The 53,861-nt window shown below is 60.4% G+C and carries 51 protein-coding genes, 2 tRNA genes and 2 pseudogenes; 25 read left to right on the forward strand and 30 right to left on the reverse strand.

Features of this window, described 5'->3' with window-relative positions; translation table 11 throughout:
* Positions 1-318 (forward strand): annotated as a pseudogene (locus tag AACZ55_RS03050) (iron ABC transporter permease); the annotation flags it as partial.
* Between the two features lie 393 nt (positions 319-711).
* Here AACZ55_RS03050 and AACZ55_RS03055 read toward each other — a convergent pair.
* Both AACZ55_RS03055 and AACZ55_RS03060 read right to left on the reverse strand, forming a co-directional pair.
* Positions 712-1,713: pseudogene (locus AACZ55_RS03055) on the reverse strand (ABC transporter ATP-binding protein); the annotation flags it as partial.
* A 26-nt stretch (positions 1,714-1,739) separates the two neighbouring features.
* On the reverse strand, positions 1,740-3,422 hold the full coding sequence (locus tag AACZ55_RS03060; protein WP_339642925.1) for an alpha-glucosidase: 1,683 nt from the start codon (positions 3,420-3,422) through the stop codon (positions 1,740-1,742).
* Positions 3,423-3,707: 285 nt separating this feature from the next.
* Here AACZ55_RS03060 and AACZ55_RS03065 point away from each other — a divergent pair, with 285 nt between their 5' ends.
* The gene (locus AACZ55_RS03065) at positions 3,708-4,796 is read left to right on the forward strand and encodes a LacI family DNA-binding transcriptional regulator (RefSeq protein ID WP_339642928.1); all 1,089 of its coding nucleotides are present in this window, start codon (positions 3,708-3,710) and stop codon (positions 4,794-4,796) included.
* A gap of 49 nt (positions 4,797-4,845) precedes the next feature.
* Here the strand turns inward: AACZ55_RS03065 and AACZ55_RS03070 are convergent, their stop codons facing one another.
* The 4 genes from AACZ55_RS03070 to AACZ55_RS03085 all read right to left on the reverse strand — a co-directional run bounded on the left by AACZ55_RS03070 (position 4,846) and on the right by AACZ55_RS03085 (position 9,045).
* On the reverse strand, positions 4,846-6,045 hold the full coding sequence (locus AACZ55_RS03070) for a carbohydrate ABC transporter permease (RefSeq protein ID WP_338607626.1): 1,200 nt from the start codon (positions 6,043-6,045) through the stop codon (positions 4,846-4,848).
* On the reverse strand, positions 6,045-7,052 hold the full coding sequence (locus AACZ55_RS03075) for a sugar ABC transporter permease (RefSeq protein WP_338607627.1): 1,008 nt from the start codon (positions 7,050-7,052) through the stop codon (positions 6,045-6,047). The genes AACZ55_RS03070 and AACZ55_RS03075 overlap by 1 nt, the downstream gene beginning before the upstream one ends.
* Before the next feature lie 79 nt (positions 7,053-7,131).
* Positions 7,132-8,439, reverse strand: a complete 1,308-nt coding sequence (locus AACZ55_RS03080; RefSeq protein ID WP_339642933.1) for an ABC transporter substrate-binding protein — start codon at positions 8,437-8,439, stop codon at positions 7,132-7,134.
* A 213-nt stretch (positions 8,440-8,652) separates the two neighbouring features.
* Entirely contained in the window at positions 8,653-9,045 is a 393-nt protein-coding gene (locus tag AACZ55_RS03085) for a helix-turn-helix domain-containing protein (protein WP_338607629.1), read from the reverse strand.
* 91 nt (positions 9,046-9,136) lie between these two features.
* Here AACZ55_RS03085 and AACZ55_RS03090 point away from each other — a divergent pair, with 91 nt between their 5' ends.
* Entirely contained in the window at positions 9,137-11,413 is a 2,277-nt protein-coding gene (locus tag AACZ55_RS03090; RefSeq protein ID WP_339642942.1) for an LLM class flavin-dependent oxidoreductase, read from the forward strand.
* Positions 11,414-11,416: 3 nt separating this feature from the next.
* On the opposite strand, the gene AACZ55_RS03095 is transcribed toward AACZ55_RS03090, so the two are convergent.
* From AACZ55_RS03095 to AACZ55_RS03115, 5 genes are all read right to left on the reverse strand, one after another.
* Positions 11,417-12,748: a GH1 family beta-glucosidase gene (locus AACZ55_RS03095; protein WP_338607631.1), complete on the reverse strand. Its 1,332-nt coding sequence runs from the start codon at positions 12,746-12,748 to the stop codon at positions 11,417-11,419.
* A 99-nt stretch (positions 12,749-12,847) separates the two neighbouring features.
* Positions 12,848-13,927: an Mrp/NBP35 family ATP-binding protein gene (locus AACZ55_RS03100; RefSeq protein ID WP_338607632.1), complete on the reverse strand. Its 1,080-nt coding sequence runs from the start codon at positions 13,925-13,927 to the stop codon at positions 12,848-12,850.
* 7 nt (positions 13,928-13,934) lie between these two features.
* The gene (gene fsa, locus AACZ55_RS03105; protein WP_338607633.1) at positions 13,935-14,591 is read right to left on the reverse strand and encodes a fructose-6-phosphate aldolase; all 657 of its coding nucleotides are present in this window, start codon (positions 14,589-14,591) and stop codon (positions 13,935-13,937) included.
* 82 nt (positions 14,592-14,673) lie between these two features.
* Positions 14,674-15,858: an amino acid aminotransferase gene (locus tag AACZ55_RS03110; protein WP_339642947.1), complete on the reverse strand. Its 1,185-nt coding sequence runs from the start codon at positions 15,856-15,858 to the stop codon at positions 14,674-14,676.
* Positions 15,859-15,992: 134 nt separating this feature from the next.
* The gene (locus AACZ55_RS03115) at positions 15,993-16,622 is read right to left on the reverse strand and encodes a class I SAM-dependent methyltransferase (RefSeq protein ID WP_339642950.1); all 630 of its coding nucleotides are present in this window, start codon (positions 16,620-16,622) and stop codon (positions 15,993-15,995) included.
* A 120-nt stretch (positions 16,623-16,742) separates the two neighbouring features.
* On the opposite strand from AACZ55_RS03115, the gene AACZ55_RS03120 reads away from it, so the two are divergent.
* Complete coding sequence (locus tag AACZ55_RS03120; protein WP_339642953.1) at positions 16,743-17,912, forward strand: M20 aminoacylase family protein; 1,170 nt, start codon at positions 16,743-16,745, stop codon at positions 17,910-17,912.
* A gap of 10 nt (positions 17,913-17,922) precedes the next feature.
* A complete protein-coding gene (locus tag AACZ55_RS03125) occupies positions 17,923-18,963 on the forward strand; it encodes an AbrB family transcriptional regulator (protein WP_339642956.1) in 1,041 nt (346 codons plus the stop codon).
* A gap of 27 nt (positions 18,964-18,990) precedes the next feature.
* On the opposite strand, the gene AACZ55_RS03130 is transcribed toward AACZ55_RS03125, so the two are convergent.
* On the reverse strand, positions 18,991-20,643 hold the full coding sequence (locus AACZ55_RS03130; RefSeq protein WP_339642959.1) for an alpha-glucosidase: 1,653 nt from the start codon (positions 20,641-20,643) through the stop codon (positions 18,991-18,993).
* Between the two features lie 105 nt (positions 20,644-20,748).
* On the opposite strand from AACZ55_RS03130, the gene AACZ55_RS03135 reads away from it, so the two are divergent.
* Positions 20,749-21,099, forward strand: coding sequence for a cupin domain-containing protein (locus tag AACZ55_RS03135; protein ID WP_339642962.1), 351 nt, complete (start codon positions 20,749-20,751; stop codon positions 21,097-21,099).
* Between the two features lie 20 nt (positions 21,100-21,119).
* Here the strand turns inward: AACZ55_RS03135 and AACZ55_RS03140 are convergent, their stop codons facing one another.
* Positions 21,120-21,296, reverse strand: coding sequence for a YegP family protein (locus AACZ55_RS03140; RefSeq protein ID WP_339642965.1), 177 nt, complete (start codon positions 21,294-21,296; stop codon positions 21,120-21,122).
* A 228-nt stretch (positions 21,297-21,524) separates the two neighbouring features.
* Between AACZ55_RS03140 and AACZ55_RS03145 the strand changes: the two genes are divergently transcribed.
* From AACZ55_RS03145 to AACZ55_RS03155, 3 genes are read left to right on the forward strand one after another with little or no spacing between them, the layout of a single operon-like run.
* Positions 21,525-22,946, forward strand: a complete 1,422-nt coding sequence (locus AACZ55_RS03145) for a circularly permuted type 2 ATP-grasp protein (RefSeq protein ID WP_339642968.1) — start codon at positions 21,525-21,527, stop codon at positions 22,944-22,946.
* Entirely contained in the window at positions 22,943-23,890 is a 948-nt protein-coding gene (locus AACZ55_RS03150) for an alpha-E domain-containing protein (protein WP_338607642.1), read from the forward strand. Before AACZ55_RS03145 ends, AACZ55_RS03150 begins: the two co-directional genes overlap by 4 nt.
* A 13-nt stretch (positions 23,891-23,903) precedes the next feature.
* Positions 23,904-24,716: a transglutaminase family protein gene (locus AACZ55_RS03155; RefSeq protein WP_339642972.1), complete on the forward strand. Its 813-nt coding sequence runs from the start codon at positions 23,904-23,906 to the stop codon at positions 24,714-24,716.
* Here AACZ55_RS03155 and AACZ55_RS03160 read toward each other — a convergent pair.
* The gene (locus AACZ55_RS03160; protein WP_338607644.1) at positions 24,696-25,631 is read right to left on the reverse strand and encodes an AEC family transporter; all 936 of its coding nucleotides are present in this window, start codon (positions 25,629-25,631) and stop codon (positions 24,696-24,698) included. The two genes, AACZ55_RS03155 and AACZ55_RS03160, sit on opposite strands and share 21 nt — an antisense overlap.
* A 120-nt stretch (positions 25,632-25,751) precedes the next feature.
* Here AACZ55_RS03160 and glpK point away from each other — a divergent pair, with 120 nt between their 5' ends.
* The 6 genes from glpK to AACZ55_RS03190 all read left to right on the forward strand — a co-directional run bounded on the left by glpK (position 25,752) and on the right by AACZ55_RS03190 (position 31,370).
* A complete protein-coding gene (gene glpK, locus AACZ55_RS03165) occupies positions 25,752-27,245 on the forward strand; it encodes a glycerol kinase GlpK (RefSeq protein WP_339642974.1) in 1,494 nt (497 codons plus the stop codon).
* 99 nt (positions 27,246-27,344) lie between these two features.
* Positions 27,345-29,138, forward strand: a complete 1,794-nt coding sequence (locus tag AACZ55_RS03170) for an SLC13 family permease (RefSeq protein WP_338607646.1) — start codon at positions 27,345-27,347, stop codon at positions 29,136-29,138.
* A gap of 58 nt (positions 29,139-29,196) precedes the next feature.
* On the forward strand, positions 29,197-29,691 hold the full coding sequence (locus AACZ55_RS03175; RefSeq protein ID WP_338607647.1) for an MgtC/SapB family protein: 495 nt from the start codon (positions 29,197-29,199) through the stop codon (positions 29,689-29,691).
* An 80-nt stretch (positions 29,692-29,771) separates the two neighbouring features.
* Positions 29,772-29,954, forward strand: coding sequence for a DUF3008 family protein (locus tag AACZ55_RS03180; RefSeq protein ID WP_338607648.1), 183 nt, complete (start codon positions 29,772-29,774; stop codon positions 29,952-29,954).
* Between the two features lie 227 nt (positions 29,955-30,181).
* Complete coding sequence (locus tag AACZ55_RS03185; RefSeq protein WP_338607649.1) at positions 30,182-30,406, forward strand: hypothetical protein; 225 nt, start codon at positions 30,182-30,184, stop codon at positions 30,404-30,406.
* A gap of 70 nt (positions 30,407-30,476) precedes the next feature.
* Positions 30,477-31,370: an aminoglycoside phosphotransferase family protein gene (locus tag AACZ55_RS03190; protein WP_338607650.1), complete on the forward strand. Its 894-nt coding sequence runs from the start codon at positions 30,477-30,479 to the stop codon at positions 31,368-31,370.
* A 27-nt stretch (positions 31,371-31,397) separates the two neighbouring features.
* Here the strand turns inward: AACZ55_RS03190 and AACZ55_RS03195 are convergent.
* From AACZ55_RS03195 to murA, 8 genes are all read right to left on the reverse strand, one after another.
* A tRNA-Phe gene (locus tag AACZ55_RS03195) sits at positions 31,398-31,473 on the reverse strand.
* A gap of 177 nt (positions 31,474-31,650) precedes the next feature.
* On the reverse strand, positions 31,651-31,866 hold the full coding sequence (yacG, locus tag AACZ55_RS03200; protein WP_339642980.1) for a DNA gyrase inhibitor YacG: 216 nt from the start codon (positions 31,864-31,866) through the stop codon (positions 31,651-31,653).
* A gap of 2 nt (positions 31,867-31,868) precedes the next feature.
* Positions 31,869-32,510: a Maf-like protein gene (locus tag AACZ55_RS03205; protein WP_338607652.1), complete on the reverse strand. Its 642-nt coding sequence runs from the start codon at positions 32,508-32,510 to the stop codon at positions 31,869-31,871.
* 19 nt (positions 32,511-32,529) lie between these two features.
* The gene (gene infA, locus AACZ55_RS03210; RefSeq protein ID WP_004435948.1) at positions 32,530-32,748 is read right to left on the reverse strand and encodes a translation initiation factor IF-1; all 219 of its coding nucleotides are present in this window, start codon (positions 32,746-32,748) and stop codon (positions 32,530-32,532) included.
* A gap of 131 nt (positions 32,749-32,879) precedes the next feature.
* Complete coding sequence (locus AACZ55_RS03215) at positions 32,880-33,839, reverse strand: UPF0262 family protein (protein ID WP_338607653.1); 960 nt, start codon at positions 33,837-33,839, stop codon at positions 32,880-32,882.
* Positions 33,839-35,131: a histidinol dehydrogenase gene (hisD, locus tag AACZ55_RS03220; protein WP_338607654.1), complete on the reverse strand. Its 1,293-nt coding sequence runs from the start codon at positions 35,129-35,131 to the stop codon at positions 33,839-33,841. Before hisD ends, AACZ55_RS03215 begins: the two co-directional genes overlap by 1 nt.
* Before the next feature lie 21 nt (positions 35,132-35,152).
* On the reverse strand, positions 35,153-35,611 hold the full coding sequence (locus AACZ55_RS03225; protein WP_338607655.1) for a DUF2948 family protein: 459 nt from the start codon (positions 35,609-35,611) through the stop codon (positions 35,153-35,155).
* Between the two features lie 54 nt (positions 35,612-35,665).
* Entirely contained in the window at positions 35,666-36,958 is a 1,293-nt protein-coding gene (gene murA / locus AACZ55_RS03230) for a UDP-N-acetylglucosamine 1-carboxyvinyltransferase (protein ID WP_339642986.1), read from the reverse strand.
* Between the two features lie 392 nt (positions 36,959-37,350).
* On the opposite strand from murA, the gene AACZ55_RS03235 reads away from it, so the two are divergent.
* The 4 genes from AACZ55_RS03235 (at position 37,351) to AACZ55_RS03250 (ending at position 38,944) form a co-directional block, all read left to right on the forward strand.
* A tRNA-Thr gene (locus AACZ55_RS03235) sits at positions 37,351-37,425 on the forward strand.
* An 82-nt stretch (positions 37,426-37,507) separates the two neighbouring features.
* Positions 37,508-38,098 carry a hypothetical protein gene (locus tag AACZ55_RS03240; RefSeq protein WP_339642989.1) on the forward strand — a complete coding sequence of 197 codons (591 nt, stop codon included), beginning with the start codon at positions 37,508-37,510 and terminating at the stop codon, positions 38,096-38,098.
* A 130-nt stretch (positions 38,099-38,228) separates the two neighbouring features.
* Complete coding sequence (locus AACZ55_RS03245) at positions 38,229-38,558, forward strand: hypothetical protein (RefSeq protein WP_338607658.1); 330 nt, start codon at positions 38,229-38,231, stop codon at positions 38,556-38,558.
* A 65-nt stretch (positions 38,559-38,623) separates the two neighbouring features.
* Positions 38,624-38,944 (forward strand): hypothetical protein, encoded by a 321-nt coding sequence (locus AACZ55_RS03250; RefSeq protein WP_338607659.1) that lies wholly within the window; start codon positions 38,624-38,626, stop codon positions 38,942-38,944.
* Positions 38,945-38,949: 5 nt separating this feature from the next.
* Here AACZ55_RS03250 and AACZ55_RS03255 read toward each other — a convergent pair whose 3' ends face one another.
* Positions 38,950-41,250: a Tex family protein gene (locus AACZ55_RS03255; protein WP_339642994.1), complete on the reverse strand. Its 2,301-nt coding sequence runs from the start codon at positions 41,248-41,250 to the stop codon at positions 38,950-38,952.
* A 214-nt stretch (positions 41,251-41,464) separates the two neighbouring features.
* Here AACZ55_RS03255 and AACZ55_RS03260 point away from each other — a divergent pair, with 214 nt between their 5' ends.
* Positions 41,465-41,812: a hypothetical protein gene (locus tag AACZ55_RS03260; protein WP_339642997.1), complete on the forward strand. Its 348-nt coding sequence runs from the start codon at positions 41,465-41,467 to the stop codon at positions 41,810-41,812.
* Between the two features lie 67 nt (positions 41,813-41,879).
* Positions 41,880-42,548 (forward strand): L,D-transpeptidase, encoded by a 669-nt coding sequence (locus tag AACZ55_RS03265; protein ID WP_338607662.1) that lies wholly within the window; start codon positions 41,880-41,882, stop codon positions 42,546-42,548.
* Positions 42,549-42,617: 69 nt separating this feature from the next.
* Here AACZ55_RS03265 and AACZ55_RS03270 read toward each other — a convergent pair whose 3' ends face one another.
* On the reverse strand, positions 42,618-43,280 hold the full coding sequence (locus tag AACZ55_RS03270; RefSeq protein WP_338607663.1) for an OmpA family protein: 663 nt from the start codon (positions 43,278-43,280) through the stop codon (positions 42,618-42,620).
* A gap of 435 nt (positions 43,281-43,715) precedes the next feature.
* Between AACZ55_RS03270 and hemA the strand changes: the two genes are divergently transcribed.
* On the forward strand, positions 43,716-44,996 hold the full coding sequence (gene hemA / locus AACZ55_RS03275) for a 5-aminolevulinate synthase (protein WP_338607664.1): 1,281 nt from the start codon (positions 43,716-43,718) through the stop codon (positions 44,994-44,996).
* 140 nt (positions 44,997-45,136) lie between these two features.
* Here the strand turns inward: hemA and AACZ55_RS03280 are convergent, their stop codons facing one another.
* The 3 genes from AACZ55_RS03280 to mscL form a co-directional block, all read right to left on the reverse strand.
* Positions 45,137-45,832, reverse strand: a complete 696-nt coding sequence (locus AACZ55_RS03280) for a glyoxalase superfamily protein (RefSeq protein WP_339643002.1) — start codon at positions 45,830-45,832, stop codon at positions 45,137-45,139.
* A gap of 382 nt (positions 45,833-46,214) precedes the next feature.
* Complete coding sequence (locus AACZ55_RS03285) at positions 46,215-46,850, reverse strand: LuxR C-terminal-related transcriptional regulator (protein WP_339643004.1); 636 nt, start codon at positions 46,848-46,850, stop codon at positions 46,215-46,217.
* A gap of 444 nt (positions 46,851-47,294) precedes the next feature.
* Positions 47,295-47,735: a large conductance mechanosensitive channel protein MscL gene (gene mscL, locus AACZ55_RS03290; protein ID WP_338607666.1), complete on the reverse strand. Its 441-nt coding sequence runs from the start codon at positions 47,733-47,735 to the stop codon at positions 47,295-47,297.
* 144 nt (positions 47,736-47,879) lie between these two features.
* Between mscL and AACZ55_RS03295 the strand changes: the two genes are divergently transcribed.
* Positions 47,880-49,493 (forward strand): hybrid sensor histidine kinase/response regulator, encoded by a 1,614-nt coding sequence (locus tag AACZ55_RS03295; protein ID WP_338607667.1) that lies wholly within the window; start codon positions 47,880-47,882, stop codon positions 49,491-49,493.
* On the opposite strand, the gene AACZ55_RS03300 is transcribed toward AACZ55_RS03295, so the two are convergent.
* On the reverse strand, positions 49,490-50,086 hold the full coding sequence (locus AACZ55_RS03300) for a TetR/AcrR family transcriptional regulator (protein ID WP_339643008.1): 597 nt from the start codon (positions 50,084-50,086) through the stop codon (positions 49,490-49,492). The two genes, AACZ55_RS03295 and AACZ55_RS03300, sit on opposite strands and share 4 nt — an antisense overlap.
* 71 nt (positions 50,087-50,157) lie before the next feature.
* Here AACZ55_RS03300 and AACZ55_RS03305 point away from each other — a divergent pair, with 71 nt between their 5' ends.
* Entirely contained in the window at positions 50,158-50,583 is a 426-nt protein-coding gene (locus AACZ55_RS03305; protein ID WP_338607669.1) for a VOC family protein, read from the forward strand.
* 3 nt (positions 50,584-50,586) lie between these two features.
* Here AACZ55_RS03305 and AACZ55_RS03310 read toward each other — a convergent pair whose 3' ends face one another.
* Positions 50,587-51,249, reverse strand: a complete 663-nt coding sequence (locus AACZ55_RS03310) for a response regulator transcription factor (protein WP_339643010.1) — start codon at positions 51,247-51,249, stop codon at positions 50,587-50,589.
* A 223-nt stretch (positions 51,250-51,472) separates the two neighbouring features.
* Positions 51,473-51,922 carry a MerR family DNA-binding transcriptional regulator gene (locus AACZ55_RS03315; RefSeq protein WP_338607671.1) on the reverse strand — a complete coding sequence of 150 codons (450 nt, stop codon included), beginning with the start codon at positions 51,920-51,922 and terminating at the stop codon, positions 51,473-51,475.
* Positions 51,923-52,150: 228 nt separating this feature from the next.
* Between AACZ55_RS03315 and AACZ55_RS03320 the strand changes: the two genes are divergently transcribed.
* Positions 52,151-53,861 (forward strand): hypothetical protein (locus AACZ55_RS03320; protein ID WP_339643014.1); only part of this gene is annotated, 1,711 nt, incomplete at its 3' end.

The following is a 53,861-nucleotide window of genomic DNA, read 5'->3' on the forward strand; positions in this document are numbered from 1 at the left end:
AGCCGCATCCCGGCATCGTATGATCATGCATCACGTACGCTGGGACAGGGCGCCACGGGGACCTTGTTTCGGGTTCACCTGCCACTGTCGCGGACGGCGCTGACTGCGGCGGGACTTCTGGTTTTCGTCGATTGCATGAAGGAATTGCCGGCAACGCTTTTGCTGCGGCCCCTCAATTTCGAGAGCCTTGCGACGCTGCTTTATGGCGAGGCGGCACGCGGAACCTATGAAGACGCGGCGCTGGCGGCGCTGATCATCGTGGTTATCGGGATTTTGCCGGTGGTGCTTCTGGCGCGAATGGGCCGGACCGATCGGTAGGATCGGCCCGGCCCCGGAGCCTTATCGCACTCCAGCAATTCAACCTAGAGCCGTGGACTTGATTCAATCGAGGCCTCGGCTCTAATCCCTTGTTTTGTCGCGTGTCCGAACCGCAAAACCGTTTCCACTTTTGCTGGACACGCTCTATACCTTCGGTTTTGCCGGGGCCTTGCGGACAGGAGCCTTTTTGGCCGCGGCGGTCTTGACCGCACCAGCCTTGGGGGTTGCTGTCTTTGCTTTTGCGGCGGGCTTGCGCGCCGGCTTGGCGGGCATGGCGACCGCGCCGGCGCCGCCGACAACGCCCTCATCGGGCGTGCCCTGGGTCGTCGGGTTTGCCGGCTTTGCCGATTTGGCGGCGGGAGTGGCCCTGGCCGGTGCGCTGGCACCGGTCGTCATCGGTTTTCCTGCCTTATCGAACAGGTGATAGAGATCGCCCTTTGGGGCAAAGCTGATCTGGGCGCCAGACTTGTAGGGCGTCTTGCCTTCCTGGCGGATGATGATCGCGTCTTCCTCGCCAATATCGACATAGATGAAGCTGTCCGAGCCAAGGTCTTCGGAGTAGATGACCTTACCCGACCAAACACCCTTGCCGGCGGGCACGATTTCCATGTGCTCGGGACGCACGCCGACAGTGGTTGCCTTGTAGGACTCGGCATTCTTGCCGGTCAGGAAATTCATCTTCGGCGAGCCGATGAAGCCCGCGACGAAAAGCGATTGGGGATGATCGTAGAGCTCCATGGGAGTGCCCACCTGCATCACCACGCCATCCTTGAGCACCACGATGCGGTCGGCGAGCGTCATGGCCTCGACCTGGTCGTGAGTGACGTAAACCATGGTGGTGCCGGGCAGCGATTCCTTGAGCTTGGCAATCTCCATACGGGTCGCAACGCGCAGGGCGGCGTCGAGGTTGGAAAGCGGTTCGTCGAACAGGAAGACCTGCGGATTGCGAACGATGGCGCGGCCGATGGCGACGCGTTGACGCTGACCACCGGAAAGCGCCTTGGGGAGCCGTTCGAGATAGGGGCCGAGCTGGAGCATTTCGGCAGCGGCCTCGACCTTTTTCCTGATCTCGTCTTTGGGCGTGCGTGTCAGCTTGAGCGAATAGGCCATGTTGTCGAACACTGTCATATGCGGATAAAGCGCATAGGACTGGAAGACCATGGCGATGCCGCGCTTGGAGGGCGCTACGTCGTTGACGACGCGGCCACCGATTTCAAGCTGACCGGCCGAAATCGTCTCGAGCCCCGATATGGTGCGCAGCAGCGTTGACTTGCCGCAGCCCGAGGGGCCGACAAAAACGATGAACTCACCCGACTTGATGTCGAGATTGATATCCTTGAGCACTTCGACATTGCCGTAGCGCTTGTAGAGATTGGTAATCTGCAGGTCAGACATCGTTACTCCCCTGGACTGTTTTGTCCTTAATTCATACGCCCAATATAGGCCCCGAACGGACCGAAACTCAACCGATTGGCTTCCAGCTGGGCATCGGCGCCGGGCGCGCCCGCATCTTCGAGGACCAGGCCGTCCGGCACATCGACGATGATGGGCTCAGGGGCCATGTTGAAGGCGCAGAACAGTTTATCTTCGCCCACCGTGCGCGTGAACGCCAGGACCGTTTCCGGCACACCTTCGACCAGCTCGAGATCACCCTTGATCAGGACCGGATGCTCGCGCCGGAAGCGCAAAATGGCGCGGTAAAGCGAGAGGATCGAATTGGCAACATTGTCCTGCTGATCGACAGCGTAAGGCAGATGCTGGGCCGGTACGGGCAACCATGTGCGATTGGCCGTGGAGAACCCGCCATTGCGGACATGGGACTGCCAGACCATCGGTGTGCGGCAGCCGTCGCGGCCCTTGAACTCGGGCCAGAATTCGATGCCGTAGGGATCGACAAGGTCGTCATAGGCGATCTCGGCCTCGGTCAGACCGAGCTCTTCGCCCTGGTAAAGGCAGACCGAACCGCGCATGGTCATAAGCAGCAGCGCGGTCTGACGGGTCAGACGATCCTCGAACCCGTGCGGCGCCCAGCGGCTGACGTGACGGACGACGTCATGGTTGGAAAAGGCAAGGCATATCCAGCCATCCGGTGCCTTTTCCTGCGTCAGGCGCAGCGCGTCGCGGAAATGAGGGGCGGTGTATTCGCCGCCGAGATAATCGAACGTGTAGCACATGTGCAGCTTGTCATTGCCCGAAGTGTACTGGGCCATGATCTCGAGCTGATGCTGGGCATCGCCGATTTCGCCGACGGCGGTTGTGCCGGGATACTCGTTGAGCAGCGCGCGCATACGCTGAAGGAAGGCAATGTTTTCAGGACGGCTCTTGTCGTAGAGGTGTTCCTGAAGATTGTAGGGATTGACCGCGGGCGCTGTCGAGGCGTTGAACTCTTCGGGCCTGACCGGGGGATTGTTTTCAAGTCCCTGGGAATGGAAATAGAAATTGACCGTATCGAGCCGGAAGCCATCGACGCCACGTTCGAGCCAGAAACGCATTTCACCCAGCAGGGCGTCCTGAACTGCGGGGTTGTGGAAGTTCAGATCGGGCTGGGAGACAAGGAAATTGTGCAGGTAGTACTGCATGCGCCGCCCATCCCAGTGCCAGGCCGAGCCGCCAAAGATCGAGAGCCAGTTGTTGGGCGGGCTGCCATCGGGCTTGGGATCGGCCCAGACGTACCAGTCGGCCCTTTCATTGGTGCGAGACAGGCGGCTTTCGGCAAACCAGGGATGGCGGTCCGAGGAGTGCGAAATCACCTGGTCGATGATGACTTTGAGGCCCAGCGAGTGGGCCTTTTCAAGCAGCCGGTCGAAATCTTCGAGCGATCCGAAGGTGGGGTCGATATCGCGATAGTTCGAGACGTCGTAGCCGAAATCCTTCATGGGCGAGGTGAATACCGGGGAGAGCCAGATCGCATCGACCCCCAGATCGGCGACGTATTCGAGGCGCGAGGTGATGCCCACTAGATCGCCAACGCCGTCGGTGTTGTTGTCCTGGAACGATCGCGGATAGATCTGATAGATCACCGCACCGCGCCACCAGTCGCTGGCGGCAGACGAGGTGTCTTCGGGATGCACGAACTGGCGTGACTCGGTCGCAAAATAACTCATGGCCGAGCGAACTCCCCCTAAGCGTGTACGCGGCAGGGTTGCCCCCTTGCCCGCAAATATAAAACCCTGGTTTGTCGGCGCCCTCGGGCACCCGCCAAACGCCTTTATTGCTTGTATCCAAAACGTTTTGGCTTAGAATCCTTACGCTGACGGTCCGACTGGCGTCAACCGGGACTTGCATTGTCTCGCGCAATATTGTGCAAGAGGCAACAAGGCCGATGCCCACCGAGAAACAAAGGGATCGGCAGTGGTGAGGCGTGCGGGTGGAGGAGCCCTGAACAGACGATGACCACAGGCCCGAACCGGTCGCGCAAGCAGACCGGGGCGCAGAACCGAAACGTCACGATCAAGGATCTGGCGGCCGAACTCGACGTTTCGATCACCACCATATCGCGGGCGCTCAACGGCTATGCCGATGTGGGCGAAAAGACCCGCAAGAAGGTGATCGATGCGGCGCGCCGGCTTGGCTATACGCCCAACCGCAATGCGCAACGCCTCGTGACACGGCGCAGCCATTCGATCGCCTGGGTCCAGGCCGATGACGACAACAAGTTCGTCGATCCCCATTTTGTCGAGGTGATGGCGGGGGTTTTGCGCGAGGCGCGGATCGACCACTACGATATCGTGATGACCAGCGAGACGCCCGAGCGGCAATTGGCGACCTATGAGCGCTATGTGCGTGATGGGAGCGTCGACGGATTCATCGTCGACCTGCCCCGCCCCAACGATCCGCGCATCAATTTTCTGCTCGAGGCCGAGGTGCCGTTCGTGGTGCATGGGCGCGAAGAGCGGCAGGACCGGTATGGCTGGGTGGACGTCGATAATTACGGCAATTTCTATAATCTCACCAAGCTGATCCTGGCCAATGGGCACAGGCGCATCGCCTTCATCAACGGTGATGAGCGCTTCCTTTATGCGACGACGCGACGGCAGGCAGTCTATGATGCGCTGCGCGATCTCGGCCATGCGCCTGAGACCGTGATGTATCTCGAAGGCACGCACCCGATGGTGGAAGCTGGATTTCAGCTCACCGAACTGGCGCTGACCGACCCCTCGATCACGGCATTTCTCTATTCGTCGATCCTTCTGGCAACCGAGGGGCTGACGGCGGTATCACGCGCCGGGCGCGTGCCGGGGGAGGATGTCATGATCGCCTCGATGAATGACGAGTTGCAATATCTCAATCTCGCGCCGGTCGATGGTCAAATCACCTATGTACGTTCATCCCTGCGGGCCGCGGGCCGGGCGCTGGTGGCCGAAGTGATCCGGCAATGCGAACGCAAGAAGACAAGCGGCATATTGATTCCGTCCCTATTCGATCTGGGGGATGGGGTTTCGGGCGAAGCCATCGCCGGCAGCGTGCATTTTGCATAAAAAAAGGGCCGCCCTTTCGAGCGACCCTTCGTAACGATCGAATGTACCCTCAACCGCCCTTGACCGAACCGGCAAGAAGGCCGCGCACGAAGTAGCGTTGTAGCGAGAAGAACACGATCAACGGAACGATGATCGAAATGAACGCGCCGGCGGTCAGGATTTCCCAATTATCGCCACGCGATCCGAGCAGGGCCCGCAACTGTCCGGTGAGCACCAATTCGTCCGAACTTTGTCCAAGAAAGACGATGGCGACCAGAAGATCGTTCCAGACCCAGAGGAACTGGAAGATCGCAAACGATGCCAGGGCCGGAAACGAGAGCGGGAGAACCATGGTCGCGAAAATCTGGAAGTGCGAAGCACCATCCATACGCGCGCTTTCCATGATCTCGCGCGGCAGGCCCGCCATATAGTTGCGCAGCAGGTAGATGGCGAGCGGCAGACCGAAGGCGGTGTGGGCGAGCCATATCCCCAGATAGGTTTTCGAGTTGCCGCCGAACGTCGTTGCGATGCCGTTATACATCCGTAACAGCGGAATAAGCGACATCTGCAATGGCACAACGAGCAAACCGACCATCAGCGCAACCAGCAGCGTTCGACCCGGAAACCGCATCCACGCCAGCGCATAGGCAGCAAAAGCGGCGATGAGGATGGGGATGATGGTGGCTGGCACGGTTACGGTGAACGAGTTAACGAAGGCCCGCCCGATACCCGCCGAGGTCAGCACTTCGGTGTAGTTTTCCAGCGTGAACCGGGGCGGGACCGCCGAGGTGTAGAACAGCCTTACCCGGTCATGCTCGAAGGCGGTCGGCGAGGTCCAGACATAGGAGCCGTCTTCGGAGACGATGATTTCGCCGCCAACGCGCATTTGGGCCGGTGACCCCACAGAAAACTCGGTCGGGTTGTTGATCGAGGTGCCGAAGCTGACGATGGTTTCGTTGGAGCCTTCGGCCAGAACATTGCCGCGGATGACGTATTGTCCACCCTCCTCGACCTGATCCTCGGCGGTGCCGAGAACGCCGGCACTGCTGCGCTCGACAGTGGTCAGCGAGGTCCACCAGCCGGAAACGGCGAGTTGATCCTTATCCCGGACCGAGGAAATCAACAGACCGAACGTGGGCACAGTCCAGATCACGACAAGGAGCAACAGGGCAAGATGAGCCACTGCGCGTCCCGGTGTAACGCGGACCTTGCTCAGCCAGTTGCTCCTGGCCCCAGCGCTTGTCGTCTGCACGTCTGCAATCGTAGCCATCAGTGCGTCCCCTGCTCAGAACTGGCCTGGCGGATGTTCCAGATCATCACCGGCAGAACCGCAATCATGATGACCAGTGCAACGACCGATCCGTGGCCGAAATGGTTGGCGCGGAACATCTGGTCGTACATGAGGTTGGCCAGAACCTGGGTGTCCCACTGCCCGCCGGTCATGGCGAGCACGATGTCGAAAATCTTGAGCACGACGATGGTGATGGTGGTCCAGACCACGAGGATTGTGGGCAGGATCTGCGGGATCATGATATCGAAAAATATCCTGATATCGCTCGCGCCATCGATGCGTGCAGCCTCGATTGTTTCCTCGGGGATGCCGCGAAGCGCCGCCGAGAGGATCACCATGGCAAAGCCGGTCTGAATCCAGACCAGGATCACCATCAAAAAGAAGTTGTTCCAGAAGGGCAGCGTGATCCAGGCTTGAGGCTCGCCGCCGAAGGCCATGACAGCGGCGTTGAGCAAACCGATCTGCTCACCGGTGCCGCGATAGTCGTAGATGAACTTCCAGATCACCGATGCGCCGACGAAGGATATGGCCATCGGCATGAAAACGAGTGATTTGGCGATATTGCCCCACCAGAGCCGGTCGGCAAGGACCGCTACCAGCAGGCCAAACGCGGTTGCTGCCGAAGGCACCACGATCAACCAGAGCGCATTGTTGATGAGCGACTGAACGAAAGCGGGGCTGTTGAGCGCCCAGAACCAGTTGGAAGCGCCGACAAAATTGCGCCCGCCGCCATCATAGAAGGTCAGTCTTATGGTCTCGAAAACCGGATAGACCAGATAGACCGTAAGAAAGAAAAGTGCAGGAAAAAGGAAAAGCCAGGGACGTATGCGCGTGCGCAGGGTGTCACGCCGGATCGAGGCCGCACCATCGACATTGTCCGTCGACAGGGCCTTGTCGAGAAGCCAGTTGCTTCCCCAGAAATAGATGAACGCGAAACCAACGCCGACAACGATGGTTATGGCCGCATAGAGAACCTGATTGACCATTTGCTCCCCCACACTCTTTTTGTGAGTGTCTTGTTGGAAAACGCCGGAGCGGCAAACGCTCCGGCGTCAGTTTGTCAGATCAGAGATTGTTCCAGGCAGCTTCGATCTCGGAAGCCACCTCTTCAGCCGAGTCGCCTCCGACGAAATCGACCATGCCGGTCCAGAATGCACCGGCGCCGATGGCACCTGGCATCAGGTCCGAACCGTCGAACCGGAAGGTATCGGCGGCGAGCAGGATCTCACCTTGAGCGCGCAGGGTATCGTCGGCATAGGCTGCCAGATCGACACCGGTGTGCGGTGTCAGGAAGCCGGCGGTCGCCATCCAGATTTCGTGCGCTTCGGGATCCTTGAGGAAGTCCATGAAGGCGCGTGCACCCGGGGTGTCGTTGGTGATGGCAGCGAGCGTGCCGGCACCGAGGACCGGGTTGCCAAGATCTTTTTCGGCATAGCCGGGGAAGTAGAAGAAGTCGGCGTCCACACCGAGTTCGGTGCCTTCAGGGAAGAAGGCCGAGATGAAGGAAGCCTGGCGGTGCATGTAGCACTGGGGCGGAACCTGGAAGAGACCGGCAGGGCTATCGCGGAAGTCGGTCGTGCCAACTGCCTGAGCACCACCAGCAGCCCAGCCGTCGGACTTGACGAACGTGCCGAAAGTATCGATCGCCTCGACCACACGCGGGTCGTCGAACGCAATTTCGTGGGCAACCCACTGGTCATAGACGCTGGGCTCCTGGGTGCGGAGCATCAGATCTTCCACCCAGTCAGTGGCCGGCCAGCCGGTTGCTGCGTCCGATCCGATGCCAATGCACCAGGGCGTGCCGCCATCGGCCACGATCTGCTCGGAAAGTGCAAGCAGGTCTTCCATGGTCTCGGGCACTTCATAACCGGCATCGGCGAAGTTGTCGGGGACGTACCAGACCAGCGATTTCAGGTTCACGTTGTAGAAGAAGCCGTAAAGCTCTTCCTCACCGTTTTCGTTGGCGTAGGTGCCCAGATCGACCCAAGACTCGCCGGCAGCATAATTGTCGCGAATCCAGTCACCCGAACCTTCGGGGAGCGGCGTCAGGAAACCCTGGGACGCCATGGTGGCGGCGAGGCCGGGCTGCGGGAAGAAAGTGACCTCCGGCGCGGAACCGGCCTGGGCGTCAATCACGATCTGCTGTTCAAGGCTGTCGGAGCCGACATATTCAGCGTTCGCACCCGTGCGTTCGTTGAAGGCATCGACAACGGCCTCGAAGGACTCGATTTCAACACCACCGACCCAGGGGCCGAAAATGGTAAATTCTTCGCTGTTCAAATCAGGCAGGTCGACGGCCTGCGCGGCGGCAGGAGCCGCAAGGGCAAGGGAAAGCGCCAGAGCTGAAGCTCCAGCCAATAGGGTTTTGTGCATGTAGTCCTCCCATGGCACATGGAGACGTATATTATGGCGTCTGTCTGCCGAATACGACATTCCAAAACGTTTTGGCAACCAAAACGTTTTTGCCGCCCCTTTTAGCATTATGGGCTTTGTCGTGCGGCCCTTGGAGCGTTGCACAAAGCTTAAGGTTTGCCAAGCCGGTAACGCGGTGTTGCAGGGCGTTTGGCTGCCCCCATGCACCGGACCCTATCGGCCTTGCGACCCTGCCGATCCGGCATCGTAGCTGGCCCGTGCCGCGTCGATGGTAGAAACGTTTTCCGCCGCCCAATTGCTCAGTACGGTGACCGGTGCCTGCAGCGAGCGTCCCAGATCGGTCAGTTCATATTCGACACGAGGGGGAAGCGTGGCAATGACGGTGCGGCGCACGAGGCCGTCGCGCTCGAGGCCGCGCAGGGTGCGGGTCAGCATGCGCTGGGAAATATCGTCAATGGAGCGCAGCAATTGCCCGAACCGCAGAGATCCCTCCCCCAACCGCGTCACGATCAACAGACTCCATTTGTCGCCGATACGCCCGAGAACCTGACTGACCTTGAGGCACGTTTCAGTGGGATGGGTTTCTTGCATCGTCGTTACAGTCATGTGCCTTACCTTACAGAAAAGTGCCGTCTTGCGGGCAGTTCGACTTACTCTCATATACGACAGGAACAAAAAGTAACAAGAGGAACCGGCAATGCCTGACTATGGCCACGAGCTAATGTTCGGGACATTTACGACACCATCCGCCAAGGATCCCCAGCACGCCGTTGCGATTGCCCAAGTGGCCGAAGCGGCGGGGCTGGATGCCGTGACGATCCAGGACCACCCCTATAATTCGGACTTTCTGGACACCTACACGCTGCTGACCTGGATCGCGGCCAAGACCAGCCGCATCAGGGTAGCCGCCAATGTCACCAATCTTCCGCTTCGCCCGCCAGTGGTGCTGGCCAAGGCGGCCGCAAGCATCGACCTGCTTTCGGGCGGGCGGTTTGAGATGGGGCTGGGGGCCGGCGGGTTTGGCGATGCGATCAAGGCGGCAGGCGGGCGGGATCTGACCGCCGGCCAGCGCGTCGATGCGCTCGAAGAGGCAATCGGGATCATGCGGTCGATCTGGGATACCAGCCGGGCCGGGCTCAAGCATGAGGGCGAGCACTATCAGATCAATGGTCTGCGGCGCGGACCGCGTCCCGCGCACGCGATCGGGATCTGGCTTGGCGCCTACAAGCCCCGCATGCTTCGGATTACCGGAGCCAAGGCCGATGGATGGCTGCCAAGCTGGGATTATCTCAAGTCGCCCACGATGGTTGAATCGAACGCGATGATCGACGAGGCGGCGCGTGCAGCCGGACGGCAGCCTTCCGATATCAAACGGCTGCTCAACTTCGGACGTCCGGCCATTCAGTCGGCCAATGGCGGGTTCTTGCAGGGACCGGTACGCCAGTGGGTCGAGCAATTGTCCGAGCTGATCCTCGAACACGGGTTCAGCGGGTTCTTTTTCGGGGGTGACGACCCCGACCTGCTGCGGGCGATTGGCGAAGAGATCGCGCCGGAGGTCCGGAGCGTTGTGAGCAGGGCGCGGGCCGGTTCAGGTGTTGTGGCGCCGCGTCCGAGTGCGGTGCTATCCAAGCGGATGGAGGGGATCGATTATGACGGCTTGCCCCCTGCCCTTGCGGACCGCGCCATCGAGCCAGGCGATTTTCGCTATGAGGGCGTGCGGCATTCCTACATCTGGTCGGGGCGGCCGGGGCTGGTGATCAAGCCGGAAACGGCCGAAGAGGTTTCGGCGGCGGTGCTTTATGCGCGCAAGCAAGACGTGCCGCTTTCGGTGCGCAGCGGCGGGCATGGGATCAGCGGGCGTTCGACAAACAGAGGCGGGATTATCATCGATCTTGGGTCGATGAATGCCATTGAGGTGCTCGATGCGCAGAGCGGGCTGGTGCGGCTGGGCGCCGGTGCGCGCTGGAGTGAGGTTGCGGCAAAGCTCGGCGAGCATGGGCTGGCAATGAGTTCGGGCGATTATGGCGGCGTCGGGGTTGGCGGGCTCGCAACGGCGGGCGGGCTGGGTTATCTGGCGCGCAAGTTCGGGCTGACCATCGACCATGTGGTGGCCGCGGAGATTGTTTTGGCCGATGGGCGGATCGTGCGGGCGGACAAGGACAATGAGCCCGATTTATTGTGGGCCATTCGTGGCGCCGGCGGCAATTTCGGCATCGTTACGTCATTCGAGCTTGAAGCCTATCCCCTGGGCAATGTGATCCAGGCCGTTCAGGTATTCGATGGCAGCGATATGGCGGGCGTTCTCGAGCGCTGGGGCGCGCTGGTCGAGGCATCGCCGCGCGAGTTGACCAGCTTTCTCATGGCGGTGCCCGGACGGGCCGACCAGGGGCCGCTGGCCCAGGCGATCAGCGTTTATGCAGGCGAGGATGCCGATGCGGCGGCCGAGGCGATCAATGCTTTGGGCGAAGCCGGGCCGATTGTCGATCAGCGCGCTTATCTGACACCTTATGCCGGCGTTGTGGCCCATCCGGGCGGTGAGCATCGCGGGGGGAGCGCTGTGATCCGGTCGGGGCTGGTTGACCACATCACGCCCGAAGTCGCGGCGCGGGCGAACGGGCTGCTGGCCTCGGGGGCGGCCAATCTGTTGCAGATCAGATCGGTGGGCGGAGCCGTCAACGATGTTGCGGCTGACGCCATGGCCTATCCGCACCGGACGCAGAATTTTTCGCTGACTGCCGCCGGCAGTCGCGGGCGGGCGGAACTGCTCGATGGGCAATGGGGCGACCTTCGGCCACTGCTCAAGGGCATGTATCTCAATTTCGAGACCGACACACATCCAGACAGGCTGGTCGAGGCGTTTCCCGAGCCCACATTGTCACGATTGCGGGCGCTGAAACGGCGCTATGACCCTGACAATGTGTTCAATCTGAACTTTGCAATTGAACCCCAGGAGAGCATTCGCGCCGCCTCATGAGGGTCAGGCGACGCGGGAGCGGTTGGCTCCCGTGAGAAGAGACTGGAAGGCACGGTAGGACGATTTGGGCGTGCGTTTCTGAGTCTTGTAGTCGACGTGAACCAGCCCGAAGCGCTTGTCATAACCTTCGGCCCATTCGTAATTGTCGAGCAGGGACCAGCCGAAATAGCCCCGCACGTCAGCGCCGCGTCTTTGCGCGGCGAGGACGGCGCCCAGATGGCCGTCGTAATAAGCGATGCGACGCGGATCGTCGGTGCCCTCGATCTCGGCCATGCCGTTTTCAGTCACATAAAGCGGGATGTCGGTATAATCGGCGGCGATGCGGGTGAGGATTTCCTCGAGGCCCTCGGGGAAGATTTCCCAGCCGATGGCCGTCTTTTCGAGGGGGCCATCAACCTTGCGCAGCGGGAAGGCGCCGCGTTCGGGAGCGTGCTCGTAAAGGCCGCGGGTGTAGTAATTGACGCCGAACCAATCGAGAGGCGTTGAAACCACCGCCATATCGTCGGCGAAATCATCGGGCATGTGGGGCGCGAAATGAGCGAGGACGTCGGCGGGGTATTTGCCCTTGAACAATCCGTCGAGATACCAGCGGTTGAAGATGCCGTCCCAAAGGCGCGCGGCGCCCATATCCTCGGGCTTGCCGGTGGCGCCCTGGGCGACTTCGAAATTGCAAACGATACCGAGGTTCTTGCCGCCTTCGGCGCGCATGGCGTTGATGGCCATGCCGTGGGCCAAGAGCACATGATGAGAGGCACGGGCCGCGGCGCGGATGTCGCGATAGCCCGGTGCGTGGGCGCCGAGCATGTGGGACAGGAAGGCGACGCACCATGGCTCGTTAATGGTGGCCGTTGTTTCGAGCCGGTCGCCGAAATTTTTCTGGATCAACACGGCGTATTCGGCGAACCAGTTGGCGATATCGCGATTGAGCCAGCCGCCCCTGTCCTGCAGCGCACTAGGCAGATCCCAATGGTAGAGCGTTGCGAAGGGTTTAAGGCCCCGCTCGAGCATGCCGTCAATGAGCCGGTCGTAAAAATCGATACCCTTTTGATTGACCGCGCCTATGCCCTCGGGGATCAGGCGGGGCCAGGCGAAGGAAAAGCGATAAGCGTCGAACCCGCCATTGGCCAGCAGGTCGAGGTCTTCGGGCCAGCGATTGTAATGATCGCAGGCGATCTTGCCGGTTTCGCTGTTGTGAACATTGCCGGGCGTGGCTGAAAACGTATCCCAGATGGAAGACCCGCGGCCATCGGTCTGGCCGCCCTCGATCTGATAGGCAGCCGTGGCCGCGCCAAACAGGAAATTCTCGCCGAAATCGGCGCGTTTATGGCTGAACATTGTCGGCTCTCCGCCCAGAGTGCGATTTTTGTAATCGGTTACATTATGGTTATCAGCGTTTTTCGCCCTTGTCATCATCGAGAACCGAGACAATCGATGTCAGCCTATTTTTGCTCTCGATAAAGTCGCGGCAAGCCGCTCGGCAATGGCGAGGAACGCCTGCGCGTCGGGACCGTCTCCAGAGGACACGGCGGGTTTTCCGGCATCGGCGCCCTCGCGGATCGACATGACCAGGGGGATTTCACCGAGGAACGGGATGCCCATGTCCCCTGCTGCGGCTTTTGCACCGCCATGGCCGAAAATGTCGTAGCGGTTGCCGGTATCGGGCGCGATGAAATAGCTCATGTTTTCGACAATGCCGAGCACGGGGACGTTTGTCCTGGCGAGCATGTCGATGGCCTTTTTCGCATCGATCAGCGCCAGATCCTGTGGCGTTGAAATGATCACCGCGCCGGCCAGTTCGACCTGTTGAACAAGTGAAATCTGGATGTCGCCGGTTCCGGGAGGCAGATCGACGACGAGAACGTCGAGCTGGCCCCAATCGGTCTCACGCAGCAATTGGCGGAGCGCCGACGTTGCCATGGGACCGCGCCAGACTACCGCTTGCGTACCGGTGAGCATGGGACCGATGGACATGGCTTTGAGGCCATAAACTTCAAACGGCTTGAAAATGCCGTCGTCGCGGACAGCGGGCTTGCCTTCGATACCGAGCAATTTTGGCAGGGACGGACCGTAAAGATCGGCGTCGAGAATACCCACCTTGAGGCCCTGCCGGACAAGGCCCAGAGCGATATTGACCGCACATGTGGACTTACCGACACCGCCCTTGCCCGAGCCAACGGCAACGATGTGTTTGATGCCGGGAACGGCGGATTTGGGGGGCGGGCCGGGGCGCGGTGCAGCGCCTTTTGGCGCGGCCTGGGCCGGAGCCTTGTCGCCGGTTAGCGAGACCATGACCTTGCGGCCCTCGGCAGCCTGGTGGGCGGCCTGTTCGGCTGCCGTGCGAGCCGGGGCAAAGGCCGTTTCCATGCCCGGCGACACGGAGATGGCAAACGCCACTGCGCCCTTGGTAACGATGATGTCGGACAGACCGGGGAATTCGGCAAGCGAAGACCCGCCGGGCACTTCTATGGTGCCCAGCGCGTCCTGGATTTTCTTGCGGACATCATCCTCGGTCAAGTCGGGCTCAAATGATCGACTGGCCCGTGGACTTCCAATCCTTGACGAAAGCGTCGAGGCCCTTGTCGGTCAAGGGATGATCGGCAAGCTTTTTGAGCACGCCCGGCGGAATGGTCGCCACATCGGAACCGGCCAGAGCGGCGTCGGAAACGTGGTTGGGCGAGCGGATCGAGGCGGCCAGGATCTGGGTGTCGAAACCGTAATTGTCGTAGATCACCCGGATATCGGCGATGAGCTGCATGCCATCGAGATTGATGTCATCGAGACGGCCCAGGAACGGCGAGATGTAGGTGGCGCCGACCTTGGCGGCCAGCAGGGCCTGATTGGCCGAAAAGCACAGCGTGACGTTGGTCTTGATGCCGCGGTCGGACAGAGTCTTGCAGGCCTTCAGTCCGGCCAGAGTGAGCGGAACCTTGATGACGACGTTGTCGGCGATCTTGCTCAGCACATCAGCCTCGGCCATCATGCCGTCATAGTCCGTGGCGGCAACTTCTGCGGAAACCGGCAGGCCCGGCAACAGATCGCAGATTTCCTTGACCACTTCCTTGAAATCGCGGCCCGACTTGGCCACCAGCGACGGGTTGGTGGTGACGCCGTCGAGCAGGCCTGCATCATGCAGTTCCCGGATTTCGCTTATGTCGGCGGTGTCGACGAAAAACTTCATTTTCTCCCCCTTGGGATAATACTTTGGTCTAATGACCAAGGTGTAGCATGGAATGGCTGTGCCGCAATAATGGCGTCAGGTTTTATCGGGTTGCGCCAACGATGGCATCGGCCAAGCGCTGGATGCGTTCGTCAGCCAGGCCGGCGATGTTTATGCGGCTGTCATCCAACATATAGACAGCATTTTCGGCTTTTAAATGGTCGACGGTCTCAACTTTGAGCCCCAAAAGCGAAAACATGCCACGATGCTCGGCAACGAAATCGAAGTCCGAGCTGTTGGAGCGCGACCGGATCGCATCGGCCAGTGCCTGGCGGTTGGCGACCATGCGGTTGCGCATGGCCTCAAGCTCGGCCTTCCACTCGGCCCGCAATTCCGCATCGTCGAGAATGATACGCACGATCTCCGCGCCGTGATCGGGCGGCTGGGAATAGGCGCCGCGAATGACGTTGAGCATCTGTGAATTGGCAATGTCGGCCTGAGCCGCGTCCTTGCCCACCACGATGGCGCAGCCGACACGCTCGCGATAGATGCCGAAATTTTTCGAGCAGCTCGTCGCGCAGACAAATTCGTCGATTTCAGCCGCCAACGCGCGCAGACCGTACGCGTCTTCGTCCAATCCGTCGCCGAACCCCTGATAGGCCATGTCGACGAGCGGGAAGGCTCCGGTACGCTTGAGAGATGCAATGACCCTGTGCCACTGGTCGTGGTCGAGATTGGCGCCCGTGGGATTGTGGCAGCAGCCATGGAGCAGGACGATATCGTTCTTACCCAGGCTATCGAGTTTGGAGAGCATATCGGCGAACCGGACCTTGCCGGTTTCCGGGTCGAAATAGGGGTAGGCCTCGACCTTAAAGCCAGCCTGTTCGGCCATGGGCTTGTGGTTGGGCCATGAGGGATCGGAAATCCAAACGGTCGCGTCGGGGTTGGCGCGCTTCAAAAGCGTCAGCAGCACCCAAAGGGCACCGGTGCCGCCCGGCGCCTGTGCGGCGCGAACACGGTCGTCGGGTACCGCGCCATCGAGCGCGAGATTGACCATGGCCCTGGCAAAACCCTTGTTGCCGGCCACCCCGATATAGGACTTGGTTTTCGAGGTGGAAACGATCCGCTGCTCGGCTTTTCTGACGGCGCTCATGATGGGCGTGTTGCCCTCGTCGTCCTTATAGACGCCGATGCCGAGGTCGATCTTGCCGGGCCGGTCGTCGGCGGCAATTTCGGCCATCAGTGCAAAAATCTTGTCCTGGGGTGCCTTGGAAAGGGTCTCGAACATTCTCGCTCTCGAGCTTGGATAGGGAAACGGCGCGCGGCCTTTATAGTTTCCCCCGGCGCTAATGCAATGGCCGGGGGTAACCAAGTGGGGGAATGGTTTTGCGAAATATGACCAGGGCCGGGATTGGCATTCGGTCAGAGCGGGGGAGAGGACGGAACCGTTACAAAGACATCGTAACGCGTGGTCTTGCCCGCTATCTGATGGCTGGGCTTGCGCAGACCCTCTATCGATGCGGCGCGTTGGGGCCATTTGAGGACGACGCGATGTGTTGCGGCAGCAAGCGCTGCTTCCATAAGTTCGCGCGCATCGGGATCGGCGCCGACAACATCGCGAAGATCGCGCATCTGCTTTTTGACCAGCGCTGATTTGTTACGCTCGGGGTGCATGGGATCGACCAACACAACTTCGGGCGCAAGCGTTTGCAGAAGGTCGCGGGAATCGCCGTGGAGCAGCGTCATGCGCGCAATGATGACGGCGAGGTCTTCGCTGTGGTCGCGGGCGGCGTTCATGGCGCGATCGAGGGCGGCGTGGACCTGAGGGTTGCGCTCAATGAGGGTGACCTGGGCACCAAGCGAAGCGAGGAAAAACGCGTCGCGCCCCATGCCGGCGGTCGCGTCCACGATGGTTGGCAGCGCCCCTTTTGCCATGCCGCAGGCCCGCGGCAGGGGTTGCCCCCTGCCCTCGCCACTGCGCAGACGGAAACCGACGGCGCCGCCGACAAAGTCGATCACTATTGGCGATGAGGCAGGATCAACGTCTGGCATCTCGAGGTCCAATTCTGTAAAGGGGGGATAGCCTCCTGCCCGGCCAGAGACAAGAGACGTTGACGCCGCGTGCCGCGGCGCAGACAGTAGACGCTTCACATATCGCCTCCAGGTTTTCCCATGCCCATCATCAATCGTGTTGCCGAGTTCCACGCCGATATTGCCGCGTGGCGCCAGCACATCCATGCCAATCCCGAGCTTCTCTACGATGTCCATGAGACGGCCGCTTTCGTGGTCGAGCAACTCAAGAGCTTTGGCGTCGATGAGGTGGTGACGGGAATCGGGCGGACCGGGGTGGTCGGCGTTATTCGCGGCAAGGGCGATTCGGATCGCGTCGTGGGGTTGCGGGCCGATATGGACGCCCTGCCGATCACCGAGCGGACCGGCAAGCCCTATGCTTCGGGCAACAGCGGCAAGATGCATGCCTGCGGCCATGACGGGCACACGGCCATGTTGCTGGGCGCGGCGCGGTATCTTGCCGAAACGCGCAATTTCGATGGCACCGTCATCGTCATCTTCCAACCGGCCGAAGAAGGCGGCGGCGGTGGGCGCGTCATGGTGGAAGACGGGCTGATGGAGCGTTTCGGCATTTCCCAGGTCTTCGGCATGCACAATATGCCGGGCATTCCGCTGGGCGAATTTGCCATACGGACCGGCGGGATCATGGCGGGAACCGACCAGTTCGCGATCGATGTCGAAGGCCATGGCGGGCACGCGGCCATGCCGCACCTGGCCGTCGATCCGGTGATCGTTTCCGCTCACATCATTTCGGGACTGCAGACGCTGGTGTCGCGCTCGATCGATCCGATCCGCTCAGCGGTTCTTTCGGTGACGACCGTCAACGCGGGCACGGCCTACAACGTCATTCCGCGCACCGCGCGGCTGACCGGCACCGTCCGGACGCTGGACGAGGATGTGCGCACGCAGATGGAAGAAGGCATCAAACGGCTGGCACCCCAGCTTGCGCAGGCGTTCGGTGCGAACGCGACGGTGACCTGGATGCAGGGGTATCCGGTTACGGTCAATGCGCCCGAGCAGACGGATTTCGCCGCCGAAGTGGCCCGGGAAATCGTCGGGGAAGATCGGGTGAACGATGCCGTCGATCCGACCATGGGGGGCGAGGATTTCGCCTATATGCTCAATGCGCGGCCGGGGTCCTATATCTTTCTCGGCAATGGCGACAGCGCGGATTTGCACACCGACACCTATGATTTCAACGATGAAGCCATTGATCTGGGCGTGAGCTATTGGGTGCGGCTGGCGGAGAGGGCGCTGGCGGCGCGGCAGTAGGAGCGCGCCGATGCACTGGGCGCTGCGAACCGGTCTTACCCTCATCATAGCCGCCATCGGCTCTTTTGCGATCAGTACGCTGGGAATTCCGGGCGGAATGCTGATGGGTGGGGCGCTGACGGTTTCCGTTGCCGCCCTGTCGGGCTTTCCGGCAACCATGCCCAACGGCCTGCGCAATGTGCTTTTCGTATGCGTCGGGCTGTCGATGGGGGCCAATGTGGCGCCCGACACGCTGCAACTGATCGGCCAATGGCCGATAACGCTCGGGGCGCTGGCGCTCGAACTGGTGTTTATCGTTCTGGTGTGCGGGATCGTATTGCGCAGGCTGTTCAAGTTCGACACGGGAACCGCCTATCTTTCCTCGTTTCCCGGCCATCTGTCTTTCATCATGGCGCTGGCTTCGACGGGTGTCGGCAACCCAAGGCAGATCGTTATCATCCAGGTGCAAAGGGTGATGTTCTTGACCCTTTTCGCGCCGATCGGAGCGCTGTTCCTGCCGATTGGCCACTACTCGGGCGCGAGCACCGAGCTGATCGACATGACGACGCTGGCCATGGTTGCAGCGGGGTGCGCGTTCGTGGGCTGGGTGTTCACGCGCCTCAAGATGCCTGCGGGCTATGTGCTGGGGTCGATGGCCTGTGCGACGGCCATGAAGCTGACCGGCTTTTTCGACGGCGCACTGCCGCCGATTCTTGTCGATTTGACGTTTGTGGGCATGGGCGCCTTGATCGGGTCGCGCTTTGCGGGGATGACCCGTGCCGAATTCATGCAGGCCGCGTTCGGCGGCACGGTGTCCACGGCGATCACCGTGGCAATAACGACCGCGTTCGCGCTTGGCGTCAGTTTTTTCGTTTCCATGCCCATCGGCCAAATCTGGCTCGGGCTGTCACCGGGAGGGCTGGAATCGATGGGCGCGCTGGGCATCGCGCTCGGGTATGACACGGCATTCATTGCCGCCCATCACGTGGCCCGGCTGCTGATGCTGACCATTGCGATTCCGCTGGTGGTCGTGCTGGTCAAAGGGCGAGAGACGTCGGCCCTTCGACCATAGGCATTCGGGCGTTCGGCCGCCTCCCCTTCAGGCTTTGGACAGAGTCAGCGAGATAGCGGCCGGATCGAAACCGGCCCCGCATTCGACAAAGGCGAAACCATTGCCCTCAAGCTTGAGCGTCTTTCCCTCGAACGTGGCACCGTTCGAGAGGCCGGCCATGGTGGCCAGATTGGGCAGTCCCTTGATCGACAGCGTGTGTGGCAGGGCCGAAAGATTGAAGACGCAGACCAGTGCATCCTGGCCGCTCTGTCGCGAAAAGCCGAGGATGGGGTCCTTGACGTCGTAAAAGGTGATCTCGCCGTCGATGAGCGCGGGGTTGTCCTTACGGTATTTCAGAATGGCGCGGTAATAGTGCAGCAGCGACGCCGGGTCGGCTTCGAGCGCGGCAACGTTGCGCTTGAAATGCGGGGCCTTGACCGGCAGCCAGGGTTTGACTTCGGAAAACCCGGCATTGGGTTCGTCGGTCCACGGCATGGGGGTCCGGCAGCCGTCACGGCCCTTGTTGTCCGGCCAGAAGCGCAGGCCCGGCGGATCGGTCAGCTCGGAATATTCCAGTTCGGCCTCGGGCAGCCCGAGTTCTTCGCCCTGATAGATACAGACCGAGCCCTTGAGCGACAGCAAAAGGGCGGCAGACAACCGCCCGAGTGAACCGGGGGTGACCGCATGGGCTTCCCAGCGGCTGATGTGCCGGTTCACGTCGTGGTTGGAAAAACTCCAGCACGGCCAGCCGTCAGGCGCGCCCTTGAAGAATTTTTCGACCCGTGAGCGGAAATGGCGCGGCGTGAACGTTGGGCCGAGCATGTCGAACGAGTAGCACATGTGCAAAAGGTCGTCGCCGGCGGTATAGGCCGCCATGATCTCGATAGCCCGGTGAGCCTCGCCCACCTCCCCGACCGTCGTCGTGCCGGGGAATTCGTCGAGCAAGGCCCGAACGCGCTTGAGAAAGCCTATATTTTCCGGCCGATTCTTGGAGAATTTATGGAACTGCATGCCGTAGGGATCGGCTTCGAGCGGGGTTTCCTTTTCCCGGGGCGCAGGCGGGTTGGACCGCAGTTTCCTGTCGTGGAAATAGTAGTTCACCGTGTCGAAGCGGAAGCCGTCGACACCGCGCTCGAGCCAGAAGCGCATGGCGGCGAGCACCGCGTCCTGCACGTCGGGGTTGTGGAAATTGAGGTCGGGCTGGGCGATGAGGAAATTGTGCAGGTAGTACTGCTTGCGCGTGCCGTTCCATTCCCAGGCTGGTCCACCGAACACCGAGGGCCAGTTGTTGGGCGGGGTGCCGTCTTCATCGGGATCGACCCAGACGTACCAGTCCGAGCGCGGATTGGTGCGCGAGGATTTGGATTCGATGAACCATGGATGCTTGTCTGAAGTGTGGCTCATCACCTGATCGATCACCACCTTGAGGCCAAGTTCATGGGCCTTTTCGATCAGCGCGTCGAAATCGGCCAGAGAGCCGAAAAGCGGATCGATGTCGGTGTAGTTGGAAACGTCGTAACCCATATCGGCCATGGGCGATGTGAAGATCGGGGACAGCCAGATCGCATCCACGCCGAGCGAAGCGACATGCTCGAGCCTGTCGAGAATACCGCGAAGATCGCCGACCCCATCGCCATTACTGTCCTGAAAGGAGCGCGGGTAAATCTGGTAGATCACCCCGCCGCGCCACCACTCGCTCATATGATATTCTCCGTATCAATCGTTAAGGCCGTCGGTTTCCGGCAACGGGCGACGTCCTTGAAAAGTTGCACCGCGCGGCGGTGCACAAACAAGGAGAGTTTAAGCATGCCTCATATTCTCAGAGCGGCGGACCGTCCCGAGGGGGCGACCAGAACGATCAAGTTCGAGGGTGGCGATTATGGAACCGACATTTCGTTTTTTGCAGTGGTCGCGGAACCGGGCAAGCGGGTGGGACTGCATATTCACCCCTATTCCGAGACCTGGATGGTGCAGGAAGGCACCGTGCGCTTTGCTGCGGGAAACCAGGCCGTTGAGGCCGGACCCGGCGACATCATGGTGGTCGAACCCGAGACACCGCACGGGTTCGAAAATATCGGCGATAGTGTGCTCAAGATGATGTGCATCCACGATGGAGCACGCATCACCCAGACTTTTCTCGATCCGGACGATGCCTGACCGGACCAGTTCAAGCGTGGTCAGGTCTGGTCGTCGAGACCGGCATCGGGGGCATTCTTGCGGATGGCTTCAATGGCACTCTGGGCCGAGGCCTTTGCCTTGTATCCCTCGGATGCAAACATGACCTCCCCATTGGACGCACGAAAGCGGAACCTGAATTCCCCACCCTTGTCCTTGTAAACTTCGAACTTGTACATCTTGTGCTCCCTCGATGGCTGGCGGCGCGACATATAAAGACTTCGCCGCGTCTTTTGCCTACCAGCCTACAATTGCCCAAAACAATTGGACAGGCAAGACGTGGGGACATCTGCCCCTACCCTCTATTATTGCCGCTTCTCACGGGAGCGCTGGACGACGCAAAATAAATATGCACCAATGGGATATGCGTCGGGAAGGCGCACACTGTCATCGCACAAAGAAGGCGTATGAGCGAAGCAAAGTATTTTGACGAAATGCTCAATGCGGATGGCTCGATCCGCGAACCTTACCGCATTTTGGGTGAGTGGCTGGACGGCCAACCCAAACAAGCGCTCAAGCAATTATCGCAAGATGCGGAGACCATTTTCCGCCGGCTGGGCATTACTTTTGCGGTTTATGGTTCAAACGAGTCGACCGAGCGGCTGATCCCGTTCGATGTGATTCCCAGGGTGATTGCAGCGCAGGAATGGCGCCGGCTGGAAAAGGGAATCGAGCAGCGCGTAAAGGCGCTGAACATGTTCCTGTGGGACCTCTATCACAACCAGGACATCATCCGGGCCGGGCGTGTTCCCGAAAAGCTGATCATCCAGAATGAGGCCTTCTGCCCGCAGATGATGGGCCTCAACCCGCCCAAGGGGATCTATTCCCATATCATCGGCGTCGACATCGTGCGGACCGGACCTGACGATTTTTATGTGCTCGAGGACAATCTGCGCACGCCTTCGGGGGTCTCCTACATGCTGGAAGACCGCGAGGCGATGATGCATCTGGTCCCCGATCTCTTCCATAAGCTCAAGGTCGCGCCGGTCGAGACCTATCCGGAAAACCTTCGCCGCACCATGGAAAGCGTTGCTCCGGACAATTGTTCGGGCAATCCCAACCTCGTGGTCCTGACGCCGGGAATCTACAATTCTGCCTATTTCGAACATTCGTTCCTGGCCGACCAGATGGGCGCCACCCTGTGCGAAGGGCAGGACCTGTTTGTCGACGGAGGCAAGGTCTATATGCGGACCACACTCGGACCGCAGCGGGTCGATGTGATCTACCGGCGTATCGATGACGATTATGTCGACCCCCTGACTTTCAGGGCCGATTCCATGCTCGGCGTGCCGGGGCTGTTCGATGCTTATAGAGCCGGCAATGTAACGCTGATCAATGCTCCGGGCACAGGCATTGCCGACGACAAGGCGGTCTATACCTACGTCCCCCAGATCATCGAATTCTATCTTGGCGAAAAGCCGATCCTCAAGAATGTGCCCACCTACAACTGCACCAATGATGGCGAGCGGGCCTATGTGCTTGAGAATCTCGAGCATCTGGTGGTCAAGGAAGTGCATGGCTCGGGCGGATACGGCATGCTTGTCGGCCCGGCATCGACGAAAAAGCAGCGGGCCGAATTTTCCGAAAAGATCAAGGCGCGGCCGGACAATTACATCGTCCAGCCAACCCTGGCGCTTTCGACCTGCCCAACCTTTGTGAGCAAGGGCATTGCGCCCCGTCATGTCGATCTGCGCCCTTACGTGCTGGTGGGCGACAAGATCAGGATTACGCCCGGCGGGCTGACGCGCGTTGCTCTCAAGCAAGGGTCTCTGGTGGTCAACTCCTCGCAGGGGGGTGGCACCAAGGACACCTGGGTGCTCGAAGAATGATGCTGGGCCGTTCTGCTGCAAATCTGTTCTGGATGTCACGCTATGTGGAGCGGGCCGAAAACATGGCCCGGCTGCTTGAAGTCGGCTACCGCATGAGTCTGACCGAACGGAGTGAAGACGGCTCGAGCGAATATCTGCTCTCCATGCTTCAGGCCGCAGAGGCCGAAGAGGCCTTCAAGGAAAAGCACGAGACCGTCGATATAGCCAGCGTCGCCCATTTCATGCTGTTTGATACCGACAATCCCTCGTCGGTGAAATCGTGCCTGTTCAACGCGCGAACCAACGCCAAGTCGGTGCGCACCGAAATCACCACCGACATGTGGGAGAGCCTTAACGGCACCTGGCTGGAATTTTCGCAGGTCCAGCCTCGCTATGTGCTGGGCAACAAGCTTCCCAGTTTCCTGCAATCGGTCAAGCAGGGCTCAAACCAGTTTCGGGGCGCCCTTCTGGGCACCCTGATGCGCACCGACGGGTTTGCCTTTGCGCAGACGGGCGGTTTTATCGAGCGGGCCGACAACACGGCGCGGATTCTGGACGTCAAATATTACGTTCTGTTGCCGCGCTCTTCGATGGTGGGTGGCGACGTTGATATCCAGCAATGGACGATGATCCTGCGCGCGGCTTCGGCCCATCGCGCTTATCGCCATATCTATCACGACCGCTACAAGGCCTGGAATATTTCCGATTTCCTGATTTTCCGGAAGGAGATGCCCCGGTCCCTTGCCTTTTGCTGCACCTCGGTGACGGCAATGCTGGGCATGCTCGAGCAGATTTACGGGGAGCCGTCGGGCTGTCACGACGAGGCGATCAAGATGGCGCAGTTCCTGACAGCGGGGGACATGAGCAAGGTTTTCGACCAGGGGTTGCACGAATATCTGACCGGCTTCATGGCGGCCAACAACCAGCTCACCAACGCGATTTCGGAGAGTTATAATTTCTACTGAGACGAGCGGACCCATGCGCATATCGATACGCCACGAATTTCGCTTTGCGACCAGCGAGGCTCTGCCGCACGCCGTTCAACATCTGCTTTTGACGCCCATCGAGACCGCCTCGCAATCGGTTGTCGAGTGGTCCATCAAAATGGACGGGATCGACGCATCCGCCAGCTTTACCGATGCGTTCGGCAACACTGCCCATCTTGTCAGCCAGCATCGCCCCGAAAAGGACCTCTTCATCTCGGTTTCCGGTGTTGTGGAGACCAGCGACACCCATGGGGTGATCGGGCGGGTGGCCGGAGGCCCGAATTTGGCGCTGTTCAAGCGCTTCACGGCCCAGACACGACCCAATGGCAATTTGGTCAACCGGATGAAAGCGCATGCCAAGGCCGGCATGAGCCGGGTCGAACTGTTGCACTGGCTGATGAACCGGTTGCATGAAGCCCGCGAGACGGCGCCTGAGGACGATGAGGATGCGCCCGAGATCGTGGCCGAAGACCATGCGCATGTGTTCGTTGCCGCCGCACGCGGCATGGACATTCCCGCGCGGTTCGTGACCGGCTATGTTTTGGGCGAAGATGACGAGCCGGCGCGGCTGCACGCCTGGGCCGAAGCCTGGGATGACGGGCTGGGCTGGATCGGGTTCGACCCTTCGGTCGATTTGTGCCCGACCGCTGGATATGTGCGGATTGCCTGCGGGCTCGATGCGGAAACGACGGCGCCAGTCAGGCTGGCACCGGAGCTGGAGCGGCAGGCCGAGGATACGATCCGGGTGGCCCAGGTCATGATGAACCAGCAGCAGCAACAGCAGTCAGGCGCCCAGGAGCAATAGCCAGCCGGTGATTGTGAAGACCGAAAGGACGGTCGAGAGCAGGATCGTATTGGCGGCAACGTCCATGGCGCGATTGTAATAGGTCGCGAAGATATAGACGTTGATGCCGGCGGGCATGGCGGCGAGCAGAACCCCATAGCGGGCGATGTGCGGGTCAACACCGAGGATCGGCACCATGACGATCCACGCGATGGCCGGGTGAACCACCAGCTGCATCGAGGTGGTCATCAAGGCCTGGGTCCATGTTTCCCCGAGCTTATATTCATTGAGGGCGCCGCCGAGACCGAACAGGGCGACCGGCATGACCGTTCCGGCCAGCAAAAGCGTGACGTCATCGGCGACCCCGGACAATTGGAGCCCGAAAAGATTGGCCAGAAGCCCCAGCGCAATGCCGATCAAAATGGGGTTGGCCAATGACTTCCTGAGGCCCTGGAACAGTGCCGTGGAAACCTTGCCGCCGTCGCGGCGCGCCAGTTCCATGACGAACATGCCAATGGTCATCAGCATCGGCGCATGCAGCCCGATGATGGAATAGACGATCGGCATCGCCTCCTCGCCATAGGCACGCTGCATGATCGGAATGCCGACCAGAACGGTGTTGGTAAACATCGCCGAAAACCCAACGGCAACCGCTTCGCCGGGTCGGCGCCTGAACACTCTGGCCGCGCCGATAGCGCCCAGCGCGAGTACCGATATCGCCCCAATATAGAAGGGCCCGATGATCGCGGGATTGAACGCCGTGGAAAAATCGACGTCGATCATCGCCCTGAATAACAGACAAGGTGTGGCGAAATTGTTGACATAGGCGATGAGCCCGCCAACGCCGGCGCGCGGATAGAATTTAACCCTCACGGCGAGGTATCCGAGCCCGATCAGGATGAAGACCGGGGCGATGACGTTAAGAACGGAAAGCATGCGGAAGGCTTTGGCAAGGCTGGACAAAACTAAAAGACATGGAATGGTCCGGCGCGTCAATCTTTACGCCGTGGGCGGTTTAAGGCACGGTCTGGGCAATCGATGATGGGAGGAGACGCGATGGGGAGTCATATTCTGGCCATCGATCAGGGCACGACGTCCAGCCGGGCGCTGGTTTTCGACGCGGCCATGAACGTTGTCGGTCAGGGCCAAAAAGAGTTCGCACAGCATTTTCCCCAAAGCGGCTGGGTTGAGCATGATCCCGAGGACATCTGGGAATCGGTGGATTATGCCATCCGAACAGCGTTGAAGCGCGCCGGGCTGTCCGCTGACGATGTTGCCGCCATCGGGATTACCAACCAGCGGGAAACCACGCTGGTGTGGGACCGGAAATCCGGCAAGCCAATTTATAGAGCCATCGTCTGGCAGGATCGCCGGACCGCCAGCATCTGCAATCAACTCAAATCGGCGGGCAAGGAAGCGCTGGTCACTGAGAAGACCGGCTTACTGCTCGATCCTTATTTTTCGGCCACCAAGGTGAAGTGGTTGCTCGACAATGTCGAAGGCGCGCGGGCGAAAGCTCAGGCGGGGGATTTGGCGTTTGGCACCGTCGATACCTATTTGATCTGGCGCCTGACGGATGGCGCGGTGCACGCGACCGATGCGACCAATGCCGGGCGCACGCTTTTGTTCGACATCGAAAAGGGCGAATGGGACGATCAATTGCTCGCGCTTTTCGATATCCCCGCTTCCATGCTTCCTAACGTTCGCGATTGCGACGGCGATTTCGGGCAGACCGATGCATCCATTCTGGGCCGGGCGATCCCCATTCGGGGTGTTGCAGGAGACCAGCATGCCGCCGTGATCGGGCAGGCCTGTTTTGCGCCCGGCATGATCAAATCGACCTATGGGACGGGATGTTTTGCCGTACTCAACACCGGCGATACGCTGGTGCGGTCGCAGAACCGGCTGTTGACAACGATCGCCTATCGGATGGGCGGCAAGACAATTTATGCGTTGGAGGGCTCGATCTTTGTGGCCGGGGCCGCCGTGCAGTGGTTGCGCGACGGGCTCAAGATCATCGGCAAGGCATCGGACTCCGGGCGGCTGGCAATGGCGGCCGATCCGAAGCAGAACGTCTATCTGGTGCCGGCCTTTGTCGGGTTGGGGGCCCCCTATTGGGATGCGGAGGCGCGCGGTGCCATGTTCGGGCTGACGCGCAATACCGGGCCTGAGGAATTTGCCCGCGCGGCGCTCGAAGCGGTCTGCTACCAGACCGCAGACCTACTCGATGCCATGCAAAAAGACTGGACCGGCCACGGCGCCGCAACAGTGCTCCGCGTGGATGGCGGCATGGTGCAGTCCGACTATACGATGCAGTTTCTCGCCGACATTCTCGATGCGCCGGTCGACAGGCCCCATATGCTCGAGACAACGGTTCTCGGTGCTGCCTGGCTCGCCGGCCAGGCTATAGGGTTATGGCCGGGACAAGACGAGTTTGCCCGAAGCTGGGCCCGCGAGCGTCAATTCGTGCCCGAAATGGATAGCGCGATGCGCGAGGAAAAACTGGCCGGTTGGCGCGATGCCGTGAGCCGCACATTGTCCGGGCGATGAAGCCCAACCCACCTGCCTCAAAAAGAATACCGAATTGATTCTGACCGCTTTCCAACCAAGGGTGGCATCGAATAGAGTGCGCCGTGGACCGAGCGGAGGGTGCATTTGTTCGCTAGCCTGATTGAGCCCTATGGCGCGCTGATCGTCAGTGTCGTCATTGTCGGTCTCTTTATCGCGTTTGCCCGGGAGTGGCGCTCGCCGGAGGTGAGTGCGGCCATCGCGGTTTCCGTCCTTATCGTTCTCAACATCGTTTCGGTCGACGATCTGCTCGGGGTACTTTCCAACAGTGCTCCGGCGACAATTGCGGGAATGTTCGTGATCTCGGCGGCGCTCGTGCGCACCGGAGCGCTGGAAAGTTTCGCGACCTGGGCCACCGCCGGAGCCCAAAAGCACCCCTATCGCAGCCTGATTTCCTTCTTGCTGGCCATCGCAGTGATGTCGGCATTCATGAACAATACGCCGCTCGTAATGATGATGATCCCGGTGGCCGTTGCCATGGCCCGGCAGATGGAAACTCCGGCCTCCAAGCTGCTCATCCCGGTTTCGTTTTCCGCCATCCTGGGTGGAACGTGTACCCTGATCGGGACCTCAACCAACATTCTGGTCGACAGCGTCGCGCAAAGAAGCGGCATGGAGCCGTTCCACATCTTCGAAATGGCGCCGGTGGGTATCGCGATTGCCGTGGCCGGTATCGCGACGATGCTGCTTGCCCGCGGCCTGCTGCCCGACCGAACGACGGTCTCCTCGATTTCGCTTTCAGAAACGAGCAAGAAATTCGTGCTCGAAGCCGTGATCGAGGACAACTCCCCCCATGTGGGCAAAAAGGCCCGCGAGGTTGCGGCTTTCAATCGCTCGGACCGTCAACTCATCGACGTTCTGCGCGCCAGTTTTTCGCTGCGCCGGCACATTCATGACGTCGTTCTGCAGCCCGGCGACGTCGTGGTCCTGCGCACCTCGGTGGCCGAATTGCTATCGATGAAAGAAGAAGGCGACCTCAATGTGCCCGAATCCGAGCACATGCAATCGCTCGGCAGCCGGTCCTCTTCGATCGTCGAAGTTCTGATGGGACCGAGTTCGGGCATTCTGGGCAAGACCCTAAAACATCTGCGCCTGCGCCGGCGCTACGGTGTCTATCCGCTGGCGCTGCACCGCCGCGGCGCCAACCTGGCGGAGCGGTTCGAAACCGCGCCCATCGAAGTCGGCGATACTTTGCTGATCGAGGGGGCGCCAGAAGATTTGCGGCGCATGGTCGAAGACTATGATCTGGTCAATGTTTCCGAGCCTGCCGAACGCGGTTTCCGCCGGGCGAGAGCCCCGATTGCCATTGGCGTGCTGATCGCCGTGGTCGTGGGCGCGGCGTTGGGGCTGATGCCGATTGCAGGGCTTGCCGTGATCGGTGCGGCCACTGTCCTTGCCACACGCTGCGTGGAGCCCGACGAGGCCGTACAGGCGGTCGACTGGCGCATCCTGGGCCTCATCATCGCCATGCTGGGCGTCGGGGTCGGCATGGAGAATGTCGGGCTGGTCGAAGGTATGGTGACCTTTATCGCGCCCTATCTGGTGGCGCTTTCGCCACTGTTTGCGCTTGGTGTGGTTTATATCCTTTCCTCGATCCTCACCGAGGTCGTGACCAACAATGCGGTCGCGGTGATCGTTACGCCGGTCGCAATCGGTCTGGCTGCGGGCCTTGGGGTCGACCCACGTCCGTTTGTAGCGGCTGTCATGTTTGCCGCGAGCGCCAGTTTTCTTACCCCGATCGGGTACCAGACCAATACGCTTGTCTATAGTGCCGGGGGGTACAAGTTCTTCGATTTCGTGCGCATCGGCGCGCTCATCAATGTCGTGGTTTTCGTTGTCGCCATGATCATGATCCCCATCGTCTGGCCCTTCTGACATTCGGAACTCCCCGGCTCGCCGCGCGTTCCCATCGGGAATTTGTGGGGACCGAGAAATGGAAGATTTCCTCGCTCTGGGGGGCAATCCAACGCATGAAGCTTTTGGTGTGCTTGCCGTGCGTCTGGCAGTTGCGGCCGTTCTGGGTGCGCTGATCGGGTTTGAACGTGAAATCAAGAAGCACCCCGCCGGTTTGCGAACACATATGCTTGTATCGACGGCCGCGGCGGCATTCACCATCATGACGTTCGAAATCTATCATGAGATGGTTGATCTGGGCGCCGACACGATCGCACGTCTTGATCCGATCCGCGTCATAGAGGCGGTAACGGCCGGTGTTGCCTTTCTTGCTGCGGGCGCCATCATACGCTCTGGCACAGACATCAAGGGACTGACAACCGGCGCCGGTCTGTGGATGGCCGGGGCGATTGGGGTTGCGGCGGGGTCGGGCTTTTTTTCCGTGGCCGTGATGGCGACGGTCCTGGTGCTCATCATCACAATCGTGCTGGGCCAGTTCGAGAAGCGCTTTCTTGGTGACGAGGACGATCTCTAGCCAACACGATAACGTTTGCTGCCGGAACCGGGTATCGACAGCATCGTTTTGCCCTCTCTCGATCTCGATGGAGGATGAACATGCCAGCCAAATCCAAAGCTCAGCAAAAAGCGGCAGGCGCCGCCTTGGCCGCAAAGCGCGGCGAAATCGAAAAGAAAGACCTCAAAGGCGCTTCGCGCGAAATGGTCGATTCGATGACCGAAAAAGAACTCGAAGAGTTCGCTTCAACCGACCGCAAGGGGCTTCCCGACAAGAAGGACTGAGGGCCCCGCCCCTTCTGTTGGTTGCAGGAGACTTCTGCCGGCACGGTGCGCGCTGTCGGGTATGTCTGTCGAGCGGATTGGTTACAATAAATATCGAATTTGCGCCCATCGCTTCAATTGGATTTTACCATGGAGGTTTAGTGTTGTGGGTAGGTTGGGGGTATGCGCTGGTCCGACTCAAATGCACTCCGTATCGGTGTGTGTGTTGAAAGCCACGGAGACGCCCAATGCCGACTGCATATCTTCTGGCAAAGGATCGCATTGAACAGGCGAGAGCCATGCTGGCCAATGAAGTCTGGTACGATGCGGGGATGGATCATCTCCTCGAAGTCGCACTGGCACGGCTTGATGAACTCGATGCAAGACTGACCGAAGATCCTCCCCGGACGCCTCCAAGACAGCCGGAAGGCTCGCCGCGCGTACGGCTCATGCCATGGTTGGAAAAGCGCTAAACTGCTCCCTTTCCCCGGAACCAGACGGCGCGCCCGAAATTTGCTAGAAAGCGTGTGTATCGAACCAACAGTGATTCTTTCCCGGCGCGCGCCCAAACGCTTTCCACAGGGGGTTCCGATCGGCACCGCACCGCACGACACAGTCCTCAACAAGGCCGCCATCCGCTGGAGCCTTTCCAAGATTACCCAAGTGGCCGAGACATCCGTTGCCTGGACCTACAAGGTCCAGCGTGACGATAACAGCCACGCAGCCTTGCGTATCTACAAGCCTGGCACTGTCGATCCCGAAAGGGCAGGAAACCTGCTCGAATGGTATCGCGGGGACGGGGCGATACGCCATTTCGGCACGGCCGAGAACGCCGTTCTGACCGAGTGGGCGGAAGGCAGGATGCTGTCCGAGCCGGCGCTTGACGGCAAGGACGCGCAGGCAACGAGCGCCATCGCCAACCTTGTTGGCATGCTCCATGTCAGCCGTCCGGACGAACCGGACAATCTGGTGCCGTTGCGCGAATATCTGAGCGATTTTTTTGCCGCCGACGTGCGGATATGGCCCGACACCGCGCGCGATCTCTATGCCCGCTCAGTGGGCATTGCCTACGCGACGCTCGACAAACCCGCAGCCGAAATTCCGCTCCACGGCGCCGTTCATCACGATCGGATCGTTCTGGCCGAGCGGGGTTGGATTGCGCGTTCCCCCGTAGGGCTTTGGGGCGACCCCGCCTATGATCTGGCGGCCAGCTTTCTGCACCCCTGGGGAAAGGTCGAATTGGCGGCCGATCCTGTTCGGATCAATGCCATGGCCGATGCCTTTGCCACCAAGCTCGGCCACAAGCGCAAGCGCATCCTGGCCTTCGCGGCAATCTATGCGGCCAATTCAGCCTGTCAGGCGCTTGCCGCCGGCGAATCCATCAACTGGCATTTGGCCGTTCTGCCCAATCTTCTGGCGGTCTACGATCTGGCTTGATTGTGCGAAGCTGGATGCTGGGGCAAGTGGTGCCCAGGGACGGAATTGAACCGCCGACACGCGGATTTTCAATCCGCTGCTCTACCAACTGAGCTACCTGGGCATCGGGTCGGGGCTCTTGCGGGCCTCGTGTTGGTGGCCGGGTTATAGGCAGTCAGGTCCGGGCTGTCCAGCGTCCGGAGAAGAAATTTGTGGGCAGTCCATACTTTTTCCCAAACCGCTGTCCGGACATTCAAAAATCGACGAACCCGCCGGCGGGGCGCTGCGCATTTAGGGATGATCAGTCCTGGTCCTCATCGTTCGGCAGGAACGAGTCTGCATCGTCCTCGTCAGCCGAAGAGGTGGCTCCGGGGATCACATAATTGCCCGTGAGCCAACGGTTGAGATCGACGTCGGCGCAGCGGGCCGAGCAGAAGGGATGGAACTGCTGCACCGAAGACTTGCCGCAGATCGGGCACGGTTTGGGTGGCCGTAGTCGCGTTACATTGGTGGGCATGGTTACACCCCTGGAAGGGCCGTCGCGTTGAGCCAGTTGAAATGGACGGGGTAGCCCTCGCCGGTCAACAGGCCGACAGTTTCAAACAGCGGCAAACCCACGACGGCGGAATAAGACCCGCTGAGCTTGACCGCAAAGGCTCCGGCAATGCCCTGAATGGCATAGCCGCCCGCCTTGCCGTTCCATTCGCCACTGGCCAGATAGGCCTCGATTTCCTTGTTGGAAAGACGCTTGAAGCGGATGCGGGTATCGACCAGCCGTTCGCGGGCCTGCCCGGATGCGGAAATAACGCATACGCCGGTAAAGACCCGATGCGCACGGCCCGACAGCAGCCGCAGGCAGCTTGCCGCCTCGTCCATGGTTTCGGCCTTGGGCAGAATGCGTCGTCCCACGGCCACCACCGTATCGGCGGCAAGGATCACCGATTCGGTCGCCAATCCCGCCTGACGCGCCTTGTTGCGAACCTCGAAAGCCTTGGCGTGCGCAAGGCGCTGGGCCAGACGGCGCGGCAACTCGCCCTTTTCGGGAGTCTCGTCGACATGGGCGGGAATCAGATGGTCGGGCTCGATGCCGATCTGGTTGAGGAGCGCGAGCCGACGCGGCGAGGCCGAAGCAAGAATGAATTCGGGGCGTCTGCTGGACACTATCGGCTCACTGAGGAGTTTACTTGAAACGGTAGGTGATGCGGCCCTTGGTCAGATCGTAGGGCGTCATCTCCACGAGCACCTTGTCGCCGGCCAGAACGCGGATGCGATTCTTGCGCATGCGCCCGGCTGTATGGGCGATGATCTCGTGTTCGTTCTCGAGCTTGACGCGAAATGTCGCGTTGGGAAGCAATTCGGTGACAACGCCCGGAAATTCGAGCACTTCTTCCTTTGCCATTCTTTCTCCTGATATTGCCCCATGACTGATCGCGAATGCGGACCGAGGCCTTCCTAAGGCCCGCACTCAACTGCGGGGCGCGATTTGGCGCGCAAACTAAACGCAAACGCAAATAATTGAAAGTCCCTGATTCAGGCGCTTTTTCCTGCCCTGGTCAGCATGGGCTCGAGCACACCACGCAGCTTGATATCCATGGTATCTCGCAACTCGCGATAGGCGCCCAGGACCAGTTCGCGGCTGCCTTCGATTTCGGAAGGATCGGGCGTCGCCCAATGTTCCATGATGGCCGCTTCGAGCCCGCGTTCAGCAACGGCGATGTTGGCATCATCGGCCAGAGTGACGATGATGTCGAAGTTGGAGGCCACCAGTTCGTCCATGGTATGCGGCGTGTGAACCGACATGTCGATGCCCACCTCTTCCATGACCTGATGGACGAAATGGTCGACCTTGCCCGAGCGCACACCGGCCGAGCGGGCAACGAGGCGTCCGGGGAAATGCTTACGGGCCAGGGCCGCAGCGATGGGAGAGCGCACCGAATTCATCGAACACACGAACAGGATGGTGGGCAACTGGCTTTCCTGCTCGGTCACCCGAGCCGCGTAGGGCTGGACCGCACAAATAAGGGTGAACAGCCGACGCGCGGTTTCGAGATCCATGACCAGTTTATTGTCGAGCCGCTCGATCAAGAGTTCGGCTGCCTGGTTGTGCAGGCCGCGCCGGCCCATATCGACGGCCTCGATCTGAAACGTCGAGGCCGAACGGATCGCCTCGTAATAGCTTTCGCGGATGCGGAAATAGTCCCGAATCAGGCTCCTGAACGGGGTGAGCGAAAGATAATGCGCGGCAATGGGACTGAACGTTTCGGGATGCCGGACGTCGAGCACGATATGGTTGTGAATGATCGACAGGTGCAGTGCGTAAGGGCCGTTGGCGGTGACCCGTGCGGGGTAAAAGCGGTTGGTGTCGATAAGGTCGTAGATGGCGACGCGCCATTCATGGACCTCGTCGGGATCGACCGAGGTGATCGTTGTGGGATCGAGCGTAACCGTTACGATCCTGTCGGTCTCGGGATCGAAGGGCCGCTTTTCCATCAGCGATTGAGCCTTATCGATACCGACTTTCCATGAGCCTGGAGACCTTCGGTTTCGGCCAGGGTCACGGTGGCATCTGCCAGTTCGGCCAAAGCCTGGGGCGTGCAGCCCAGGATCGATGTGCGCTTGACGAAATCGAGGACACCGAGCCCGGACGCGAACCGGGCCGAGCGGGCCGTGGGCAGCACGTGATTGGAGCCGCCCACATAATCGCCGATCGATTCGGGGGTGTGGTGGCCAACGAAAATCGCGCCCGCATTGCGAATTTTGCCGATCCACGGTTGAGGGTCGTCGAGCGCAAGTTCGACGTGCTCGGATGCGATACGATTGGCCAGCGGCATGGCCTGCTCGAGGCTTGCGACCGTGATGATCGCGCCAAACTCTTCCCAGCCCTGACGCGCGTTATCTGGTGCCCGTAGCGTTGCCAACTGCCTTTCGACTTCGGCAAGGACAGCCTTCGCCAATTGTTCGTCTGTGGTCAGAAGGATCGATTGGGCCCCTGCCCCATGCTCGGCCTGCGCCAGAAGATCGGCCGCAACCCAGGCGGGATTGGCCGAACCATCGGCAATGATGAGCACTTCGGAAGGTCCGGCAATCATATCGATGCCCACCGTGCCGAAGACCTGGCGCTTGGCTGCGGCCACATAGGCGTTGCCCGGCCCGGTTATCTTGGCAACGGGTGCGATCGTTTCGGTACCAAAGGCCAGCGCCGCAATCGCCTGTGCGCCGCCGACGCGGTAAATTTCGGTGACGCCGGCGATCCTGGCCGCGGCGAGAATGGCCGGATTGACCACGCCGTTGGGCGTCGGCACCACCATGGCCAGGCGTTCCACGCCTGCCACCTTGGCCGGAATGGCGTTCATGAGCACCGAGGAGGGGTAGGATGCCAACCCTCCAGGCACATAGAGCCCGGCGGCTTCGACCGCCGTCCAGCGGCTTCCCAGCGTAACACCGATATCGTCGGTATAGATGTGATCGGTGGGCTTTTGCTTTTCGTGATGGGCTGTGATGCGCTTGTGCGCCAGTGTCAACGCATCGCGAATTTGCGGCGAAACCGCCCCGTAGGCTGTATCGATCTCCTGGGCAGAGAACCGCATGGTTTGGGGCGTGAGTTCGAGACCATCAAATTTCCGGGTCAACTCGATCAGAGCGGCATCACCGCGGGCCCGCACGTCGGCGATGATCGCCGCGACGGTTTCGCCCACCTCGACCGAGGCTTCGCGCTTGGAGCCCAGCAGCGTTTCGAAGGCCTGCGCAAAGCCCGGGTCAGCGCTTGAAAGAAGTGCAGTCATGGTTGGCTGATCGCGCCCCGGTCAGTCGACGTCGTGCTTGGGCTGGGCCTTGGCGGCCCAGACGCCGCCGAGATCGCGAAGACGCGCTTCGAGACATTCAGCGTCCAGCCGCACCCTGCCACCGCCCGCAAACGTAAGCAAGACCTGCCCAGCCGGGGCATCGTTCGGTTCAAAGGTCACGGCGAGCAGTTCGAGAACGCCATCCTTGGAATTGAGATCGAACCCCTCGGCATGGGCCGCAGTGACGTGATCGAAATGCAACCCGGCGCGCTTGCGCTGCCCCCGCTTGTCTCCGGCCTCCCAGGCATAACGGTTCATGAGCAGCACGAAGCGCCGATCATTTTTGGAATAGCCCATATCGCCCACGCGGACGACAGCATCCTGCACATGGGCGGAAACGATCTCGAGGTCTTCGCTGTCGAGCGCCAGAAGCTTGAGGTCGGTCATGGTTGCCTTGGGTAGGGGATCGATGGAGGTCATGGCGAACATCTGGGCATTTACGGCCCAAAGTGCAAGCCTATTATAGCCGCTTGCTTAACCGGCAATCCGCTCGATCTCCGCCCCGCAGCGCGAAAGCTTGTTTTCGAGGCGCTCGAAACCGCGGTCGAGATGATAGATGCGGTTGACCACCGTTTCTCCACGCGCCGCCAGCCCGGCAATGACCAGCGAGACCGACGCACGCAAATCGGTTGCCATCACCTGGGCGCCCTTGAGTTCGGGGACGCCGGTCACGGTCGCGGTCTGTCCATCGACGTGGATGTTTGCGCCAAAGCGCGCGAGCTCGGCCACGTGCATGAAGCGGTTCTCGAAAATGGTTTCCTTGATCGCCGATACCCCGCTCGAGCGGGCCATGAGCGCCATGAACTGGGCCTGCAGATCGGTCGGAAATCCGGGAAACGGATCGGTTTCGACATCGACGGGCATGATGCCGTTTCCATTGCGTTTGATGCGCAGACCGCCATGCTCGGGGGTAACGTCCACCCCGGTGCGGACCAGCACGTCGAGCGCCGACTGCAACAGCTCGGGCCTTGCATTGCGCAGGAACACTTCGCCGCCCGTCATTGCCGCCGCAAAGGCATAGGTGCCGGTCTCGATACGGTCCGGGACCACCTCGTGGATCGCCCCATCGAGCTTTTCCACACCTTCGATGACCAGCCGTCCAGTGCCGATACCAGAAATTTTCGCGCCCATGGCGACGAGGCATTCGGCCAGATTGGTCACTTCGGGTTCGAGGGCGGCGTTTTCGATTGTCGTGGTTCCCTGGGCAAGAGTCGCTGCCATCATCACCACATGAGTGGCGCCGACCGAGACCTTGGGGAACCGGACGCTGGCACCCTTGAGCCTGCCGCCCGGTGCGCGCGCCAGCACATAGCCGGCATCGATTTCGATTTCGGCGCCAAGCTGGCGCAAACCGTCGAGATAGAAATCAACCGGCCGCGTGCCGATGGCGCAACCGCCTGGCAGAGAAACCTTGGCATGACCTTCCCTGGCCAGCAGCGGACCGATGACCCAAAAGCTGGCCCGCATTGTCGACACAAGTTCGTAAGGTGCTGTCGTGTCGACGATATCGGAGGCCGTGAAGGTGATCCGCTGCCCGCCCATTTCGGTGTCGCCGCGCCGCCGTCCATGCACGGCGATGTCGACGCCGTGATTTTCGAGGATGCGTTCGAGTTGCTTGACGTCTGCCAGGCGCGGCACGTTGACGAGCACCAGCGGCTCTTCGGTCAGAAGCGAGGCGATCATCAGGGGCAGAGCCGCGTTCTTGGCGCCCGAGATGTGGATTTCGCCATTGAGCTGATTGCCACCCACGATGCGGATGCGGTCCATATGGCACTCCTTGGACAGGGATTTCTGCGCGAATCGTCCTGGAACAGGCGATGCGAAGGTTGAAGCTGTTGGTAGCGCAGCCCGGGTCGGGCCGCAAGAAACGGTGGTTCAGGTATCTTTTCTGCCGGTTGGCTCAGGTTTTGAAGTGCCCGTTGCCTCTTGTTGGTCCGACTGATCGGTCGGCGCGGTTCGTGCCTTGGCCTGTGCTTTACGGCGACGAAGATTTTCCCGCAGCTTTGCGGCCAATCTTTGGTCGCGATCCGGATTGGACATGGACTGGACCCTGTCGGATATCGTTGGCGTTCTAGTGGCAGTTTTTTGCCCTTGCGTCCACACATGGCCTGTGGCAGTAGAGGCCCGCATTCAGATGGCTCACGGGCCATCACGCCGGCGCTGCTGTAGCTCAGTGGTAGAGCACTCCCTTGGTAAGGGAGAGGCCGACAGTTCAATCCTGTCCAGCAGCACCATTTTCCCTCTTCGGTATCGGCATGTTCAGTTTGAGGCAACGTTGAGCGGTTGCCGTGCGTTGTTGGGAAAAGGAGAGTGTTCATGGAAAAAATCATTGCCGCCATCGTCACCGTATTTCTGGTTTCGCCGGCTCTGGCCCAGCCGGTAACGCCGGCGGCGCCCGTCGCGGCGGAGGTGACTGTGGTTCCCGGCGAGGTGGAGGCGCCGCAACCTGGAGCAGACGACCTCGATGAGCCGGTGCCCGACAATCCCTATTACGACGACCGCTCGACCGCCGCTGCGGTCATTGAATCGCTCTACAACGCCATTAGTCGCTCAGAATATCTGCGCGCATGGTCCTATTTCGAGCATGAGGACGGCATCGACCAGCAGGCCGATTTCGAAGCCTTTGCCGCCGGCTATCAGGATACCGAATCCGTCCAACTGATTGTCGGTCCCGAAGTCACCGAAGGTGCCGCCGGGACGATCTATTACGCCATCCCGGCAGCCATCGAAGCGACCATGGCCGACGGAACAACCGCCCGTTTTGCGGGGTGTTACACCCTTCGGCTCGCTCAACCCGCGGTTCAGGCAACCCCACCTTTTCGGCCAATGGCCATCACCGAGGGCGAACTCGATCCTGCCCAGGGCTCTCTGGACACCATCCTTCCGGGGAGTTGCGAACCGCAATAGCGCTTGGCCCTGCGATACTGCGACAGTTGAGCAACAGAACGCTGTCTGCGCGCTTCAGGCAGCGACAGGGATGTTGAGACGGCCAGCGATTTGAAGTTGAGTGGCTTGAAATCGTGGGTGGGATTTGGTGATGCGCGTTGCGGTAGCATCGGTGGTGGGTATTTTGGGGCTGGGATTTACCAACCCTGCGTTGTCGCAAGGTTTTTCCAACATCGAGGCGATCAATCGGTGTGATGCCTATGTCGAGAGCGCCATCAGGCCGGAAATCAGCGAGAGCTTCAAGGAGCGCTACAAGATCACCTGCTATTTCGGCCTCATCGATCCATTGATCCATGAAGACCACGAGGGCGTTTGCCTGCGCACCTCCCGCGCTTTTCCCGGCAGGGCCGGCGAGTTGGCCGAGCTTATGTGTGTGGGCGCCTACCAGAGCTATCTCGATGAAGCGGGGGCCGCGCAATAGAGGTTTGGGAACCGGGAGGCGGTCCTGATCGTTTGACCCTGCACACAAGTGCATGGAGAACCGCTATGGCTGATTTCAGTTTAACCAATGGCTTGGAAAAGCCCGCCAGATCCCAAATTCGCGAGTTGCGGCGTCAACTCGATTCCATTTCCAAAAGCCTTGCTGATCACGGGCTCGATTTCGACGATCTGGCCGACGACGCCGGAGATTTCATCCATGGCGCCCGCAAGAATGCAAGGCGGGCAACCAAGCAGGCGCGCAAGGATATCGACGTTCTTTCGCGCGCCGCACACAAGGCTCCCGCCAGCGCCGGCGCGGTACTTGTCGTGGCGGCCGCGGTGGGATTTGGGCTTGGTTATCTCCTGCACATCGCCCAGGAGCACTGACCTCTCTATTTGCCTCGACGCAAGGCATCGCTCAACGCGGCGCCGAGGGCGCCCTGCGAAGGTGAGGATTGAGCGGCTTTTTTCGGCCGGGGCGCATTGCGTTCCGGCCGCGCCGTTTCGGCGTGACGGTCAGGCGAAGCGTCGCGCCGCATGGACAGGCTGATCCGCTTTCGCCTAACGTCGACCTCGAGCACCTTGACCTTGACCACATCACCGGCCTTGACGACCTCGTGAGCGTCCTTGACGAAGCGGTCGGCGAGTTGGGAAACGTGAACCAACCCGTCCTGATGCACCCCAATGTCGACAAAGGCTCCGAAGGCGGCAACGTTGGTTACCGTGCCTTCGAGCATCATGCCCGGCTTGAGATCGGAGATTTGCTCGATTCCGTCGGCAAACGTGGCTGTCTTGAATTCCGGCCGCGGATCTCGGCCGGGCTTTTCAAATTCGGCTAGAATATCGCGGACCGTGGGCAACCCGAAGGTGTCATCAACAAAGCTGCGTGGGTCGAGGGTTTTGAGCGCAGCGCTGTCGCCCATCAACTGGCGGATATCGCGGCCGCAGGCGGCAACGATCTTTCGCGCCACGCCATAAGCTTCGGGGTGGACCGAGGACGCATCGAGCGGTTCGGAGCCATCGCGGATCCGCAGGAAACCGGCAGCCTGTTCAAAAGCCTTAGGGCCGAGGCGCGAAACTGACAGCAATTGCTTGCGCGCTGAAAACGCTCCATTGGCATCGCGATGGGCGACGATGGCTTCAGCGAGTGCGCTGCCAAGCCCCGACACCCGCGCAAGAAGCGGGGCCGATGCCGTATTGAGATCGACGCCCACCGCATTCACCGCATCTTCCACCACGGCATCGAGCGCCTTGGCGAGCCTATATTGATCAACATCGTGCTGATACTGGCCCACGCCGATCGATTTGGGCTCGATCTTGACCAGTTCGGCCAGAGGATCCTGCAGACGGCGGGTGATGGAGACCGCGCCGCGCAGGGATACATCGAGTTCGGGGAGTTCGTTGGACGCCGTTTCAGAGGCTGAATAGACCGAGGCGCCCGCTTCGCTGACGACAACTTTCATCGGCTTGGGTGCGGGGATCATGGTCAACATCTCGCTCACAAGTCGCTCGGTTTCGCGGCTGGCAGTACCATTGCCGATGGCGATCAGATCGATCTTGTGCCTGGCAACCAGTGCCGTCAGCGCGGCAAGGCTGCCCTGTATGTCGTTGCGGGGCTGGAACGGATAGATGGTCGCTGTATCAAGCACCTTGCCAGTGGCATCGACCACAGCCACCTTGACCCCTGTGCGGATTCCGGGATCGAGGCCCATCGTGGCACGATTGCCGGCCGGCGCGGCCAGCAGCAGGTCCTTGAGATTGCGCGCAAAGACCGTGATCGCTTCGTCTTCGGCCCGCTCGCGCAGGCGCCCCATCAGATCGACCGAGAGGTGAAGCCAGAGTTTGACCCGCCAGCTCCAGCGCGCGACATCCATTAGCCACTGATCGGCGACCCCGCCATCGGCGCGGATACCGAAATGGGCGGCAACCATGGTTTCGGCGGGCTTGTATTTGCCTTCGGCGTGGGCATCGAGTTCGAGATCGACGGCCAGCACCTCTTCGTTGCGGCCGCGCAGCATGGCCAACGCCCTGTGGCTGGGAACTTTGGACCAAGCCTCGGCGTGATCGAAATAGTCGGAAAACTTGGCGCCCTGCTCTTGCTTTCCGTCAATGACCCTGGCCCGCAGGACCGCTTTGCGTTCCATATAATCGCGCAGCCGACCGATCAGTTCGGCATCCTCGGCAAACCGTTCGGCGAGAATGTCACGAGCGCCTTCGAGCGCCATTTTGGTATCGGGCACATCGTCTGAAAGGTATTTTTCGGCCTCGGTCAACGGCGTAAGCGCGCGATTTTCAAACAGGGTCTCGGCCAGCGGTTCCAGGCCGCGCTCGCGGGCGATTTCGGCCTTGGTGCGGCGCTTGGGCTTATAGGGAAGGTAGATATCCTCAAGCTCAGATTTGGTCATGACCCTGGCGATCTGGGCGGACAGGTCGCTGGTGAGTTTGCCCTGTGAATCGATCGATTGCAGGATGGCCGCCCGGCGCGCTTCAAGCTCGCGCAGGTAGCCCAACCGCGTTTCCAGCGTCCGCAGTTGCGCATCGTCGAGACCGCCGGTGACTTCCTTGCGGTATCGCGCAACGAAAGGAACCGTGGCGCCGCCATCAAGCAGATCAACGGCGGCCCTTACCTGTTCGGGACGGGCCGCAATTTCGGTTGCGATGAGTCCGGCGATGGCTTTTGCGATGTCGGTCATGAGAATCCGGGACTGGTCAAACGATGGCCGGACATTAGGCGGCGATTATGGCGGGTGCAAAGCTTCAATCGTCCCATCCACAGGCTGAACCGCGACGGCCACCACCGATTTTGTGACCGCCGGGCAACACCGCTGCACGTGCAGATGTCCATCACTGCTCCGTGACCGGTGAGCGCCTTTTTCGCGCCACTATTGATGCGGTAACCCATAGGCCATGACGCGCTACTTGCCCATTTTGATGCTCGCCTTCGGGCTCTTGCTGGTTTCGGCCTCGTTCGCCTCGGCGCGAGCGCCCGAGACGCTGCCGGTTGGCGTGGACGCGCTTTGTCTCGATGCATCAGCCAAGGTTGCTTTCGACAGCCAGGCGCCCGAAAAGCTCGGCCGTTGCTGGAAGCAGATGGGTCTGGGCATTCTCGTACCGGGGTGCCAGTTCCATGCCGATCTTGCCCGCGTCGAACAACCGCCCAAACCCGATGCCCATAATTGCTGGCCCGCTCCTATGGAGCTGGTAGTCGACGACGACCCGCCGCAATTGCTCGATATTCCCCCGCCCCGCGCCTGAGATCGTGCCACGCCCCATCCTTTTTGACTGGTGAGCGCTTTGCGCCGCCAAACCATGAGATTTTGACATGTCCGAACTGACCCTTTCCCGGCGCGGCTTCATGGCCGGCGCTTCGAGCCTGCTCGCAGCCACTGCCGCCGGTTGTACGACCACCACGCAACCAAGAACCCAAATTCAGCTGCCACCGCCGATCTCGCCGGAGGTGGTGGCCATGTATGCGGCGATGCCGGAGGAACAATTTGCCGTTCCGGCGGTCGATTTGCGCTATCTCGACCAGAAATATTACCGTCAGCGCGTTCCGTACCCGACGAGCGAAAAGGTCGGGACGGTTATTGTCGATACGCCGAATTTCTATCTCTATCACGTCGAAGACGGCGGCACCGCCATGCGCTATGGCGCAGGCCTGGGCCGGGCCGGATTTGAATGGTCGGGCCGCGGGCACATTGCCTATTCGCGCGAATGGCCGATCTGGACACCGCCATCGGAAATGGTGGATCGCCAACCAGAACTCGAAAAATGGCGCAATGGCCAGCCCCCCGGGCTCGACAATCCGCTCGGCGCCCGCGCGCTCTATATTCATGAGGGCAATCGCGACACGATCTACCGCATCCATGGCACCGGCGAGACCTGGACCATCGGCCATGCCGTCTCGTCGGGATGCGTGCGTCTGCTGCATCAGGACGTCATCCATCTCGCCGACGCTGTGCGGTTCGGCTCGACGATCGTCGTTCTTTAAGGCCTGGTCCAAAGGAAAAGGGCGCCCCGGTTTGCCGGGGCGCCCTTTTTATTACAGATTCCGTCTCGGCTAATTGCGAATCGGAACGATCCGGATTTCGACGCGGCGGTTCTGGGCACGGCCCGCTTCGGTCGAATTATCGGCGATCGGGTTGGCCATGCCGCGGCCTTCAACAAAGAAGCGGCGCGGGTCGACGCCGAACTGGGCGAGCGTACGTTGCACCGAAGTTGCGCGCTGCTGGGAAAGCGTCAGATTGTAGCTCGCCGAACCCGTGGAGTCGGTATAGCCGATGATATCGACCAGGGTCTGGTTGTATTCCTGAAGCACGAGGGCGACCGAGCGCAGCGTGTTCTGGAAGGCGGGCTGGATATCGGACTGGTTGACGCCGAATGTAATGTTGGATGGCATGTTGAGGATGATGTTGTCACCCACACGCGTCACCGAAACGCCCGTGCCCTGGAGCTGGGCGCGAAGCTGAGCTTCCTGCTGATCCATGTAGTTGCCGATTGCACCGCCGGCCAGCGCACCGACGCCGGCGCCGATCAGCGCACCAACCCGGGCATCGCCCATCGCCGAGCCGATCAGCGCACCGCCGATGGCGCCACCGCCGGCACCCACCAGGGCTCCTCCCGCAGTGTTGGAAAGCTGGGATTCCCCGGTATAGGGATTGGTGGAACAACCAGCGAGCAAGAGCGCTGCTAGGGCTGTAAGGGCAACTGCCTGTTTTTTCATTTTAAGCTCACCGCTTTGTGATTGTCGCCGCGATCATTGCTGGCCAATTGCGGCAGGAACGTGATTGTGGCCGGTTTCCAAATGCGGTGGTTTTACCCTGACTTTGGCAATTTGTCAGTCCAAAGATACGAGCCAAAATTGCCGCCTTCAGCAGGTCCTCGCGTCATTGGGTCGCGCCGCCGGTACTCTTCACCCGATCACAATTATGGCTATAGTGCAGCGATCCTGTCCGATCGGCGTCGATTGCAAGGGCGTAATGGTGTGATTTGCCAATGACATCCTGCCCACCGATTTGATAAAGATCATGTCGCGCTGCGTTTTGCAGAGCATAAAAGACACTAAAGAAAAGACGCGGCCGTTTTCAAGGCTCGCCATATTACTATGTATAAAAGCGCCGCCGCACCTTAGTCCGGTGACGCCAGTGGAGTAGGCCTCATGGACTATCGCGGCATCTTCGAAGATGCGATCGACGCGCTTCGGGTTGAAAAGCGTTATCGCGTCTTTGCCGATATCGAACGTATTGCCGGGCATTTTCCTCGCGCCGTCTTCCGTGACAGCGCAGACAACGCCCGCGAAATCACCATCTGGTGTTCCAACGACTATCTGGGCATGGGCCAGCACCCCGCGGTGATCGGCGCCATGCAGGAAACGGCTGGCAAGCTCGGCGCCGGCGCCGGCGGCACCCGCAACATTTCGGGCACCAACCGCCCACTGGTCGAACTCGAGCGTTCGCTTGCCGACCTGCACCGCAAGGAAGCCGCGCTGGTCTTCACCTCGGGGTTCGTTTCCAACGAGGCGACGATTTCAACTGTTGCGCGACTGATCCCCGATTGCCTGATCCTGTCCGACCAGCTCAATCACGCCTCAATGATTCAGGGTGTGCGGCAGTCGGGTATGGAAAAGAAGATTTTCCGCCACAATGACCTCGACCATCTGCGCGACCTGCTCGCCGCGGCCGGCAAACAGCGCCCCAAGCTGATCGTGTTCGAATCCGTCTATTCGATGGATGGCGACGTTGCCCCGATCGAAGCGATCGCCGATCTGGCCGACGAGTTCGGCGCCATGACCTATATCGATGAAGTTCATGCGGTCGGCATGTATGGCCCGCGCGGCGGCGGCATCTGCGAGCGCGACGATCTTATGGACCGGATCGACATCATCGAGGGAACGCTCGCCAAAGGGTTTGGCGTCATGGGCGGCTATATAACGGCCAACAAGGCCATCGTGGATGCCGTGCGCTCCTATGCGCCCGAATTCATTTTCACGACCGCCCTGCCCCCGGCGCTTTGCGCGGCGGCCCGCACCTCGATCGAGCACCTCAAGGTCTCCAATGTGGAACGTGAAGGCCAGCAGCGCCAAGCCGGCCGTGTGAAACGCGTTCTGGCCGAGGCCGGTTTGCCGGTCCTGCCGACCGACACTCACATTGTTCCGCTGATCGTTGGCGATGCACGCCTGTGCAAGGCGGCCAGCGACATGCTGATGGATCGGCACAACATCTATATCCAGCCCATCAACTATCCCACTGTTCCCAAGGGCACCGAGCGGCTGCGCATTACCCCGACCCCCTACCATACCGACGACATGATCGCCGAGCTTTGCGACGCACTGATCTCGGTCTGGCAGGCACTGGAATTGCAGCGCGATTTCGACATGTCCAAGCTGATGGAAAACAAGCTCGTCGCGGGAGACCTGACACTGCCAACGGTTGGCGGATAGCATAGCCAGCCCCTGTGGGCATTGGTCCGCGAACGCGATTTCGAGACGAACGGGGCATGTGCGAACACGCCCCGTTTTTGCTAACGCGGATTGAAACTGCAATTGGTCGGACAAGGGGTGTCAGATGGATTGCGAACCCATCAGTTAATATCAAAGCCCAGATTGGTCGGGTTGGGCGGAAACGGGCCACCTTGCGTTACGGGTACGTCGTCGTCGACGGTTTCAAAGCGGAAATTTCGCGCCCAGACAGCTCCTTTTTCGTGCAGCAGGCAGCCGAAATGGATGCTGGCCGCAGTGTAGGGCACGTCGAGCACTATGCTACGCTCGGTCCAGTCTGCGTCTCCGTTCAGGGCACCATCACTAGAGCGTTTCATCATATTATCAAACCGGAGATGACGCCCGCCACCGCCTGGATCGATGCGCATCCATATCGCCCCGGAACCGGCATTGCGTGATTTCAATTCGGCAGTAAGCCGCAGCCGTTTGCTTCGGTAGGCTCGTGCAGAAATAGACTGCATTAGTGTCGCAAAAGTATTGCTGGGGATTTTGACACCAGCGCGTGCTTCGATCCTGACCACACCGGGAACATTCGGGTCGACGCCAAGCCGAAAAAAGTTCCCCGAATCCATAGAGCCAGGAAACCAACCCTCTGGGATGATGAGATCATTATTCGTTCGCGGTGGCTCCATGCGCGCGGCAAGCACATTCCAGTCGGTATAGCCCAATTGGCGTGCCACGAGTTCAAGGCATTGGCCATGAGAAAGCTTATGGCCTTGTTCGGCCAAAGCGCCGCGCAGCGATTTGGCCATGGATTTTGGTGCTGGGAAATCCAACATGATCCGATCCTTGCTGGGGCAAGATCATTTGTCAGCGCTCGCGTTACCGACAGCCTGCCCTTCAAGGTCAAACCATGGGTCTTATAGCGTGCATTCACCAGCCCTTTCAGGTGCGAGCGGCAGGCTGCACAAGCCTAACAAAAATTAGGCACCAGCGGCTCTTCGTTGTCAACCGGTCAGTCGGACGGTTGGCCTGCGCTTTTGAAATAAGTCATTTGATCAGCATATGCTTTCCCGAAAGCCGGGCGAACAAGAAAGCGCCCGAAATAGGCTTGCAGGTTGGAAAAGTCACCAAGACTGCCACGTCCATGCCGATCTCGCCCAGACCGGCGCACCTGATCTGGCACGCCATATCTGGGCGAAGACAGGACCGAGTTGAGCACTAGCTCGTCAAGACGATCCGGATCAGGTCGGCGGTATTGCGGGCGCCCAGCTTTTCCATGACCCTGGCCCGATGCACCTCGATGGTGCGGGGGGAAATTCCCAACTCGCGCCCGGCTTCCTTGTTGGATTGTCCGTTGGTAACCAGTTGCAGGACCTCGCGTTCACGGGGCGTTAGTTGGGCAAAGCCGCGGATCTCGACTTCGTGCTGGCCATCCTGAGAGGGTTTGAGATGAACATCGCGCCGCAGGGTGTCACGCACCGCGCGGACGAACCGCTCGGAATCCACCGGCTTTACGAAAACATCGCTCGCCCCTGAGCGCATGGCCTCGACGGTCCCATCAACAAGCGGGCGATCTGCCAGCATGAAGACCGGAATGCCCGATCGCATATCCTTGATGCGCCGCAAGGCGGGCAGCATATCCTCGCCCTCCAGGTCAAAATTGAGAATCACCACATCCGGGCGCCGCTGTCCGAAGCGAGCGATGAAATCATCGCTATTGCGCGAAATGGCCGTTTGGAAGCCCTCGAGCCGAAACAGCACATCGAGTCCGTCACACGTGGGCTGGTCGCTGTCGACAATGTGAACCAGTCGGTCACGGTTGAGAAATGGCCGATAGGAAATTTCCGAATTCATTGCTTTCTCCAGTTCTTTCGGGATGCGTCATGCAAAACTGGCACGGCGAGCCCCCTCTCCGATTGAGCGTCAAAGGCAAATCCCACCGACCGAAGCCGGTGCCACGCTTTCAAATGCGCCGTCCAAATTCCGGCATGCAGCACCCGCCTGCCTCCGGGCTTGGGCCCGGAACAGTGGCACAGCGCTGGCGATGCCTTGCGTTCAGATCGACTTGGCGATTGCTAAGATGAATCGCGCACGAAGTTTGCTATAGGGAGCGGTTTTTGCCGTTCGGACTCTTCCCTATCACTGACTACGTAGCGATAGGACTATAATCTTATTCTAGCGAGCGCAATAGGATAAAATACGTAATCCAAATGCGGCATCCTAACTTATGATAAGAAAAGGCCCGCCATGGGCGAGCGGGCCTTTGTCCATATTTGCTTATTGATTCTGGCCGGGCGGCTAGCTTTGAGCCTTGAGAATGTCGCGGATCTCGGCAAGAAGAACTTCTTCGCGCGGCGGCGGGGCGGGTTCGGCCGGTGCTTCTTCGACTTTCTTTTCGCGCCGCAGCATGTTTATGCCCCTTACAAGCATGAACAGCGCAAACGCAACGATGGCGAATTTTACCACCGCATTGATAAACAGACCGATGTTGAGGGTGGCCACGCCTGCTGCCTCGGCAACCGCCAGGGACGGCACTGCAACACCCTCTGGATTGGACAGCACGATGAACAGGTTGGAGAAATCCACGCCGCCGAGCACCAGCCCGATGACCGGCATGAATATGTCGTCGACCAGCGAGGACACGATCGTGCCGAAGGCACCGCCGATAACAATACCCACGGCCATGTCGACCATGTTGCCTTTGACGGCAAATTCCTTGAATTCCTGGACGAATGACATCCCTATGCCTCCTGTCTTTGCTTCCGCTCCCGCGCGGCCTCCGGAAGCTAGCCCCGATTCACGGCCCCTGTCCATTGGGATGACTTGACATTTCCGCTCCCGGAGGGCCACGACAGCACTGGTGGGCGGGGTTAGGAGCACCGCATGTCCGATAGCGCAGTTCCAGAACAGCTTGCATTCGAGGCCGGTTTGACCGGTGCTGTCGACCACCTTCCCTATGGCCTTGCCATATTCGACTCCGAGCTGCTGCTGGCCACCGCAAACACCCGGTATCGTGTCGGCATGGGGCTGCCGCAGTCGCTGGTGCTTGCCGGCACGCCACTCGACGACATATTGCTGTTTATGGCGCGGAGGGGCGATCTTGGCCCTGGAACGCCGCAGGTGGTCGCCGATCAGCGGCGGCGGCTCATAACCGCCGAACCCACGACCCTGACACAGCGAACCAACATTTCGGGCCACCAGCTCGAAATCCACACGGCGCTCCTGCCCGATGGCGGGCTGCTTATTTCTTTTTCGGATGTGACGGACCGGGCGCGCGCCGAGGCAGCGCTCGAGCAGGTCAATCACACGCTGGAAGAACGGGTCAACGATCGGACCCGCGCCCTGACCCTTCTCAATGCGGAACTGGAAAAGGCCCGCGCCAAGGCCGATGCCGCCAATCACGAGAAAACACGGTTTCTGGCAGCAGCGAGCCATGATCTCCTGCAACCGCTCAATGCGGCGCGACTCTATACCTCGACGCTGTTCGAGCGTACGCGCGGTACGCCCACGGCCGAACTGGCGTCATCGATCGATGCCTCGCTCAATGCAGTCGAGGACATCATGTCGACCCTACTCGACATCTCGCGCATGGATTCGGGAGCGCTAAAGGTCACGCGCACCAACATCGATATTCTCGATCTTCTGAAAAAGATCGAGATCGAGTTTCAGCCCCTGGCCGCTGAGAAAAACATCAATCTGCGGGTCGTTGGCGCATCATTCACCGTGCGTTCGGACCGTATGCTGCTGGCCCGGGTTATCCAGAACCTGGTGTCGAACGCCATCAAATACACCCGCCCTGGCGGGAGCGTGCTGGTAGGGTGCCGCCGGCGTGGCGACAGCGTGCGTCTGGATGTCATCGACACCGGCATCGGAATTGACCGTCATCAGCATCAGATGATCTTCACCGAATTCTCGCGGCTCGAGCAAGGCGCCCGCATCGCGCCCGGCCTGGGGCTGGGTCTGTCCATTGTGCAGCGCATCGTTGCCGCGCTCGACCATCCGATGGAGATAGACAGCACAGTGGGCAAGGGTTCACGGTTTTCCATCAGCGTCCCGCTCATCGCCATGGCGCCGCGTGCGCCCGATCCGGTCGATGCGCCGCTCGTACGGGAAAGCAGCCAGCTTGAAGGACTGCATGTCCTGTGCGTCGACAATGAGCGTTCGATCCTCGACGCGATGTCGGGCTTGCTGGAAAATTGGGGATGCGACGTACGCATAGCGACCTCGCTGAAGGAAATTGCACAATTGGGGATGCTCGAAGGCTGGGTGCCCGATCTGGTGCTCATGGACTACCATCTCGACCAGACCTCCGGGCTCGATGCAATCGAGTGGCTCAAGCAGATCGTCGGTGGGCACCTGCCCACGGTGCTGGTGACCGCAGATCAGACACCGGCGGTTCGGCAATTGGCTGAAACGCGCGGCACGCCGGTCCTTAATAAGCCGGTCAAACCCGCCGCCCTGCGCGCCCTGCTCAGCCAGATGAGCAAACAACTTTAAGCACGACGGGCAAGCCCGGCCAAAAGCGCTTTGAGGACTGTTTCCCATTCGGCTCGGTTTCCCCCGGCCTCAATGGCCAAGGCGGCCCTGTTGAACGCCGACGATATGATCTGGGTCAGCGCGCCGAGGGGCAGCGGTGGCATCGTTCCTGCCTCGATGGCCATGCCCAATCCCTCCTGAAGGGTGCGCGCGCTGTGACACATATCAATGGCCTCCGCTTCGGCATGACCGAGAACGGCCGGCGCATCAAGCAGCAGCAGTCGGGTGCGCCCGGGAACCGCCATAGCGTCGAGATAGGCGCGTCCACCAGCCAGTAACGCATTGTTCGGGTCAGTTCCCTGCGGAGAGGACCGTTCGATCTCAAGGGCTACCGCTGCGGCTTCGGCGTCAACAACGGCGGCAAACAAGGTCTGCTTGTCGGAGAAATGGTGGTAGAGAGCGCCTCTGGTCACGCCGGCTTTGCGGACGATCTCAGGGGTCCCGATTTCGCCATATGGCCGCTCGGTAAACAATTGGCGTCCAGCGGCGATCAGCGCGGCGCGGGTTGCATCCGATCGTTCCTTGTTGCTCCGTTTTGCAGATTCGCTTTGCATACATGCAGCCTGTATGTTATTTTAAACTTACATACAGACAGTATGTTTCTTTTCGGTAGAAGGAAAGTCCCATGCATCCCACCAGCTTTTATCCGGTCGTCATGACCGACAATGTGACCTCGTCGGCAGCGTTTTACGTCGAAAATTTTGGGTTCCGAGTGCTGTTTGACAGCGACTGGTACGTCCACCTGCAATCGAGTGCCGACCCGGCAATCAACTTTGCGGTGCTGGACAAATCACACCATACGATTCCGCAAGGGCATCGCGGCCAGACCGGTGGTGTCTTGCTAAGTTTTGAAGTCGAAGATGTCGATGCTCAATATGACCGGCTGAAAGCGGCAGGCGTGAGCATTGTTCTCGATATCCGCAACGAAGATTTCGGCCAGCGCCATTTCATCGTCACCGATCCCAACGGGGTCCTGGTCGATGTGATAAAACCCATTCCGCCCAGCGCCGAGTTTGCTGCACAATACGCTCCCGAGGCATTGCCGCAGTAATGATTAGGCCTGTTGATCCTCGACGAGCTGGGCAAACTGGCCCTGCTCGATCTTGGCGGCGGCGATCACCGCCTGGGTGCGGCTGTCGACGCTGAGTTTTTGCAGGATCGCCGAGACGTGCGCCTTGACCGTGGCTTCCGATATGGACAGCTCATAGGCGATCTGCTTGTTCATCAACCCGTCGGAAAGCATCATCAGTACGCGAATCTGTTGCGGGGTGAGCGTTGCAAGCCGGGCGAGCACTTCGGTCTGCTCGTCCTGTCCATCGAGCGAGACGCCCTCAGGCACCCACAGCCCACCCGCCAGTATGGTGTCGATGGACTCGCGGATACGAGCCGCGGATTCGGATTTGGACAAAAACCCCGATGCGCCCAGATCAAAGCACCGCCGAATGACCGAGGTGTCCTCGACAGCCGAGACGATCATCACCGGGACTTCGGGAAATTGTGCCCGCAAAAGAAGCAGGCCCGAGAAGCCGCGTACACCGGGCATGTTGAGGTCGAGTAGGACGAGATCAAAGTCGCGGTTGGCTTCAAGTGCCGCACTCAACCCTTCGATATCGCCGGCCTCCTCGAACACCGTGTCGCTGTCCCGGCCTTCAAGCGTCTGGCGCAGCGCGGCGCGGAAGAGAGGATGATCGTCAACGATGATGATACGGTGGCTCATTGGGGCGCGGGACCTCGCCGGGGCAGGAACGGTTCTTGAGACTTTTAGACCCCAAGAGTAAACACAATGGAGATAATGCGAAGATCGTGTCGTGAATCAAGCGTTTGTGGTCATTTGGGCCGATTGAGCGCCGCAAGACGAGCCGGTAGCGCTCTTTCCCGACCACAACTGCCCACATCATCGGCCATGCCGGCGGCCTGATTCGACCCTCAACTCAGCGCGGTTATATGATATCGCCCCGCCCGTCCGGGTCCTGGGGTTCGGCCAGCATGCCTTCGATGATCTGTTCCACCCGGGCCAGTTCGGCCAGGGACTTCTCAATGGCCGAACGCCGTTGCTGGAGAAGATGGCGTTGGTGGTGCACCTTGTCGAGCGCCCGGCGCAGATGGTCGTACGAGCCGTCGCGCAGATCGTAGGTGTCGAGATATTCCTGGATTTCGCGCAGCGTCAGTCCAACCTGCTTGCCATCGAGAATGATGCGCAGACGCAGACGGTCGCGGTTTGTGTAGAGGCGCTTATTGCCCACCCGGCGGGGTCGGAGCATGCCCTTGTCTTCATAAAAGCGCAGGGTCCGATGCGTTATCGAAAACGCGTCGGCAAGTTCGGCAATCGTATAGATTGCCGGCCCCTCGCTCTGGCGCGTTGCGCGGTCCTTGCGGGTTGGTCCGTTCATTTTTCTGTCTTATTTCTACCTTGTCGCTGATCGGCTTGGCGATCTCCCGAACATCACCACGAACGGCGACCGGGCGCAATCCATGCGCACAATTGGCAGATGGATCAATGCGGAATGCAAACGGGGTTAACGCGATATTTACCATAAACTGTCGAAAGTCAGGCTAGGCGATTCCATCGCCGGAAGCGGTGCGGTTGACGCACCGTCGGGAGCCTGTCGGAAAGCATTATGGCGCGAACGAATCCACATCACGACTGGGATGAGCCGCAAACCGCCCTTCGCCGGTCCAACGGGGCCGAATGGGAAAGCCTGCGAAACGAACTCGTGGCCCTGCTCGATCAGGTCGAAGATCAGGTGGCGACCAGTCAGGCGACGGGGGAGCTTCCTGCAACCACGCCGCCCCATCCGGCACCGCACCAGCCCGATCGCCATTCCGAGGCCCTGCGCAGCGTGCGCCATGCCGTGACCCGGCTTGCCGACCGCTCGTCGGAAGACCGTCCGGTGATGCGCGAAAGCGTTGTTGACGCAATCAATCAGATTCGGGCGCGCCAGACCGGCAGCGCTCCATCTGCACCCCGGCCCGCAGCCCCCACCGTTCCGGCACCCACCCCGCAGTCCGAACTTTCCGATTTTGCAAAGTCGCTCGATGCCATTGGGGAAAAAATTGCCGGATTTGAAGACCGGATCGGCCAGCGACTGGAATCGCTGGGCGAGAAGTCGGACATCGCCGCGCAGATCGACCAGTTGAGCCAGGTCATAGAATTGCTGGCGGGCGCCGTGGGAGAGACCGGCCAGATCAAACGGATTGAAGCGCAGATCGGCAACCTTGCCGAAATGCTCGTCTCGGATCGCCAGTCGGAAGAGAATGTTACCTCAAGGCGGATCGAAGACCTCACGGCCACGATCGAAAAGCTCGTCAGCCATCAGCTCCAGACCAGCGAACGTGACGCCCAGCAGGCCGCACTGGCCGACGATCGCCAGGTGCAGGCCATGGCAACAATCGAGCAGAGCGTTCGGTCCATCTATGACCGCATCGACACCCTCGAAGCCAGCCAGTCGCAGCCATCAGCCGATATCGAGCGGTTGAGCCGGGATATGGCAGCGCTGACGGAGGCTGTCAGCAAGCCCGCAGAACCGACAAGCCTTCTGGAAAAGATCGACGCCCTGAGCGCGCGCATCTCGACCATCGAAGCGCCATCGCGCGACGAAGCAGCAATGCTGGCCGAAAGCGTTTCGGTACTGCGCGACATCATTGCCCAGACTATCGAACCGCGCTTTGTCCAGCTCGAACAGCGCCTGGAAACGATGGCAAAGCCGGACGAAACGCCCGCGGTCGATGCCATCGAAGCCCAGTTGCGCCAGATCGCCAGGCGGGTTGATGAAACCGGTGCTCAGCTCAAGGCTCTTGCCGAGTTGGAGCCCGCGGGTGCTGCGCGCGGCCCCGATCTTGAGGCTCTGGCCGAGATGATCGCGAGCCGGACACAGGGGTTGTCCGGCCCGGCCGAAGCCGATGGCATCGAAAAGGCCGACCTTGCCGCGCTCGAAGACCGGCTTGCTTCACTTTTTGCGCGGGCAGAAGAGAACGGCACAGAAGCACGCAATCTGTCGGGCGTGCGCAATTCAATCGCGCAGGTCGACAACCGGATTGCCCGGCTCGAAGCCATGCTCAACAACAAGCCGGCCGAGCGCCTTTCGGGTGAACCGACACCCGCCGAGCCGGTGGCCACGGCTCGGTCCCAGCCCCGCCGCAAGCCCGAAGATGCCATGCCGGTCGATCCGGCCACAGGTGCAGCGCGCAGCGTTCTTGGTCAGGCCGTTGTCGAAACAGAAGATGAACCGGCAGACATCGAAGATGTTGTCGAGCCCGAACCCAACTTTGCGGTCGATCCTGCGGTAATTGACAGGCCGGCCAAGCCGAAATCGAGCCTTACCGAAAGCG

The sequence above is a fragment of the uncultured Pelagibacterium sp. genome (assembly GCF_963972885.1).
In the GTDB taxonomy this organism is placed as follows: domain Bacteria; phylum Pseudomonadota; class Alphaproteobacteria; order Rhizobiales; family Devosiaceae; genus Pelagibacterium; species Pelagibacterium nitratireducens.

What these genes read in the sequence shown, in the direction of transcription:
- AACZ55_RS03060 (WP_339642925.1), bottom strand. Translation starts at nt 3,422, where the DNA reads ATGAGTTATTTTGCGACCGAGTCACGCCAGTTCGTGCATCCCGAAGAC.
- AACZ55_RS03065 (WP_339642928.1), top strand. Translation starts at nt 3,708, where the DNA reads ATGACCACAGGCCCGAACCGGTCGCGCAAGCAGACCGGGGCGCAGAAC.
- AACZ55_RS03070 (WP_338607626.1), bottom strand. Translation starts at nt 6,045, where the DNA reads ATGGCTACGATTGCAGACGTGCAGACGACAAGCGCTGGGGCCAGGAGC.
- AACZ55_RS03075 (WP_338607627.1), bottom strand. Translation starts at nt 7,052, where the DNA reads ATGGTCAATCAGGTTCTCTATGCGGCCATAACCATCGTTGTCGGCGTT.
- AACZ55_RS03080 (WP_339642933.1), bottom strand. Translation starts at nt 8,439, where the DNA reads ATGCACAAAACCCTATTGGCTGGAGCTTCAGCTCTGGCGCTTTCCCTT.
- AACZ55_RS03085 (WP_338607629.1), bottom strand. Translation starts at nt 9,045, where the DNA reads ATGACTGTAACGACGATGCAAGAAACCCATCCCACTGAAACGTGCCTC.
- AACZ55_RS03090 (WP_339642942.1), top strand. Translation starts at nt 9,137, where the DNA reads ATGCCTGACTATGGCCACGAGCTAATGTTCGGGACATTTACGACACCA.
- AACZ55_RS03095 (WP_338607631.1), bottom strand. Translation starts at nt 12,748, where the DNA reads ATGTTCAGCCATAAACGCGCCGATTTCGGCGAGAATTTCCTGTTTGGC.
- fsa (WP_338607633.1), bottom strand. Translation starts at nt 14,591, where the DNA reads ATGAAGTTTTTCGTCGACACCGCCGACATAAGCGAAATCCGGGAACTG.
- AACZ55_RS03110 (WP_339642947.1), bottom strand. Translation starts at nt 15,858, where the DNA reads ATGTTCGAGACCCTTTCCAAGGCACCCCAGGACAAGATTTTTGCACTG.
- AACZ55_RS03115 (WP_339642950.1), bottom strand. Translation starts at nt 16,622, where the DNA reads ATGCCAGACGTTGATCCTGCCTCATCGCCAATAGTGATCGACTTTGTC.
- AACZ55_RS03120 (WP_339642953.1), top strand. Translation starts at nt 16,743, where the DNA reads ATGCCCATCATCAATCGTGTTGCCGAGTTCCACGCCGATATTGCCGCG.
- AACZ55_RS03125 (WP_339642956.1), top strand. Translation starts at nt 17,923, where the DNA reads ATGCACTGGGCGCTGCGAACCGGTCTTACCCTCATCATAGCCGCCATC.
- AACZ55_RS03130 (WP_339642959.1), bottom strand. Translation starts at nt 20,643, where the DNA reads ATGAGCGAGTGGTGGCGCGGCGGGGTGATCTACCAGATTTACCCGCGC.
- AACZ55_RS03135 (WP_339642962.1), top strand. Translation starts at nt 20,749, where the DNA reads ATGCCTCATATTCTCAGAGCGGCGGACCGTCCCGAGGGGGCGACCAGA.
- AACZ55_RS03140 (WP_339642965.1), bottom strand. Translation starts at nt 21,296, where the DNA reads ATGTACAAGTTCGAAGTTTACAAGGACAAGGGTGGGGAATTCAGGTTC.
- AACZ55_RS03145 (WP_339642968.1), top strand. Translation starts at nt 21,525, where the DNA reads ATGAGCGAAGCAAAGTATTTTGACGAAATGCTCAATGCGGATGGCTCG.
- AACZ55_RS03150 (WP_338607642.1), top strand. Translation starts at nt 22,943, where the DNA reads ATGATGCTGGGCCGTTCTGCTGCAAATCTGTTCTGGATGTCACGCTAT.
- AACZ55_RS03155 (WP_339642972.1), top strand. Translation starts at nt 23,904, where the DNA reads ATGCGCATATCGATACGCCACGAATTTCGCTTTGCGACCAGCGAGGCT.
- AACZ55_RS03160 (WP_338607644.1), bottom strand. Translation starts at nt 25,631, where the DNA reads ATGCTTTCCGTTCTTAACGTCATCGCCCCGGTCTTCATCCTGATCGGG.
- glpK (WP_339642974.1), top strand. Translation starts at nt 25,752, where the DNA reads ATGGGGAGTCATATTCTGGCCATCGATCAGGGCACGACGTCCAGCCGG.
- AACZ55_RS03175 (WP_338607647.1), top strand. Translation starts at nt 29,197, where the DNA reads ATGGAAGATTTCCTCGCTCTGGGGGGCAATCCAACGCATGAAGCTTTT.
- AACZ55_RS03180 (WP_338607648.1), top strand. Translation starts at nt 29,772, where the DNA reads ATGCCAGCCAAATCCAAAGCTCAGCAAAAAGCGGCAGGCGCCGCCTTG.
- AACZ55_RS03185 (WP_338607649.1), top strand. Translation starts at nt 30,182, where the DNA reads ATGCCGACTGCATATCTTCTGGCAAAGGATCGCATTGAACAGGCGAGA.
- yacG (WP_339642980.1), bottom strand. Translation starts at nt 31,866, where the DNA reads ATGCCCACCAATGTAACGCGACTACGGCCACCCAAACCGTGCCCGATC.
- infA (WP_004435948.1), bottom strand. Translation starts at nt 32,748, where the DNA reads ATGGCAAAGGAAGAAGTGCTCGAATTTCCGGGCGTTGTCACCGAATTG.
- AACZ55_RS03215 (WP_338607653.1), bottom strand. Translation starts at nt 33,839, where the DNA reads ATGGAAAAGCGGCCCTTCGATCCCGAGACCGACAGGATCGTAACGGTT.
- hisD (WP_338607654.1), bottom strand. Translation starts at nt 35,131, where the DNA reads ATGACTGCACTTCTTTCAAGCGCTGACCCGGGCTTTGCGCAGGCCTTC.
- AACZ55_RS03225 (WP_338607655.1), bottom strand. Translation starts at nt 35,611, where the DNA reads ATGACCTCCATCGATCCCCTACCCAAGGCAACCATGACCGACCTCAAG.
- murA (WP_339642986.1), bottom strand. Translation starts at nt 36,958, where the DNA reads ATGGACCGCATCCGCATCGTGGGTGGCAATCAGCTCAATGGCGAAATC.
- AACZ55_RS03240 (WP_339642989.1), top strand. Translation starts at nt 37,508, where the DNA reads ATGGAAAAAATCATTGCCGCCATCGTCACCGTATTTCTGGTTTCGCCG.
- AACZ55_RS03245 (WP_338607658.1), top strand. Translation starts at nt 38,229, where the DNA reads ATGCGCGTTGCGGTAGCATCGGTGGTGGGTATTTTGGGGCTGGGATTT.
- AACZ55_RS03250 (WP_338607659.1), top strand. Translation starts at nt 38,624, where the DNA reads ATGGCTGATTTCAGTTTAACCAATGGCTTGGAAAAGCCCGCCAGATCC.
- AACZ55_RS03255 (WP_339642994.1), bottom strand. Translation starts at nt 41,250, where the DNA reads ATGACCGACATCGCAAAAGCCATCGCCGGACTCATCGCAACCGAAATT.
- AACZ55_RS03260 (WP_339642997.1), top strand. Translation starts at nt 41,465, where the DNA reads ATGACGCGCTACTTGCCCATTTTGATGCTCGCCTTCGGGCTCTTGCTG.
- AACZ55_RS03265 (WP_338607662.1), top strand. Translation starts at nt 41,880, where the DNA reads ATGTCCGAACTGACCCTTTCCCGGCGCGGCTTCATGGCCGGCGCTTCG.
- AACZ55_RS03270 (WP_338607663.1), bottom strand. Translation starts at nt 43,280, where the DNA reads ATGAAAAAACAGGCAGTTGCCCTTACAGCCCTAGCAGCGCTCTTGCTC.
- hemA (WP_338607664.1), top strand. Translation starts at nt 43,716, where the DNA reads ATGGACTATCGCGGCATCTTCGAAGATGCGATCGACGCGCTTCGGGTT.
- AACZ55_RS03280 (WP_339643002.1), bottom strand. Translation starts at nt 45,832, where the DNA reads ATGTTGGATTTCCCAGCACCAAAATCCATGGCCAAATCGCTGCGCGGC.
- AACZ55_RS03285 (WP_339643004.1), bottom strand. Translation starts at nt 46,850, where the DNA reads ATGAATTCGGAAATTTCCTATCGGCCATTTCTCAACCGTGACCGACTG.
- mscL (WP_338607666.1), bottom strand. Translation starts at nt 47,735, where the DNA reads ATGTCATTCGTCCAGGAATTCAAGGAATTTGCCGTCAAAGGCAACATG.
- AACZ55_RS03295 (WP_338607667.1), top strand. Translation starts at nt 47,880, where the DNA reads ATGTCCGATAGCGCAGTTCCAGAACAGCTTGCATTCGAGGCCGGTTTG.
- AACZ55_RS03300 (WP_339643008.1), bottom strand. Translation starts at nt 50,086, where the DNA reads ATGCAAAGCGAATCTGCAAAACGGAGCAACAAGGAACGATCGGATGCA.
- AACZ55_RS03305 (WP_338607669.1), top strand. Translation starts at nt 50,158, where the DNA reads ATGCATCCCACCAGCTTTTATCCGGTCGTCATGACCGACAATGTGACC.
- AACZ55_RS03310 (WP_339643010.1), bottom strand. Translation starts at nt 51,249, where the DNA reads ATGAGCCACCGTATCATCATCGTTGACGATCATCCTCTCTTCCGCGCC.
- AACZ55_RS03315 (WP_338607671.1), bottom strand. Translation starts at nt 51,922, where the DNA reads ATGAACGGACCAACCCGCAAGGACCGCGCAACGCGCCAGAGCGAGGGG.